At 70.4% G+C, this 57,537-nt stretch carries 50 protein-coding genes and 1 pseudogene (1 of these 51 running past the window's edge); 15 read left to right on the forward strand and 36 right to left on the reverse strand.

Annotated features, from left to right (window positions below):
- Positions 1–26 precede the first annotated feature (26 nt).
- A complete protein-coding gene (locus ACWD1U_RS19135; RefSeq protein WP_451108885.1) occupies positions 27–1,013 on the forward strand; it encodes an RluA family pseudouridine synthase in 987 nt (328 codons plus the stop codon).
- Here the strand turns inward: ACWD1U_RS19135 and ACWD1U_RS19140 are convergent.
- From ACWD1U_RS19140 to ACWD1U_RS19225, 18 genes are all read right to left on the reverse strand, one after another.
- Entirely contained in the window at positions 1,007–2,551 is a 1,545-nt protein-coding gene (locus tag ACWD1U_RS19140) for a cytochrome P450 (RefSeq protein ID WP_451108887.1), read from the reverse strand. The two genes, ACWD1U_RS19135 and ACWD1U_RS19140, sit on opposite strands and share 7 nt — an antisense overlap.
- Before the next feature lie 61 nt (positions 2,552–2,612).
- Positions 2,613–3,233: a GTP-binding protein gene (locus ACWD1U_RS19145; protein ID WP_451108888.1), complete on the reverse strand. Its 621-nt coding sequence runs from the start codon at positions 3,231–3,233 to the stop codon at positions 2,613–2,615.
- Positions 3,214–3,612, reverse strand: coding sequence for a DUF742 domain-containing protein (locus ACWD1U_RS19150; protein ID WP_451108890.1), 399 nt, complete (start codon positions 3,610–3,612; stop codon positions 3,214–3,216). Before ACWD1U_RS19150 ends, ACWD1U_RS19145 begins: the two co-directional genes overlap by 20 nt.
- Positions 3,609–4,016, reverse strand: a complete 408-nt coding sequence (locus ACWD1U_RS19155) for a roadblock/LC7 domain-containing protein (protein WP_451108892.1) — start codon at positions 4,014–4,016, stop codon at positions 3,609–3,611. The genes ACWD1U_RS19150 and ACWD1U_RS19155 overlap by 4 nt, the downstream gene beginning before the upstream one ends.
- Entirely contained in the window at positions 4,013–5,653 is a 1,641-nt protein-coding gene (locus ACWD1U_RS19160; RefSeq protein ID WP_451108894.1) for a sensor histidine kinase, read from the reverse strand. The genes ACWD1U_RS19155 and ACWD1U_RS19160 overlap by 4 nt, the downstream gene beginning before the upstream one ends.
- Before the next feature lie 396 nt (positions 5,654–6,049).
- A complete protein-coding gene (locus ACWD1U_RS19165) occupies positions 6,050–8,896 on the reverse strand; it encodes a DEAD/DEAH box helicase (protein ID WP_451108895.1) in 2,847 nt (948 codons plus the stop codon).
- Positions 8,897–8,945: 49 nt separating this feature from the next.
- Complete coding sequence (locus ACWD1U_RS19170) at positions 8,946–9,836, reverse strand: diacylglycerol kinase (RefSeq protein ID WP_451108897.1); 891 nt, start codon at positions 9,834–9,836, stop codon at positions 8,946–8,948.
- A 31-nt stretch (positions 9,837–9,867) separates the two neighbouring features.
- Positions 9,868–10,827 (reverse strand): twin-arginine translocase subunit TatC, encoded by a 960-nt coding sequence (gene tatC, locus ACWD1U_RS19175; RefSeq protein ID WP_451108899.1) that lies wholly within the window; start codon positions 10,825–10,827, stop codon positions 9,868–9,870.
- Positions 10,828–10,874: 47 nt separating this feature from the next.
- On the reverse strand, positions 10,875–11,159 hold the full coding sequence (tatA, locus tag ACWD1U_RS19180; protein WP_274815152.1) for a Sec-independent protein translocase subunit TatA: 285 nt from the start codon (positions 11,157–11,159) through the stop codon (positions 10,875–10,877).
- Between the two features lie 259 nt (positions 11,160–11,418).
- Positions 11,419–11,613: a hypothetical protein gene (locus ACWD1U_RS19185; protein ID WP_451108900.1), complete on the reverse strand. Its 195-nt coding sequence runs from the start codon at positions 11,611–11,613 to the stop codon at positions 11,419–11,421.
- Between the two features lie 45 nt (positions 11,614–11,658).
- The gene (locus tag ACWD1U_RS19190) at positions 11,659–11,952 is read right to left on the reverse strand and encodes a hypothetical protein (RefSeq protein ID WP_451108902.1); all 294 of its coding nucleotides are present in this window, start codon (positions 11,950–11,952) and stop codon (positions 11,659–11,661) included.
- Between the two features lie 99 nt (positions 11,953–12,051).
- Positions 12,052–13,131, reverse strand: coding sequence for a helix-turn-helix transcriptional regulator (locus tag ACWD1U_RS19195; protein WP_451108903.1), 1,080 nt, complete (start codon positions 13,129–13,131; stop codon positions 12,052–12,054).
- Between the two features lie 19 nt (positions 13,132–13,150).
- The gene (locus ACWD1U_RS19200; protein ID WP_451108905.1) at positions 13,151–14,128 is read right to left on the reverse strand and encodes a helix-turn-helix transcriptional regulator; all 978 of its coding nucleotides are present in this window, start codon (positions 14,126–14,128) and stop codon (positions 13,151–13,153) included.
- 126 nt (positions 14,129–14,254) lie between these two features.
- Entirely contained in the window at positions 14,255–14,626 is a 372-nt protein-coding gene (locus ACWD1U_RS19205; protein WP_019754140.1) for an FKBP-type peptidyl-prolyl cis-trans isomerase, read from the reverse strand.
- A 55-nt stretch (positions 14,627–14,681) separates the two neighbouring features.
- A complete protein-coding gene (locus ACWD1U_RS19210) occupies positions 14,682–15,662 on the reverse strand; it encodes an FKBP-type peptidyl-prolyl cis-trans isomerase (RefSeq protein ID WP_451108908.1) in 981 nt (326 codons plus the stop codon).
- Positions 15,663–15,811: 149 nt separating this feature from the next.
- Positions 15,812–15,955 carry a hypothetical protein gene (locus ACWD1U_RS19215; protein WP_451108910.1) on the reverse strand — a complete coding sequence of 48 codons (144 nt, stop codon included), beginning with the start codon at positions 15,953–15,955 and terminating at the stop codon, positions 15,812–15,814.
- A 154-nt stretch (positions 15,956–16,109) separates the two neighbouring features.
- Complete coding sequence (gene pafA, locus ACWD1U_RS19220) at positions 16,110–17,471, reverse strand: Pup--protein ligase (protein WP_451108911.1); 1,362 nt, start codon at positions 17,469–17,471, stop codon at positions 16,110–16,112.
- A 9-nt stretch (positions 17,472–17,480) separates the two neighbouring features.
- The gene (locus ACWD1U_RS19225; protein ID WP_451108913.1) at positions 17,481–18,740 is read right to left on the reverse strand and encodes an MFS transporter; all 1,260 of its coding nucleotides are present in this window, start codon (positions 18,738–18,740) and stop codon (positions 17,481–17,483) included.
- A 45-nt stretch (positions 18,741–18,785) separates the two neighbouring features.
- Between ACWD1U_RS19225 and ACWD1U_RS19230 the strand changes: the two genes are divergently transcribed.
- Complete coding sequence (locus ACWD1U_RS19230; protein ID WP_451108915.1) at positions 18,786–19,859, forward strand: LacI family DNA-binding transcriptional regulator; 1,074 nt, start codon at positions 18,786–18,788, stop codon at positions 19,857–19,859.
- A 229-nt stretch (positions 19,860–20,088) separates the two neighbouring features.
- On the opposite strand, the gene prcA is transcribed toward ACWD1U_RS19230, so the two are convergent.
- The 5 genes from prcA to arc form a co-directional block, all read right to left on the reverse strand.
- Complete coding sequence (gene prcA / locus ACWD1U_RS19235) at positions 20,089–20,829, reverse strand: proteasome subunit alpha (RefSeq protein ID WP_451108916.1); 741 nt, start codon at positions 20,827–20,829, stop codon at positions 20,089–20,091.
- Between the two features lie 69 nt (positions 20,830–20,898).
- Positions 20,899–21,744 carry a proteasome subunit beta gene (gene prcB, locus ACWD1U_RS19240; protein WP_451108918.1) on the reverse strand — a complete coding sequence of 282 codons (846 nt, stop codon included), beginning with the start codon at positions 21,742–21,744 and terminating at the stop codon, positions 20,899–20,901.
- 325 nt (positions 21,745–22,069) lie between these two features.
- Entirely contained in the window at positions 22,070–22,288 is a 219-nt protein-coding gene (locus ACWD1U_RS19245) for a ubiquitin-like protein Pup (RefSeq protein ID WP_030244016.1), read from the reverse strand.
- Positions 22,289–22,466: 178 nt separating this feature from the next.
- Complete coding sequence (gene dop, locus ACWD1U_RS19250; protein ID WP_451108920.1) at positions 22,467–23,978, reverse strand: depupylase/deamidase Dop; 1,512 nt, start codon at positions 23,976–23,978, stop codon at positions 22,467–22,469.
- Positions 23,979–24,212: 234 nt separating this feature from the next.
- Positions 24,213–25,979, reverse strand: a complete 1,767-nt coding sequence (gene arc, locus ACWD1U_RS19255; protein ID WP_451108922.1) for a proteasome ATPase — start codon at positions 25,977–25,979, stop codon at positions 24,213–24,215.
- 245 nt (positions 25,980–26,224) lie between these two features.
- Between arc and ACWD1U_RS19260 the strand changes: the two genes are divergently transcribed.
- Positions 26,225–26,530: a ferredoxin gene (locus ACWD1U_RS19260; RefSeq protein ID WP_451108924.1), complete on the forward strand. Its 306-nt coding sequence runs from the start codon at positions 26,225–26,227 to the stop codon at positions 26,528–26,530.
- A 60-nt stretch (positions 26,531–26,590) separates the two neighbouring features.
- Here the strand turns inward: ACWD1U_RS19260 and ACWD1U_RS19265 are convergent, their stop codons facing one another.
- The 3 genes from ACWD1U_RS19265 to ACWD1U_RS19275 all read right to left on the reverse strand — a co-directional run bounded on the left by ACWD1U_RS19265 (position 26,591) and on the right by ACWD1U_RS19275 (position 30,325).
- On the reverse strand, positions 26,591–27,166 hold the full coding sequence (locus ACWD1U_RS19265) for a hypothetical protein (protein ID WP_451108926.1): 576 nt from the start codon (positions 27,164–27,166) through the stop codon (positions 26,591–26,593).
- Between the two features lie 319 nt (positions 27,167–27,485).
- On the reverse strand, positions 27,486–28,388 hold the full coding sequence (locus ACWD1U_RS19270) for a tRNA (adenine-N1)-methyltransferase (protein ID WP_031141913.1): 903 nt from the start codon (positions 28,386–28,388) through the stop codon (positions 27,486–27,488).
- A gap of 38 nt (positions 28,389–28,426) precedes the next feature.
- Positions 28,427–30,325, reverse strand: coding sequence for a site-2 protease family protein (locus ACWD1U_RS19275; protein ID WP_451108927.1), 1,899 nt, complete (start codon positions 30,323–30,325; stop codon positions 28,427–28,429).
- A gap of 188 nt (positions 30,326–30,513) precedes the next feature.
- Between ACWD1U_RS19275 and ACWD1U_RS19280 the strand changes: the two genes are divergently transcribed.
- Complete coding sequence (locus tag ACWD1U_RS19280; protein WP_451108929.1) at positions 30,514–31,536, forward strand: PD-(D/E)XK nuclease family protein; 1,023 nt, start codon at positions 30,514–30,516, stop codon at positions 31,534–31,536.
- Between the two features lie 14 nt (positions 31,537–31,550).
- Positions 31,551–32,222, forward strand: a complete 672-nt coding sequence (locus ACWD1U_RS19285; protein WP_037670515.1) for a response regulator — start codon at positions 31,551–31,553, stop codon at positions 32,220–32,222.
- Positions 32,223–32,294: 72 nt separating this feature from the next.
- Here ACWD1U_RS19285 and ACWD1U_RS19290 read toward each other — a convergent pair whose 3' ends face one another.
- From ACWD1U_RS19290 to metH, 4 genes are all read right to left on the reverse strand, one after another.
- Positions 32,295–33,878: an ABC transporter substrate-binding protein gene (locus tag ACWD1U_RS19290; RefSeq protein ID WP_451108930.1), complete on the reverse strand. Its 1,584-nt coding sequence runs from the start codon at positions 33,876–33,878 to the stop codon at positions 32,295–32,297.
- Between the two features lie 108 nt (positions 33,879–33,986).
- A complete protein-coding gene (locus ACWD1U_RS19295) occupies positions 33,987–35,591 on the reverse strand; it encodes an ABC transporter substrate-binding protein (RefSeq protein ID WP_451108931.1) in 1,605 nt (534 codons plus the stop codon).
- Between the two features lie 409 nt (positions 35,592–36,000).
- Positions 36,001–36,702 (reverse strand): HAD family hydrolase, encoded by a 702-nt coding sequence (locus ACWD1U_RS19300; protein ID WP_451108933.1) that lies wholly within the window; start codon positions 36,700–36,702, stop codon positions 36,001–36,003.
- A gap of 171 nt (positions 36,703–36,873) precedes the next feature.
- Positions 36,874–40,389: a methionine synthase gene (gene metH / locus ACWD1U_RS19305; protein ID WP_451108935.1), complete on the reverse strand. Its 3,516-nt coding sequence runs from the start codon at positions 40,387–40,389 to the stop codon at positions 36,874–36,876.
- A 321-nt stretch (positions 40,390–40,710) separates the two neighbouring features.
- Between metH and ACWD1U_RS19310 the strand changes: the two genes are divergently transcribed.
- The 6 genes from ACWD1U_RS19310 (at position 40,711) to ACWD1U_RS19335 (ending at position 47,738) form a co-directional block, all read left to right on the forward strand.
- A complete protein-coding gene (locus ACWD1U_RS19310) occupies positions 40,711–41,484 on the forward strand; it encodes an IclR family transcriptional regulator (RefSeq protein WP_451108937.1) in 774 nt (257 codons plus the stop codon).
- A gap of 276 nt (positions 41,485–41,760) precedes the next feature.
- On the forward strand, positions 41,761–42,555 hold the full coding sequence (locus ACWD1U_RS19315) for an MIP/aquaporin family protein (protein ID WP_451108939.1): 795 nt from the start codon (positions 41,761–41,763) through the stop codon (positions 42,553–42,555).
- Between the two features lie 79 nt (positions 42,556–42,634).
- Positions 42,635–44,173, forward strand: a complete 1,539-nt coding sequence (glpK, locus tag ACWD1U_RS19320) for a glycerol kinase GlpK (protein WP_451108941.1) — start codon at positions 42,635–42,637, stop codon at positions 44,171–44,173.
- A gap of 8 nt (positions 44,174–44,181) precedes the next feature.
- Positions 44,182–45,798, forward strand: a complete 1,617-nt coding sequence (locus ACWD1U_RS19325) for an FAD-dependent oxidoreductase (RefSeq protein ID WP_451108943.1) — start codon at positions 44,182–44,184, stop codon at positions 45,796–45,798.
- Positions 45,799–45,924: 126 nt separating this feature from the next.
- Positions 45,925–46,596, forward strand: coding sequence for a FadR/GntR family transcriptional regulator (locus ACWD1U_RS19330; RefSeq protein WP_451108944.1), 672 nt, complete (start codon positions 45,925–45,927; stop codon positions 46,594–46,596).
- A 158-nt stretch (positions 46,597–46,754) separates the two neighbouring features.
- Positions 46,755–47,738: a PAC2 family protein gene (locus tag ACWD1U_RS19335; protein ID WP_451108946.1), complete on the forward strand. Its 984-nt coding sequence runs from the start codon at positions 46,755–46,757 to the stop codon at positions 47,736–47,738.
- Positions 47,739–47,794: 56 nt separating this feature from the next.
- Here the strand turns inward: ACWD1U_RS19335 and mshC are convergent, their stop codons facing one another.
- The 4 genes from mshC to ACWD1U_RS19355 form a co-directional block, all read right to left on the reverse strand.
- Complete coding sequence (gene mshC, locus ACWD1U_RS19340) at positions 47,795–49,024, reverse strand: cysteine--1-D-myo-inosityl 2-amino-2-deoxy-alpha-D-glucopyranoside ligase (RefSeq protein WP_451108948.1); 1,230 nt, start codon at positions 49,022–49,024, stop codon at positions 47,795–47,797.
- A 94-nt stretch (positions 49,025–49,118) separates the two neighbouring features.
- Positions 49,119–49,949, reverse strand: coding sequence for an SCO1664 family protein (locus ACWD1U_RS19345; protein ID WP_451108950.1), 831 nt, complete (start codon positions 49,947–49,949; stop codon positions 49,119–49,121).
- Positions 49,913–50,503, reverse strand: coding sequence for a DUF3090 domain-containing protein (locus tag ACWD1U_RS19350; protein WP_451108951.1), 591 nt, complete (start codon positions 50,501–50,503; stop codon positions 49,913–49,915). The genes ACWD1U_RS19345 and ACWD1U_RS19350 overlap by 37 nt, the downstream gene beginning before the upstream one ends.
- Positions 50,504–50,581: 78 nt before the next feature.
- Positions 50,582–51,268 (reverse strand): histidine phosphatase family protein, encoded by a 687-nt coding sequence (locus tag ACWD1U_RS19355; RefSeq protein WP_451108952.1) that lies wholly within the window; start codon positions 51,266–51,268, stop codon positions 50,582–50,584.
- A gap of 61 nt (positions 51,269–51,329) precedes the next feature.
- On the opposite strand from ACWD1U_RS19355, the gene ACWD1U_RS19360 reads away from it, so the two are divergent.
- A complete protein-coding gene (locus ACWD1U_RS19360; RefSeq protein WP_451108954.1) occupies positions 51,330–52,325 on the forward strand; it encodes a magnesium and cobalt transport protein CorA in 996 nt (331 codons plus the stop codon).
- Between the two features lie 11 nt (positions 52,326–52,336).
- On the opposite strand, the gene ACWD1U_RS19365 is transcribed toward ACWD1U_RS19360, so the two are convergent.
- On the reverse strand, positions 52,337–53,125 hold the full coding sequence (locus ACWD1U_RS19365; RefSeq protein WP_451108956.1) for a ferritin-like domain-containing protein: 789 nt from the start codon (positions 53,123–53,125) through the stop codon (positions 52,337–52,339).
- A 256-nt stretch (positions 53,126–53,381) separates the two neighbouring features.
- Positions 53,382–54,437, reverse strand: coding sequence for an LLM class F420-dependent oxidoreductase (locus ACWD1U_RS19370; RefSeq protein WP_451108958.1), 1,056 nt, complete (start codon positions 54,435–54,437; stop codon positions 53,382–53,384).
- A gap of 209 nt (positions 54,438–54,646) precedes the next feature.
- On the opposite strand from ACWD1U_RS19370, the pseudogene ACWD1U_RS19375 reads away from it, so the two are divergent.
- The 3 genes and pseudogenes from ACWD1U_RS19375 to ACWD1U_RS19385 form a co-directional block, all read left to right on the forward strand.
- Positions 54,647–55,747 (forward strand): annotated as a pseudogene (locus ACWD1U_RS19375) (pectate lyase family protein); the annotation flags it as partial.
- Between the two features lie 111 nt (positions 55,748–55,858).
- Positions 55,859–56,845, forward strand: coding sequence for an aldo/keto reductase (locus ACWD1U_RS19380; protein WP_451108960.1), 987 nt, complete (start codon positions 55,859–55,861; stop codon positions 56,843–56,845).
- Positions 56,842–57,537: the 5' portion of a helix-hairpin-helix domain-containing protein gene (locus ACWD1U_RS19385; protein ID WP_451108962.1), read on the forward strand. The gene runs 1,674 nt beyond the window's last position; 696 of the gene's 2,370 nt are visible here — the first part of the coding sequence; its start codon is at positions 56,842–56,844; the stop codon falls past the right edge of the window. Before ACWD1U_RS19380 ends, ACWD1U_RS19385 begins: the two co-directional genes overlap by 4 nt.

A 57,537-nucleotide genomic window follows, 5' to 3' on the forward strand; every position in this document is an offset into this window, starting at 1 on the left:
GCCCCGGCCTCGTACGCTGGGCCGCGATGAGACGCAAGCCCCGTACCCCGCCCCCTCCCCTCCCCCAGCGCCACGGCGTGGACCCGGTGCGGCTGCGGCTGCCCGCCGCGGGGACGTGGGCCACCGTGCGTGAGCACCTGGTCGAGCGGCTCACCGGGGCCGGAGACGGTGTCGTCGACGGCATGCTCGACGCGGGGCGGATCGTCGGCGCGGACGGACAGCCCGTGGCGGCGGACGCGCCCTACGTGCCCGGGATGTTCGTGTGGTTCCACCGGGAGCTGCCCGAAGAGGTGCCGGTGCCGTTCCCGCTGGAGGTCGTGCACCGGGACGAGCACATCGTCGTCGCCGACAAGCCCCATTTCCTGGCCACCACCCCCCGCGGCAGCCATGTCGCCGAGACCGCGCTGGCCCGGCTGCGCCGGGAGCTGGACATCCCGACGCTCAGCGCCGCGCACCGCTTGGACCGGCTCACCGCCGGACTCGTGCTGTTCACCGTGCGCCCTGAGGAACGCGGCGCGTACCAGACGCTGTTCCGCGACCGGCTGGTCCGCAAGGAGTACGAGGCCGTCGCTCCGTACGACCCCGCCCTCGCCCTGCCCCGGACCGTGCGCAGCCGGATCGTGAAGGAGCGCGGGGTGCTCACCGCCCGCGAGGTGCCGGGCGAGCCCAACGCGGTGAGCCGCGTGGAGCTGGTCGAGCACCGCCCGGACGGGTCAGGCGCACTCGCCCGGTACCGGCTGGTCCCCGGCACCGGGCAGACCCACCAGCTGCGCGTGCACATGACCGCGCTGGGCGTGCCGATCCTCGGCGATCCGCTCTACCCCGAGGTGACCGGCCCCGCGCCGCCCGGCGATTTCCGCCGCCCGCTCCAACTGCTGGCGCGTGCCCTGGAGTTCACGGACCCGGTCACCGGTGAGGAGCACCGGTTCCGCTGCGGCCGCGCGCTCGCCGCCTGGGCGTCGTACGGCCGGTGGGCCGCCGGGACGCACGGCGGCCCGTCGGACGGTCAGTAGCCGCGCCACCAGCTCAGGAAGCGCTGCCAGACGCCCTCGCGCCGAACCGGTTCACGCACGGCCGGCTGCGGCGGCACCGGGACAGGCTGGGGTTGCACCGGAGCGGGCTGGGGCTGCGGTTGCGCGGCGGCCGGTGCCGGCTGAGGCTGCGCGGTAGCCGATGCCGGCTGCGGCTGCGGCTGCGGCTGCGGCTGCACAGTGCCGATCTGCCAGTCCGAGCGCTGCGCGGGGACGGCCTTGTGGTTCGGCTGCTCCGACACGTCCTGCGGCGGCTTGGGCGAGAACTGCACCGGCAGTTCCACCAGGTGCCGGGAGGCGATGGATTCCGTCCAGCGCAACTCCTCCTCGTCGCAGTCGAGTTCGACGTCCGGCAGCCGCATCAGCAGCGCGTCGACGCCGACGTCGGCGATGGAACGGCCGATGTCCTGACCCGGGCACTCGTGCGGGCCGCCGCCGAACGCGAGGTGGGAGCGGTTGCCCTGCATGCCGGCCTGCAGGTCCGGCCGCACCCGCGGGTCGACGTTGGCCGGGAGCGGGGCGAAGAGGAGTCCGTCACCCCGGCGGATGCGCTGCCCGCCCAGCTCGGTCTCCTGCTTGGCGAAGTAGGCGAAGACCGTGCTGAACGGCGGCTCGTTCCACAGGGACTGCTCCACTGCCTCCGGCACCGTCATCTGGCCGCCGTTGAGCTGCGCCCGGAAGCGCGGGTCGATCAGCACCGTGAGCAGCACGTTCGACAGCAGGTTCGTGGTGGCCTCGTAGGCCGCGAAGAGCACCAGGCGAAGGTGCTCCCTGACCTCGTCGTCGGTCAGCCGCGCCGGGTGGGTGATCAGGTAGCTGGCGAGGTCCTCCTCCGGCTGGGCGCGGCGCCGGATGGTGAGCCGGCTGAGGGCGTCCATGACGTAGGAGTGGCTGGAGATCGCGGTCTCGGTGCCCTTGAGCGCGTCGCGGGCGGCCTCGACGATACGGTCGTTGTACTCCTCGGGCATGCCGAGGATGTCGCACATCACAGCCATCGGCAGGTGCTCGGTGAACTGGCCGACGAGGTCGGCCTCGCCCACCTCGCAGAACCGGTTGACGATCGCCTGCGTGCTGCGGTTGATGTAGCGGCGCAGGCTACGGAAGTCGATCGTCGAGATGGCGCCCTGAACCGCGCCGCGCAGCCGCTTGTGCTCGTCGCCCTCGGCATGCGAGGCGATGGGCTGCCAGGCGATGTGCGGCATCAGCGGGTGGTCCGGTTTGACCAGGCCCTCCCTGAGCGGGGTCCAGATACGGCTGTCCCGGCAGAACTGCGAGGGCGAGCGCACCATGTGCAGGTTCTCGGCGTGTCCGAGCACGATCCACATCGGCACGTCGTCGTGGAGCAGCACGGGCGCCACGGGGCCGTGCTCCTCCCGCAGTTGCTCGTACAGCGCTCCCAGGTCCTCCGACTCGTGCAGCCGATGCAGTCCCCCGGGCCCGAGGCCGTGCGCGGGGCAACCGGGGGGCGGGCCGAGCCGGGGTTCGTCCGTACCGGCCGGGGCGTGGGATTCAGGCGTCACAGTGGTCGCTCCGAAGCTTTCCAGGTGTCATGGGGGACGGGTGGGGCGGGACGGACACGGATCAGGTGCGCGAACCCGTCATGGCGAGCGAGTGCAGGAAGCGCATGAGGGTCATCAGGACGTCACGGCTGGAGGCCCGCCGTCGCGCGTCGCACTCGATGATCGGGATGTCCGGCGTGAGGTCGAGGGCCGTGCGCAGTTCCTCGATGGCGTAACGGGGGGCGTCGGGGAAGGAGTTGACGGCGACCACGAACGGCACTCCGCGCTCCTCCAGGCGCCCCATCACGTCGAAGCTGACCTCCAGCCGACGAGTGTCGATCAGCACCACCGCGCCGAGGGCGCCCTCGAACAGGCCGTTCCACAGGAACCAGAAGCGCTGCTGGCCGGGTGTGCCGAAGAGGTACAGCACGAGCTGCTCGGTGATGCTGATCCGGCCGAAGTCCATGGCCACCGTGGTGGCCGTCTTGGACACGGAGCCGAAGTTGTCGTCGACACCGATGCCGGCCTGCGTCATGGTCTCCTCGGTGGTCAGCGGTGTGATCTCGCTGACCGAACCGACCATGGTCGTCTTGCCGACGCCGAAGCCACCCACGATCACGATCTTGGCCGCGGCCTGTGCCGTGTGGGGCAACTGGTCCTCGGCCCGGGGGCCCGGGATGGTGTCAGAGCCGTTGAAGTCCATTCATCACCGCTTCGAGGAGGGAACGGTCGGTGCGTGCCTGGCGGACGATCGGGGCGCGCGCCTGCACCAGTTCCGCCGTCAGCAGCTCGGTGAGCAGTACGCCCATCGCGCTGAACGGCAGGTTGAGGTAGGCCGACAGCTCGGCCACGGACAGGGGGGCGGCGCAGAGCCGGAGCAGCGCCGCCTGCTCGGGAGAGGCGGAAGGCGGCGGATCCGTGGCACGCGCCACGATTAACGTCACCAGGTCGAGCTCGGCCCGTTCACCGTCCGGGCCGGCCACCACGTACATGCGCTCCGGGTTCCTGACCTTGCCCTCGCCCTCATGGGGCGTGGGCGGTTCCGGTGCGGGGTCGCGCCTCTGGCGTTGCGGAGGCGTCATACGATCTGCCCGTTCCGCCGGGGCGGACTGGTGAGATGGCCGCCGATCCGGACGACCAGATCGCGCATCATCGCGCTCATCCGGCCCGGTTCGCACCGCACGTCGGAGAGCACCGCGAGGAAGGCGTTGGCTCCGGCGCTCATCAGGTAGAAGTAGCCGCGGTCGATCTCGATCATGACCAGCTTCATCTCGCCGTCGCCGACGGTGAGTTCCTGGCAGACGCTGCCCGCGAGGGACTGCAGGCCGGCGCAGGCCGCTGCGACCCGGTCGGCCGCGTCGGGCTCGCCGCCGTAGCGGGCGATGCGCAGACCGTCGGCCGAGAGCACCACGATCATCTCGATGCCCGGCACGCCGTCGGCGAGCTGCTTGAGCATCCAGTCGAAGTTTTGCCGCTGCTGGATCACTTGAGGTCCCCCTCGTCGTCGGCCTGGGTGGGAGCCGGGTCGTTGAGCAGGTGCAGGTACTTGGTCGGGTTCCGGATGAAGTCGGTCGGGTGGGTGCCGGGCTCGATGCCCTGCTTGAGCCCCTCCCAGAAGGCCTCGAGGCCCTTGCCGGGGGCGTCGGGGGCGTTCATGTCGCGCAGGGGCTTGGGCTCGGGCTCCGCTGTCGCCCACGGGTTGTACTCGCCCCGTTCGGCGGCCTCCCGGTCGGCCTTCTCGTTGGCGGCCTGCTGGGCGAGTCGCTCGGCGAGCGGCATCTTCACCCGGCTGCGGCGCTGCGGCAGGCCGTTCGGCGTCCACTCGGTGACCTCGGGGACGTCGTCGTCCTCCAGGGAGACCGTGGCGGGGATCTTCGGGCTGGTGGGGCGGCGCTTCTTGGGCGTGCGCTTCGGCCCCTCGGGGATGCCGACCGTCATGGGGATGCCGGTGGCGCCGATGCCGTGGGCGAGTCCGACACCGGGCTCGTGGGTGATCATCTCGCTCGGCACGATGAGGATGGCGCGGACGCCGCCGTACGCGGAGGCGCGCAGCGAGACCTGCATGTTGTACGCCGTGCACAGGCGGCCCACGACGGCGAGGCCCAGGCGCGGGTGCTCACCGATGTCCTGCAGGTCGAGGCCCGCCTTGGCTGCCTCCAGCATGCCCTCGATCCGGGCCCGCGCCTCCTCGTTGAGGTTGACGCCGCCGTCCTCGATCTCGATGCAGACCCCGGTCTGCACCTCGGTGGCGGTGACGTGCACCTTCGTCTGCGGCGGCGAGTAGCGCGTGGCGTTGTCGAGGAGTTCGGCGGCGGCGTGGATGACCGGCTCGACGTAGATGCCCTTGACGCTGATCTTGGCGATGGAGGACAGCTGGATGCGCCGGTACTCCAGGATGCGGGACATGGCGCCGCGCAACGTGCTGTACAGGGACACCGGCTCGGGCCACTGCCGTCCGGGGCGGCCGCCGCCGAGGACGGAGACGGAGTCGGCGAGGCGGCCGATCAGGGCGTTGCCGTGGTCGATGCGCAGGAGGTCGTCGAAGACCTCGGGGTTGCGGCCGTGGTCCTCCTCCATCTCCCTCAGTTCCTCGGCCTGCTGGTGGATGATCGCCTGGACGCGGCGGGCGACACTGACGAAGGAGCGGGCGGCGGCGTCACGCATGGTCACTTCGCGGTCGACGATCCTGAGGATCGTCAGCAGCGTCTCGGTCTGCGGCGCGGGGAGGTCGCGGTACGCGGGGTTGGCGAGGCCGAGCTTGCGAATCACCTCCCTGGGGGATTCTCCGGTGTGCAGCAGGTCGAGCGCCGCGGGGACGATCTCCCGCGAGAAGCGGGCCAGTTCGTTCTCGTGGGCGGCGATCCGCTGTTCCAGGTACGCCGTGTGACGGGCGTGCTCGGCACGTTGGTTCCGCAGGGCCCGGCCGCGGCGCACCGCCTCGGCCGCCGTCGCGATCACCAGCGCGGTCGCGAGGCCACCACACCAGCCGACGGCGAGCCGGGCCGGCGCCGCCACCAGGGCGACGGCGGCCCCGGTCGCGGCGGCCATCACTATGGCCGGCATCAACAGGACGCGCGCATAGGGCAGTTCACGGCGACCGGGAGGAGATTGAACACTCACCATGTGGGCCTTCTGACAGGAGTCGACTGAGGTTCATGGGGACATGCAGGGGGGTATGTCATGAAGCTGTCCGGATCTTCCGCACATTGGGGAACAAGCGCCCGAATTCATCTCAAGCCGGTGCGCTGCGGGCGAGCTTAGTCCGACCGGATCATCGCCGTGTCATATTCAGCAACCGCTCAAAACCGTCGCGAGGGGATAGTAGGCTCATCCATTTACACGATGCGAAACTGTTCGAATACTGTACGTAGTTGCGAACAGGCGTACGAAACCCACTCACCGTGACGGGTGAGTGGGTTCAGAGGAACGCCGCTCCCTCAGAGGCGCGGGCCGTGTCGATGTGCGGTCCCGCCGCGCGGGCGCGAGCAACCACACACAACCGGCGCCCGCGCAGCGGGCTCACCCCACCGACGAGTAGGCGACAACACCCCGCAGCAGCAGATCGACCGCCTTGCGCGCGTTCTTCACCACGGTCGAACCCTCCGGCGCCGCCGCCGCGATCTGCCCCAGCACATCGATGACCTGCTTGCACCACCGCACGAAGTCCCCCGCCGGCATCTCCGCCTCACGCAGCACCTCGTCGAGCCCCTTGCCCGAGGCCCACATGTACGCGGGCCAGGCGAACCCGAGGTCCGGCTCACGCTGCCCGACCCCCTCGGTCTGGCTGATCCGGAACTCCTCCTCCAGCGCGTCCAGCCGCCCCCAGATCCGCACCGTCTCACCCAGCGCGGCCTTCGCCTTCCCCGTCGGCAGCTTCGGCGCCATCGCGTCGTCCCCGACGCGCGCCTCGTACACCAACGCCGAGACACACCCGGCCAGTTCGGCCGGGCCGAGCCCCTCCCAGACGCCCTCGCGCAGGCACTCGCTGGCGAGCAGGTCCAGCTCGCCGTACAGCCGCGCGAGCCGCTTGCCGTGCTCGGTGACCTCGTCGCCGCGCAGGTAGTCCAACTCGGTCAGCAGCGCGACGATACGGTCGAACGTCCGGGCGATGGTGTTCGTACGGCCCTCGATCCGCCGCTCCAACTGCGAGGTGTCCCGCAGCAACCGGTGGTACCGCTCGGCCCAACGGGCGTGGTCCTCGCGGTCGCTGCACCCGTGGCAGGGGTGCGCGCGCAACTCGGTCCGCAGCCGGGCGATCTCGCGGTCGTCGGCCGCCTGGGAGCGCCGCTTGCGGTGCCGGTCCGCGGGGATGTGCCCGGCCTTGGTGCGCAGGGCGGACGCGAGGTCCCGACGGGACTGCGGGGAACGCGGGTTGAAGGACTTCGGGATCCGCATCCGCTCCAGCGGCTCGACCGGCACCGGGAAGTCGATGGACGCCAGCCGCTTCACCTGCCGCTCGGCGGTCAGCACCAGCGGGCGCGGCCCGTCGTGGTGCTCGAATCCGCGGTGTCCGTTCGAACGGCCCGCGGGCAGGCCCGGGTCCAGCACCAGTGCCAGGCCCGCGTACTTGCCGGTGGGTACGTGGATGACGTCACCGGGCTTCAGCTTCTCCAGCGCGACGGCGGCCTCGGCGCGCCGCTGTGCCGCGCCCTGGCGCGCCAGCTCGTTCTCCCGGTCCTTCAGTTCACGGCGCAGCCGTGCGTACTCCTCGAAGTCGCCGAGGTGGCAGGTCATGGAGGCCCGGTAGCCCTCAAGACCCTCCTCGTTGCGCTGCACCTGCCTCGAGATGCCGACGACCGACTTGTCCGCCTGGAACTGCGCGAACGACGTCTCCAGCAGCTCGCGCGAGCGGTGCCGGCCGAACTGCTCGACCAGGTTGACCGCCATGTTGTACGACGGCTTGAAGCTGGACCGCAGCGGGTACGTGCGCGTGCCCGCGAGACCTGCCAGGTGCTCGGGGTTCATGCCACGCTGCCAGAGCACCACGGCGTGACCCTCGACGTCGATGCCCCGCCGCCCGGCCCGGCCCGTCAGCTGGGTGAACTCGCCCGGGGTGATGTCCGCGTGCTGCTCGCCGTTCCACTTGACGAGCTTCTCCAGCACCACCGAGCGGGCGGGCATGTTGATCCCGAGGGCGAGGGTCTCGGTCGCGAACACGGCCTTGACCAGGCCGCGTACGAACAGCTCCTCGACGACCTCCTTGAAGGTCGGCAGCATGCCCGCGTGGTGAGCGGCGATACCGCGCTCCAGGCCCTCCAGCCACTCGTAGTAGCCGAGGACGTGCAGGTCCTCGCGCGGGATGGACGCCGTGCGCTCCTCGACGAGCGAGCGGACCCTGTGGCGTGCCTCGTCGTCGTTGAGCCTGAGCCCCGCGTAGAGACACTGCTGGACGGCGGCCTCGCAGGCGGCGCGGCTGAAGATGAAGGTGATGGCGGGCAGCAGCCCCTCGGCGTCGAGCCGCTCGATGACCTCCGGCCGGCTCGGAGTCCACACCCGGGACCGCTGCCTGCGCTCGCGCTCGCGGTCGGCCTCGCGCAGTCGGCCGCGTCGGCGGTCCTGGTACGACGGCCGGCTCGCCTCCATGCGCGCCATGCGCGTGAGGTCGGGGTTGACGGCCTTCTTGTGGCCCTCGCCCTCCTCGAACAGGTCGTAGATCCGCCGCCCGGCCAGCACGTGCTGGAACAGGGGCACGGGCCGGTGCTCGGAGACGATCACCTCGGTGTGGCCGCGGACCGTGTCGAGCCAGTCGCCGAACTCCTCGGCGTTCGACACGGTCGCCGAGAGCGAGACGAGCGTGACCGACTCGGGGAGGTGGATGATCACTTCTTCCCACACGGCTCCCCGGAACCGGTCGGAGAGGTAGTGGACCTCGTCCATGACCACGTATCCGAGGCCCAGCAGCGTCTGCGAACCGGCGTACAGCATGTTCCGCAGCACCTCGGTGGTCATCACGACCACCGGGGCGTCGGAGTTGACGCTGTTGTCGCCGGTGAGCAGGCCCACCTTGTCCGTGCCGTAGCGGCGGCACAGGTCGGCGTACTTCTGGTTCGACAGCGCCTTGATGGGTGTCGTGTAGAAGCACTTCTTGCCCTGCCGGAGGGCGAGGTGGACGGCGAACTCGCCGACGATCGTCTTGCCGGAGCCGGTGGGCGCGGCGACCAGGACGCCCTTCCCCGCCTCGAGCGCCTGGCAGGCCTCGATCTGGAAGGGGTCGAGGCCGAAGTCGTACATCTCGCGGAAGGAGGCGAGCGCGGTGGCCTGCTCGGCAGCACGCTTGCGGGCTGCCGCGTACCGCTCGGCCGGTGAGAGGTCCTCTGTCATCGTGCTTTCGAGCGTACCGGGCCACACTGACAACAGGACGATCATTATCCGGATCCGTTCCTGTGAAACCGGGGATCGGCGCAGCTCAGGGACCTCAGGGGCCGACGACCCGCACGCCCCCGCGTACGCAGCGCGCGCTCAGCGGCAGCGGGCCGAGCGGCTCCCCGTCGGCGTACCCCGTGATGCCCTCGGCGGCGATCTCGACCCGGGCCGCCCGCAGCACGGTCACCTTCGGGTGCTCGACGTGCGTCCCCCGGTACACCCTCGGGAACACCCGCAGCAGGGTCGTACGGCTGCAGTAACCGACCACGGTGATGTCGAACAGCCCGTCGGTCAGGTCGGCGCCGGGGCAGATCCGCATGCCGCCGCCGTACGAGGAGCCGTTGCCGACGGCCACGAGGCTCGCCTCGACCTCACGGACCTCGCCGTCGTCGAGCCGGATCCGGTACGGGACGGGCCGAAATTCCGCGAGTTCCGCGATCATCGCCAGGTCGTACTTGAGGCGGCCGGCGGGCCACCGCATGCGGTTGCCCCGGTCGTTGACGCGGGAGTCGAAGCCGGAGGCGAGGACCGTGCCGAACCAGCGGTCGCCCACCTGCCCGAGGTCGATGTCACGGAGCCGACCGCACTTGAGGGCGTCAGCGATCATGCGGCCCGCGGCGGCCGGCTGCCGCACGGGCAGGCCGAGGGCGCGGGCGAAGTCGTTGCCTGTGCCGACGGCGACCAGGCCCAGCGGCGTGCCCGTGCCCGCGACGGCCCCCAGCGCGAGGCCGGCCATGCCGTCACCGCCGACGGCTATCAGCGCACCGGTGCCGTCCTCGACGGCCGCACGTCCGCGGACGAGGGCGTCCTCGGCGTCCACCCCGAGCACCGTCCGCACCGAGAAGCCGGCCGCCCGCAAAGCGGAAGCGGCCGGCTGCGCCGCGCGGGCGCCCCGGCCGCGGCCCGCGGCGGGGTTGACGAAGAGGGTGATCTCGCTGGTCACGGGACCGACCCTACGAGCTGCCCGCTGATCTTCAGGTCACGTCGTCATAACCGTTGACCCGGTCCGAGCGGTCGGAGCTCGCCTGCTCGGGCAGGGCGGCCCGGCTGGTGGTCACGGGCTCGATCTCACCGATGTCGTCAGGCGTGAGGTCCAGCTCCGAGGCCTCGTCGTCGGCCGGTCCCGCCGCCTCGCGACGGGCACGTCGTCTGTCGTTGGCGAGGGCGATGGCGCAAGCGCCGAAGTACATGACCCAGATGGGACCCGCCAGCGCAAGCATGGAGATCGGGTCGGTGCTGGGAGTGGCGATCGCGGCGAACAAAGTGATGCCCATGATCATGCCCCGCCACCAGCCGGCCATCCTCTTACCGGAGAGGACGCCGCCGAAGTTCAGCATGACCAGCAGCAACGGCAGCTCGAAGGAGAGCCCGAAGACGATGATCATCCGCATGACCAGCTGCAGGAGATCATCAAGGGGAAGCTGGTTGTCGCTGCCGATGATCGAGAACTCGAGCATCACGGACGCCATCTTGGGCAGCGACCAGTAGGCGAAGTACGCCCCCGTGAGGAACAGCGGGAATCCCGCCGCCACGAAGGCCATGGAGTACTTCTTCTCGTGTCGGTGCAGGCCTGGCGCCACGAAGGCCCACAGCTGATACAGCCATATCGGAGCCGCGAGGGCCACACCCGAGGACAGCGAGACCGTGAGCGCGAGGGTGAACGGGCTCAGCAGACCGTTCTGGACGATCCGCGCACACTGCGTTTCCTCGGTGCCCTTCGCCAGTTCGGCGAAGCTGTACTGGCATCCCACCGCGTCAAGGATGGGATTCGTGAAGAACTGGATGATGTCCTTGTAGAAGAAGGCGGCGACGACCGTCGTGACAACGATCGCCAGCAGGCTCTTCACGAGCCGGTTGCGGAGCTCGCGAAGGTGCTCCGCGAGGGGCATCCGCCCCTCGGGATCCCTCTCCTGCTTGCGGGCAGACTTCAGCAACCCACGTTCCCATCTCGTGCGGCGGGCCGGAGGTCACCGGCCCTGCTTCAGCGCTTGGTCGTGTCCGTCGGCTCGTTGACCGGGCGCGAGCTGGTCACGTCACCGGGCGCTGCCTGGATGGTGCGCTGCGAGGGCTGCTCGTCGTTGTCGGGCGGGCCGGCCGGGGTCGTGGACGACTTGTTCTCGTCCTTCATCGCCTTGGCCTCGCTCTTGAGGATGCGGGCCGACTTACCGAGCGACCGAGCCATGTCCGGAAGCTTCTTCGCGCCGAACAGCAGGATGATGACGACGAGGATGAGAATGATCTCGGGGGCTCCGAGCCTTCCGAACATAAGTCTTTACCTTCTCACCGAGGCGGCTGTGGTGGGGTGCTGTCCGACTGGTCGGACACATGTCCGAACGGTCGTGTCGACAGCGATCGTAACGCTCAGGGGTAAACGTGAGGCAATCCCTCTGCATCCCTTGTGCGTACTCCCGTCCGCGGCCAGTGCCTCGTTAACCGGGCCGCGACCAGCAGACTACCTGTCCGAACCCTCCAGGTGACAGGGCGAAGGGTCCCGAAGCGCGACTCACAGCCGCCTGCCGGACGGCTCACAGGGTGTCGGCGGACCGGGCCGCGCTCTCCGCCGCCCGCTCCAGGTCCTCGGCGGCCCGGTTGATACGGCGCGCCGAGTCCGTGACCTGCCTGCCCAGCCGCTGTGCCTCCACGAAGACCCGTACGGCGAGCACCGCCAGCACGGCGAGACCCACGAACCCCACAGCAACCGCGAACATCGGCCAGAACATGACGTCGAGCCTAGACCGTCCCGACGGACGGAAAACCCCGACCCACTAGACGGTGGAGTGCAGCCTCAGGGTCCGCACACCGCCGCCGGTGAGCAGCTCCACGATCCGCTCCCCCGCGGGCTTGCGGACGGACGCGCCGCACTCCGGGCAGGTGAAGGAGTAGAACGTGGTGCGGCTGCTGGCGCCGATGGCCAGGCGCAGGGCGCCCGCGGTGAGCTCGAAGCGCTCCCGGCAGTCCGGGCAGCCCGCCCTGAACACCACCGGGGCCACGCCTCTCATCCCGGCGAACGCGGACTCCACCGTCATGCCCACCGCACCGGGCGTCACCGACTCGCTCACAGCCCTCGCTCCTCATTTCTCGGGTCGTTCGCCTCCGGGGCGCCGCGCCCGCCGGCGCGGGAACGGCCGAGCTCGGCCGCCGCCTGTGGCACCCCCGGCTCACTCGCCTCTGTCGTCCGGCCCGTCCGCGACCGCGTGCACCACGCGCGGCCCCCGTACGTCGGCGGCCTCCGCCACGTCGGCCCCCTCCACTCCTTCGATCCCGTCGTACGCCGCGAGCGCCTCGCGGGCCGCCTGCCGGGCGCTGTCGGCGAGCTCGGGCGGGGAGACGATCCGGCCGTCCCGGCCGAGCCGCAGCGCCAGGCGCCTGAGCGACGCCGGGTCGGGGGTCCGCAGAGTGATACGCAGCCCGCCGTCCGCCAGCTCTTCCGCACTGTCGTGCGGGTAGTACTCGGCGACCCAGCGGCCGCCGGGCCCGACCTCGATCACGACCTCCGGGTCCTCGGCCGCGGGCTGCACCAGCGCCTCCGACAGGTCCCGCAGCTCGATCTCGGGCGGCGCCGACGGCTCGTCCAGGATCCTGATCTCGGCGACCCGGTCGAGCCGGAACGTGCGGCGAGCCTCCGAGCGGCGGCACCAGGCCTCGACGTAGGTGTGCCCGACGCTGACCAGGCGGATGGGGTCGATCTCCCGCTCGGTGACCTCGTCGCGCGCGGGAGAGTAGTAGCGGATCCACAGGCGCCGGCGCTCGGCGATCGCCCGATCGACGTCGGCGAAGACGCCGCCCTCGGACTCGAAGGTCACCGACAGGCGTGAACTGGCGCCCGCGGCCTCGCCGGCTGCGGTCTCCACCTTGGCCGTGGCGCGCAGCAGCGCCTGCCGGTCGCTCTCGCGCAGTCCGGGCAGCGTGGCCACGGCCCGGGCGGCGACGAGCAGCGCGGTGGCCTCGTCGGCGGCGAGCCTGAGCGGCTCCGCCGCCTCCGCCGCGAGGGCGGCCGGGTTGTGCCACCAGATGCGCTCGCCGTCGGTGTCGATGTCGAGAAGGTCGCCGCCGCGGAAACTGGTGCCGCACATGGGCAGCACGTCGAGGTCGGAGACCAGCTCGTCCTCGGTGATGCCGAAGGCGCGTGCCACGTCCTCGACCCGCGCCCCGGGACGCTCCCTCAGATACGTCACCAGGGAGAGCATCCGCCGGGTCTGGTCGATGGCGTTCACGGGCCTGACCGGTTTGCCTGCCACTGTATTGCTCCGCTCCCCCTCAGCCCTTGGCCACGGCACGGAGCCGGTCCACCACGTCGGCCCGCAGCTCCGCGGGCTCCAGGACGACCACGTCCGGCCCGAACTCCACCAGCCAGGCGTCCAGCCCGTGGCCGTACGGAATCTCCAACTCGTCCCAGCCGTCGCCGAGTTCCCGGACCGAGGTGGCCTTCGCCCGCAGGGGGTACCCCGCGTCCGAGCGCAGCCGGATGCGCGCCGAGCGGTCGGTGATCTCTCCGGCCCAGCTCGCGACGGTCTCCCGGACGGTGACGACGTCCGGCACGTCAGCGGTGTACTGGCCGCCGCGCGAGCGGACCTTGCCGGTGATGCGGGACAGCCGGAAGACCCGCTCCGCGCCCCGGTCGCGGTCCCAGCCCGCCAGGTACCAGTGGCCCCGCCAGCACTCCAGCGCCCACGGCTCCACATGCCGCTGCTCGGGGCGGGCGGCGGTGGCCTTGCGGTAGTCGAAGACGACGGGCCGGCGGTCCCGGCAGGCCAGCATCAGCGGCTCGAACGCCGCCTCGTGCACGGGGATCCGCGGCTCCAGCGCGCCGTGTGACCCGTACGGGTCGACGTCCTCGGGGAGCCCCGCCGCGCGCAGCTTCTGCAGGGCGCCGCTGGCCGCCCCGGCGAGCCGGGCCTGCTGCCACACCTTGGCGGCGAGCCCCAGCGCGGCGGCCTCCTCGGCGTCCAGGGTGATCGGCGGGAGGCGGTTGCTGTCGCGGCGGGCCATGTAGCCGATCTCGCCGTCGAGGTTCTCGACGGTCTCGATGACCAGGCCGAGTTCGCGCAGGTCGTCCTTGTCCCGCTCGAACATGCGGTTGAAGGAGTCGTCGGAGCCGGTCGTGCCGTTGCCCGGCCCGAAGGCCTCGACGTAGGCCTCGATGGAGTCGCGCAGCTCGCGCTTGCTGAGCGGCCGCCGGGTCCCGAGCAGACACAGCGCCAGGTTCATCAGCCGCTCGGCCTTGGCAATGGCCATCGACGCGCTTCGCCTCCCTATGGTGCTTACGAGCGATGACCGTACCGCCACAGGGTGGTACGGGAAAAGCCGAGGCCCATGCCGAACAGGCATGGGCCCCAGGTGATCGAGTCTGTCGGACCTTGCTCAGACCCCGAGCAGGTCGACCACGAAGATCAGCGTCTCGCCGGGCTTGATCGCCGGGGTCGGGCTCTGGTTGCCGTAGGCGAGGTGGGCGGGGATGGTCAGCTGACGGCGGCCGCCGACCTTCATGCCCTGCACGCCCTGGTCCCAGCCCTTGATGACCCGGCCGCCGCCCAGCGGGAAGCGGAAGGGCGTGCCGCGGTTCCAGCTGGCGTCGAACTCCTCGCCGGTGCTGAAGGCGACACCGACGTAGTGCACGGTGACGGTCTGGCCCGCCTGCGCGACGGGGCCGTCGCCTTCCCAGATGTCCTTGATCTCGAGGTCCGCCGGGGGCTCGCCGCCCGGGAAGTCGATCTCGGGCTTGTCGATGCTCACTTCATCTCTCCTTGTTGCGTGACCTGCGTCGGGAACAGTCTCACAGACGGCCGGGTCAGACCGCGCCGAGGATGTCCACCGTGAAGACCAGTGTGTTCTTGGCCAGCTCGCTGTTCGGGCTCGCGCCGTAGCCGAGCGAGGGCGGGATCACCAGCAGCACCCGGTCGCCCACGTGCTTGCCGACCAGGCCCTTGTCCCAGCCTGCCACCACGGAGCCGTTGCCGATCTGGAAGGCGGTGGCACCACCGTGGTCCCAGGAGGAGTCGAACTTCTTGCCGTCCTCCCACTTGACCCCGGTGTACTGGGCGATGAGCCCCTGGCCGGCCTCGACCTTCTTGCCGTCGCCCTTGATCAGTACCTGCTGCTTGAGGTCCTTGGGAGCCTTGACACCCTTGGGGACGGTGATGGTCGCGGCCTTCTGCGACGCGGACTCCACCTCGGGCATGCCCGCCTCGGAGGGCACCTGCTCGCCCTTGACCTCGGCCTTGGCGTCGACGCTCGCGGCACCGACCGGGTCGACCACCCAGATCAGCACGTCCTTGGCGGCGATCCCGGAAGACGTGTTCAGGCTCTGGCCGATCAGATCACCCGCGGTGCCCTGCACCAGGATCCGGCTGCCGGGCTTCTTGCCCTTCACCGCGTCGAGGACCTTCTCGGGGAGCTGCTGGCTCGGCTTGCCGATCTGCTCGATGGACTGCCGACGGGGGGCCTTGTCACCCGTCGATCCCGCGGCCCAGGTACCGCCGAGCTCCTGTCCACCGCCCCACTTCTCGACCGTCCAGTCCAGGCGGACGAAGTCCGAGCCCTTGATCGGGGTTCCGCTGCCCGCCGAGACCGTCTTGACCACGGTCTTCTCGGACGGCTTGCCGTCCTTGGGCACGGAGATCTCGGGCTTCGCCCCGACCTTCCCCTTGACCTCGGCGACCCCTCCCGCCGTGTCGCCGTTGTTCCCGTCGTCCGATCCGCACGCGGCGGTGAACAACAGGGCGGGAACGGCCAGCAGCGCGGCCACGCGTCGTTTCGTGTTGTAGTTCATCAGTCCAACTGGGATCGGGGGTGGGGGCCAATGGCCGCCACTCTACGGCGTACGCGCTCCGAGCACGGTTCACCGCACGACACGACGTCGCCCGGTCCGCTTGAGGGGCCCGGGCGACGTCACCGCGTGTGCCGCTGGTGAACAGAGGGTCAGCAAGCCGTGGTGCCGTTCGGCGAGCGGGGCTTGGCGAGGAACGTGCACCGGTGCACGCGGCCGGCCGGGCCACCGTCGTGCGCGCCGTCCGCGCAGGTGGCGTCGACGACGGTGCCGCCGGTCTCCCGGTAGACGAACACAGTGGGGGGAACCGACGATTCCGCTCAGCCGCTCCGGCAGGCCCACAAGTGAGATCTTGCAGGGCGGACACGCAGAAAAGCCCGATGCCCGGAGGTACGGACACCTCCGGGCATCGCTTCTCGGACGGGCCGCCGAGAGCACGGCCGGCACGGCTCACATTCCGGCGATCAGCTTCTCCACCCGATCGTCCACCGAACGGAACGGGTCCTTGCACAACACGGTGCGCTGGGCCTGGTCGTTGAGCTTGAGGTGAACCCAGTCCACCGTGAAGTCACGGCGCTGCTCCTGGGCCCGCCGGATGAAGTCGCCGCGCAGCCGGGCCCGAGTGGTCTGCGGCGGAACGGACTTGCCCTCGAAGATCTTCAGGTCGTTGCAGATGCGGGCTGCCTGACCCTTCTTCTCGAGCAGGTAGTACAGGCCGCGACGGCGGTGGATGTCGTGGTAGGCGAGGTCTATCTGCGCGACCCGCGGATGCGACATGGTCATGTTGTGCTTGGCCCGGTACCGCTCGATGAGCTTGTACTTCATGACCCAGTCGATCTCGGTGCCGATGCGGTCGAGGTCCTCGGACTCGATCGCGTCCAGCGTGCGGCCCCACAGCTCCAGGACCTGGTCGACCGTGCCGGTGCGGATGCCGCGGCGCTCGCAGAAGTCCAGGGCCTTCTCGTAGTACTCGCGCTGCACCTCCAGGGCGGAGGCCTCGCGCCCGCTCGCCAGGCGGACCTTGCGGCGGCCGGTGATGTCATGGCTGACCTCGCGGATCGCCCTGATGGGGTTCTCCAGGGTGAGGTCGCGCATCACGGTGCCCGCCTCGATCATGCGCAGCACCAGGTCGGTGGCACCGACCTTGAGCAGGTTGGTGGTCTCGGACATGTTCGAGTCGCCCACGATGACGTGCAGGCGGCGGTAGCGCTCGGCGTCCGCATGCGGTTCGTCACGCGTGTTGATGATCGGCCGGGAGCGGGTGGTCGCCGAGGAGACACCCTCCCAGATGTGCTCGGCCCGCTGGCTGACGCAGTACACAGCGCCGCGCGGCGTCTGCAGCACCTTGCCGGCGCCGCACAGCAACTGCCGCGTGACCAGGAACGGAATCAGAATGTCCGCGAGCCGTGAGAACTCCCCGTGCCGCGCCACGAGATAGTTCTCGTGGCATCCGTAGGAGTTTCCCGCCGAGTCGGTGTTGTTCTTGAAGAGGTAGACGTCGCCCGCGATTCCCTCCTCGTGCAGGCGTCGTTCGGCGTCCACCAGGAGTCCTTCGAGAATGCGCTCGCCTGCTTTGTCGTGGGTGACCAGTTCGATCACGTTGTCACATTCCGGTGTCGCGTATTCCGGATGCGATCCCACGTCGAGATAGAGGCGGGCGCCGTTTCGCAGAAAGACATTGCTGCTGCGGCCCCATGACACGACACGGCGGAAGAGGTACCGCGCCACCTCGTCAGGAGACAGGCGGCGCTGTCCCCTGAACGTGCACGTGACGCCGTACTCGTTCTCCAGCCCGAAAATGCGGCGGTCCATGAGGGAACATTACGCCCGATCCCCTGAACTGAAACGGGGTTCGACGGCACGGTTTGGATCATTTTCCGAACGCGCCGCAACAGCCGCTCCCTGACCGGGAGCTGCGATTACCCGTCCTGTGGCGGTCAAAACCAGCAAGGACACGCCACCTGCGACAGCCGGCACGGCGAAGCCCCACAGTGCCCCGCCCGTCTCCACGACGGGCCCGGCGACACCCGTTCCGACCGCGTGGCCGACGGTGAACGTGGTCACCAGCCAGGAGAACGCCTCGGTCACCGTGCCGCGCGGGGCGTGCCGGTCGACCAGGACGAACGCGCAGGCGATGGCGGGTGCGAGGAAGACCCCGGCGAGCGCGGTCAGCGCCACCATGGGCAGCGCGTCCGGCATGAGCATCAGCGGCAGGTAACACACCACCAGAAGTGCCACCAGCACCCGCAGTCGCCGCGCTGGATCACCGGCCCACCGCCTCGCCCCGTAGACGGTTCCGCCGACCAGCGCCCCGAAGCCCAGGGCCGCCATCAGCCAGCCGTACACGGCATCGCCGCCGTGGTCGTCCGCGTAGGGCACGGAAGCGACCGTGATGGATCCGAGGGCCATCCCGATGAACAGGAACGCCGCCAGCAGCGCCAGCAGCCCCGCCGAGCGCAGCGCGCCCAGCCAGTGCGCCTCGCGCGGCGCCGACCGCCACGCACGCGAGGGCGGCGACACGACGACGGACAGAGCCCCCAGCACCCCGACGACGTTCAGCACGAGCAGCGCCACCTGGGCCGACCACAGGGACACGCACAACGTCACCAGCAGCGGCCCGACGGTGAACATCACCTCCTGCGCCACGGCGTCCATCGCGTACGCCGTGTGCACCTGGTCCTCCCGCCGCAGCACGGAGGACCACAGTGCCCGCAGCCCGCCCTCCAGGGGCGGTGTGAAGAGTCCGGCGGCCGCCACGGCGGCACAGGCGAGGGGCAGCGACCCGATGCCGGAGAACGCGAAGCCGGCCATGGCCAGCGCGGACAGGACCGCCGCGGGCAGTTGCACACGCGGCTGCCCGCGCAGGTCCACGAGCCGGCCAAGCGCCGGCTGCCCGACCGCGTTGGCGACGCCGTACACGGCCGCCAGCGCCCCGGCCAGGCTGTAGGTGCCGCCCTCCGCCCGGACGAACAGCACGATCGCGATGGCGGCCGTCGTGTTGGGCAGCCGCCCCACCAGCGTGCCGACGAGCAACCGGGCGGCGTGTCGCGCCCGAAGGATCTCCAGGTATCCCGTGGCCATGTCCCGCCCTGAGTTTTACGTATAACGTGGACTCCCATACGTACCATGTCCGCTGATCACGCGTCCAGACGAAAGAGCAGGCCCACGGTGGCACGAGGCAGCACCCGCCCCACGAGCCGGGACGTCGCCCAGGCCGCCGGCGTCTCCCAGGCGGCGGTCTCCCTGGTCCTCGGGGACAAGTGGCGCGGACGGGTCTCGGAGGCGACCGCGCAGCGCGTCCGGGAGGCCGCCCGCGACCTGGGCTACCGCCCGAACCTGGCGGCCCGCAACCTGCGTCTGGGCCGCACGCGCACCGTCCTCCTGGTGGTTCCCGCCCTCACCACGGAGTTCTTCGCCGGCGTCTACACGGGGGCGGCCCGGGTCGCCGCCGAGCACGGCTTCGGGGTGGTCCTCTACCCCTCCCCCGAGGGCATCGGCCCCGCCCGCGACCCGTTCGCCTCCGCCCGGTCCGCCCTGGACGGCGTCATCGCGTCCTCCATGGCCGCGGACGCGCTGAGCGCGATCCGCGGGGAGGCACTGCCGCTGGTGATGCTGGACAGCGACCCGGCCGGCAGCCTCGGCGCGGCGACGGTGAACCTGGACATCGCCGACGGTGTCCGCCAGGTCGCGGAGCACCTGCTGTCCCTGGGCCACCGCCGGTTCCTCCACCTCGCGGCGGACGTACCGTCCTGGACGTTCGAGGTACGCGCCCGGGAACTGGCGGCTCGACTGGCGGAGGTACCGGGCACGTCGGTCCGCACAGCCCGGACCCCCATCTCCATCGAGGGCGCGCTGACCGCGACGGAGACCGCCCTCTCGGCGGCCTCCCCCCGCCCCACCGCCATCATCTGCGATGACGACAAACTGGCCGCAGGGGCGTACAAGGCGGCCCGCCGCCTGGGCCTGCGCATCCCGGACGACGTGTCGGTCACGGGCCTGGACGACCTGGCCCTGGCCACGGCCATCGACCCGGAGCTCACGACCGTCCGCCTGGACGCGGAACTCTTCGGCGAACGCGGCATGCGGGCCATGCTGGCCGTTCTGGAGGACCGTGAGCCCGAGGGCGGGGACATCCCGGTCCAACTGGTGGTACGGGGTTCCACGGCACCGCCGCGTCCGCTGCGCCCGGCGTTGCGCTGAGGCCGGTGGGTCCACAAACCGGCGGAACGGGGCACCCGCCCCCACCCGTGCCGCCCCAGCGGCACGACCCCCGCGCCGTTGCGAGGACGGACACCCCATGTGCGACCCCGAACCCCCGGCGACAAGGCGCGGACGACCCGCACCGCCACCGAACCAGCCACAGGCCGCCACAGGCACACGAAAGCGCCCCGGCCGCAAAACGACCGGGGCGCCATACGTGTCGTCCGGACTACTCGGCGTCCTCCGACGCCGCCTCCGAGCCGGCCGCCCCGTCCGCGCCCAGCAGCCGGGACAACTGCCGCGCACTGATCCGCCTGAACTTGCGCTTCTGCGGTCGTGTCCGGTCCAGCACCGCCACTTCCAGCCGCTCCGCGGGGATCTCCCGCTCGCTGCCGTTCGTGTCGCGGGACAGCGCCTGCACCGCCAGCTTCAGCGCTTCGGCCAGCGTCATACCGTCCTGGTGACGCTGGTCCAGATAGCTGCTGATCTGCTCCGCGTTACCCCCGACCGCGACCGAGCCGTGCTCGTCCACGATGGACCCGTCGTGCGGCAGCCGGTAGATCTGGTCGCCCTCGGGCGACTCCCCGACCTCGGCGACGACCAGCTCCACCTCGTACGGCTTCTCGGCCGCACTGGAGAAGATCGTGCCCAGCGTCTGCGCGTACACGTTCGCCAGGCCCCGGGCCGTCACATCGGCCCGGTCGTAGGTGTAACCCCGCAGGTCGGCATAGCGCACGCCGCCGATCCGCAGGTTCTCGTACTCGTTGTACTTGCCGGCGGCCGCGAAGCCGATCCGGTCGTAGATCTCGCTGAACTTGTGCAGCGCACGGGACGGGTTCTCGCCGACGAACACGATGCCGTCGGCATACTGCAGCACGACCAGGCTGCGACCACGGGCGATGCCCTTGCGGGCGTACTCCGCCCGGTCGGCCATCGCCTGCTGGGGTGAGACATAGAACGGCGTCGACACCGGTTATCCGTCCCTCTCTTGAAGATTCCGTCGGTTCACTGGACCACCCTCACGAAGACAGCCGGCCGCTCACAGCAGCGCGGCCCGCGGCCCGTCGGGCTGCTCCAGGCGCCGCTCCAGAACCGAGCGCGCGATCTCGGACGCCTCGTTCTCGGAGAGCCTGCGGAAGCCGTCGTCGGTGATCACGGTGACGATGGGATAGATCCGGCGGGCGACATCGGGACCGCCGGTCGCCGAGTCGTCGTCTGCCGCGTCGTAGAGCGCCTGGACCACGAGCGTCGTGGCCTCGGCCTCGCTCAGGTCGTCCCGGAAGAGCTTCTTCATCGCGCCGCGCGCGAAGATCGATCCGGACCCGGTGGCCGCGTACCCCTGCTCCTCGGAGCGCCCGCCCGTGACGTCGTAGGAGAAGATCCGCCCCTTCCCCCGATCCACGTCGTACCCGGCGAACAGGGGAACGACGGCCAGCCCCTGCATGGCCATCCCCAGGTTCGAGCGGATCATCGTCGACAGCCGGTTCGCCTTGCCCTCCAGGGACAGCTGGGCGCCCTCGACCTTCTCGAAGTGCTCCAGCTCCAGCTGGAACAGCTTCACCATCTCCACGGCCAGGCCCGCCGTGCCGGCGATGCCCACCGCCGAGTACTCGTCGGCCGGGAAGACCTTCTCGATGTCCCGCTGCGCGATGACATTGCCCATGGTGGCCCGCCGGTCGCCGGCGAGCACGACGCCGCCGGGGAACGTCACGGCGACGATCGTGGTGCCGTGCGGTGCCTCGATGGCGCCCTGGACGGGCGGCAACTTCTTGTTGCCCGGCAGCAGTTCGGGCTGGTGATCGGACAGGAAGTCCATGAAGGAGGAAGACCCTGGCGTCAGGAAGGCAGCTGGTAGACGCCCGGTGCTACGAGTGTTGGCTTCCACGCGATTCCTTCCACGTATGCGACAGCCCGCCCTGGACGTCGGGCCGATCCTTGGAACAACCCCGGTCCGGTTGCGACCGGGGGCACGGTATGCCTCGGACCCTACCCGTCCTTCGGCGGTGATCCACATGCCCGGCGGGACCAACTCCGCCGGAGCGACGCCGCCCTTGCCCGCCGCGCGCACCGGACGGGCCACCGGGCTCCGGACGCCGGAGCGCCGCGCACGAAGGCATGAGCTCACTCACTGCCTCGCGCGCAGCGCTCCGCGCTCCGCCCGTCCGTCGCCCGTACTCCTCGTTCACCTTCGGAATGAAGGCTCAGGCGCCTTACTGGCCACCCTTCTGAACGAAGGAGCGCACGAAGTCCTCGGCGTTCTCCTCGAGGACGTCGTCGATCTCGTCGAGGACCGAGTCCACGTCGTCGCTCAGCTTCTCCTGACGCTCCTTGAGGTCCTCGGAAGCCTGCGCCTCTGCCGCCTGCTCCTCGACCTCCTCGGTGGACCGGGTGGCCTTCTGCTGTCCGCCGCCGGTGTCCTTGGTCGCCATATCCCTCACCCCGCTCGGTTCGCCCGACACAGTTGCTCGGTCAAGATCAGACCCTACTCGCCGGGTCTGACGATGGCCCCGCAGTTGCTCCAACGTACGGGGACCACCTCGATGATTCCCGGACCAGGGATTTTCCACCCTGTCCGGCGGGCCCCACCCGAGTACCCGCTGAACGCGCTCACCCGCCCGAAAGAACCCTGACCAGGTCTTCCGCGGTGCGGCAGCGGTCCAGGAGCTCCTTGACGTGATTACGCGTTCCGCGAAGCGGTTCCAGGGTTGGGACGCGCTGCAGCGAGTCCCGGCCCGGCAGGTCGAAAATCACCGAGTCCCAGGAGGCCGCCGCGACGTCGTCCGCGTACTGCTCCAGGCAGCGCCCGCGGAAGTACGCGCGCGTGTCCTCCGGCGGCGCCGTACGGGCCCGCTCCACGTCCGCCTCGTCCAGCAGCCGCTTCATGCGCCCACGAGCCGCCAGGCGGTTGTACAGGCCCTTCTCGGGCCGTACGTCGGCGTACTGGAGGTCGACCAGGTGCAGCCGCGCCGCGTCCCAGTCGAGGCTGTCCCGGCGCCGGTAGCCCTCCATGAGTTCCCGCTTGGCGACCCAGTCCAGCTCGCCGGCCAGACTCATCGGGTCGTGCTCCAGACGGGTGAGGGTGTCCTCCCAGCGGGACAGGACGTCCTTGGTCTGCTCGTCGGCGTCGGCGCCGAACCGCTCCTCCACGTACTTGCGCGCCAGCTCGTAGTACTCCATCTGCAGCTGGACCGCGGTCAGCGTCCGGCCGCTGCGGAGCGTGATCAGGCGTTTCAGTGACGGGTCGTGCGAGACCTGGTGGAGGGTGCGCACGGGCTGGTCGACGGCGAGGTCGACGGCGATGAAACCGTCCTCGATCATCGACAGCACCAGCGCGGTCGTGCCGAGCTTCAGGTACGTCGAGATCTCGGAGAGGTTCGCGTCGCCGATGATGACGTGCAGCCGCCGGTACCTCTCGGCGTCCGCGTGCGGCTCGTCGCGGGTGTTGATGATCGGGCGCTTGAGCGTCGTCTCCAGGCCGACCTCGACCTCGAAGTAGTCGGCCCGCTGACTCAGCTGGAAGCCGTGCTCGTGCCCGTCCTGGCCGATGCCGACGCGGCCCGCGCCGGTGACGACCTGGCGGGAGACGAAGAAGGGCGTCAGGTGACGCACGATGTCCGAGAAGGGGGTCTCCCGCTTCATCAGGTAGTTCTCGTGCGTGCCGTAGGACGCGCCCTTGTTGTCGGTGTTGTTCTTGTACAGGTGGATCGGCTGGGCACCGGGCAGCTGGGCGGCCCGTTCCGCCGCCTCCGCCATGATCCGCTCGCCGGCCTTGTCCCACAGCACGGCGTCCCGCGGGTTGGTCACCTCGGGGGAGCTGTACTCGGGGTGGGCGTGGTCGACGTAGAGCCGTGCACCGTTGGTGAGGATCACGTTGGCCAGGCCGATGTCCTCGTCGGTGAGCTGGCTGGAGTCGGCGGCCTCGCGGGCGAGGTCGAAGCCTCGCGCGTCCCGCAGCGGGTTCTCCTCCTCGAAGTCCCAGCGGGCCCGGCGGGCCCGGTGCATCGCCGCCGCGTAGGCGTTCACGATCTGGGACGAGGTGAGCATGGCATTGGCGTTGGGGTGGCCGGGGACGGAGATCCCGTACTCCGTCTCGATGCCCATTACTCGCCGTACGGTCATGCGGCCCTCCTTGCCCGGCGGCACCCTCGGTCGTGGGCGCCACTCAGATACCGCTGGCGCTCGGTTGCGTGTGCGGTGCCCGTCCCCGCACTGCGCGACTCGGCGGTACGCAAGAGCCTAGAACGCCTTTGCACTGGTGGGGAGATCATTTGCGTCATTGCGTTGCTCCAGCCGTGGCCTGAAAAACAGTCGGCTGCGGGTACCCGCCGAGGGCACCCGCAGCCGCCCTGCCTTTTACAGGTACTGACCGGTGTTCGCCACCGTGTCGATGGAGCGTCCGGTGTCCGCGCCCTGCTTTCCTGTGATGAGCGTACGGATGTACACGATCCGCTCGCCCTTCTTTCCGGAGATCCGGGCCCAGTCGTCCGGGTTCGTGGTGTTCGGCAGGTCCTCGTTCTCCTTGAACTCGTCCACACAGGCTTGGAGGAGGTGGGAGACGCGCAGACCCTTCTGGTTCTTCTCGAGGAAGTCCTTGATCGCCATCTTCTTGGCGCGGCCCACGATGTTCTCGATCATGGCGCCGGAGTTGAAGTCCTTGAAGTAGAGGACTTCCTTGTCGCCGTTGGCGTAGGTGACTTCCAGGAAGCGGTTTTCCTCGGATTCGGCGTACATGTGTTCCACGGCCGTCTGGATCATGCTCTGGACGGTGGTGGCCCTGCTGCCGCCGTGCTCACCGAGATCGTCGGCGTGCAGCGGGAGGCGCTCGGTGAGGTACTTGCCGAAGATGTCCTTCGCGGCCTCGGCGTCGGGACGCTCGATCTTGATCTTCACGTCCAGGCGGCCGGGGCGCAGGATGGCGGGGTCGATCATGTCCTCTCGGTTGGAGGCACCGATCACGACCACGTTCTGGAGGCCCTCCACGCCGTCGATCTCGGCGAGCAGCTGCGGGACGATGGTGTTCTCCACGTCCGAGCTGACACCGGAACCACGGGTACGGAAGAGCGACTCCATCTCGTCGAAGAAGACGATGACCGGGGTGCCCTCACTGGCCTTCTCACGCGCACGCTGGAAGACCAGGCGGATCTGCCGCTCGGTCTCGCCGACGTACTTGTTCAGCAGCTCGGGACCCTTGATGTTGAGGAAGAAGCTCTTGCCGGCGGCCTGGCCGGTGACCTCGGCGACCTTCTTGGCCAGCGAGTTGGCGACGGCCTTGGCGATGAGCGTCTTTCCGCATCCGGGCGGACCGTAGAGCAGGACGCCCTTGGGCGGGCGCAGCTCGTGCTCCTTGAACAGGTCCGGGTAGAGGTACGGCAGCTCGACCGCGTCGCGGATGGCCTCGATCTGGCCACCGAGACCGCCGATCTGCTCGTAGCCGATGTCGGGGACCTCTTCGAGGACGAGCTCTTCGACCTCGCTCTTCGGAACGACCTCGTAGACGTAGCCGGAGCGGGGTTCGAGCAGAAGGGCGTCGCCGGGGCGGATGGTGACGTCCAGCAGCGGCTCGGCGAGCCGCACCACCCGCTCCTCGTCGGTGTGCCCGAGCACCAGGGCCCGCTCGCCGTCCTCGAGGATCTCCTTGAGGGTGACGATGTCACCGACGCGCTCGAACTCCATGGCCTCGACCACGTTGAGCGCTTCGTTGAGCATCAGTTCCTGGCCGCGCCGGAGCTCCTCGAGCTCGACGCTGGGGCTGACGTTCACCCTGAGCTTGCGGCCGCCGGTGAAGATGTCGGCGGTACCGTCCTCGTTCGCCGTCAGGAAGACACCGAAGCCGGCCGGCGGCTGCGCGAGCCGGTCGACTTCCTCCTTGAGGGCCACGATCTGGTCGCGGGCCTCACGGAGTGTGTTGGCGAGTCGCTCGTTCTGCGCGGACACGCCGGCCAGATTGGTCTGCAGCTCGACGATCCGCTCTTCGAGAATCCTCGTGTGTCGCGGAGAGTCGGCGAGCTTACGTCGCAGGACGGCGATCTCCTGCTCAAGGTAGGCGATCTGCCCGGCCGGGTCGTCGGACCCGCGTCCCGGGCGGATGCCGCGGTTCATGTCGTCGTCGTGGGCTGCCACGGTCCTCACCTCCTCCAAGGGGAGCTGGACGCTTCCAGACCCTACCTGGGCGGGTGTCGATTGAAACCCCTAGATCACAAAGACGGTCGGGGTGTGTCCGATCTTCACCCTTGCGCTCTCCCTCACGCCAGGGGAATACCCAGCGAACGTGATTGGAACCCAGCCGGGGGTAGGGTCGAAGCGTTCAACACCCGTCGGAGCTGGCCGGATTCCCGGTACGGCTCGACGGAGAAACGGCAGGAGAGATGAGCGTGCAGCAGGAGGCCGGGGTCGCCGGGGAGGCGCTGGAGGTCTGGATCGACCAGGACCTGTGCACCGGCGACGGCATCTGCGCCCAGTACGCGCCCGAGGTGTTCGAGCTGGACATCGACGGTCTGGCCTATGTGAAGAGCGCCGACGACGAGTTGCTCCAGGACAAGGGAGCGGCGACGCCCGTCCCGCTGCCGCTCCTCACCGACGTGATCGACTCGGCGAAGGAGTGTCCGGGCGAGTGCATCCACGTACGTCGGGTTTCGGACAGGGCCGAAGTCTATGGACCGGACGCGCCGTGACCAGTTCTCCACACTCCGTCACTACTGTCTGATATCTCACGCATCTCCGCCGCACGGCCCTCACACGCTGCGGGCGCCGGCCGGCGTGGAGCGGACGAACGCGCCGTTCCGCCAACGCCATTTCACGTCGCTCTCCTCGTCCGGGCAGCAACGCGGTACGTCCGCCGAGGAGTAGCCGAGGAGGGTGGCCGTGACGGCGCCGTCGTGTACGGCGAAGTCGCTGACGGTGGTGCCGTCCTTGGGGTCGAGCAGGGTGGCCACCACGCGCGGCTTGCCGTCGCCGCCCCGGGTGAGGACGTACACGCCGTCCGGCGGGGTGCCCATCGGGGAGTCGCAGTGGACCACGGCGACCGTCTCGGGGCGGCCGTCACCGTCGAGGTCTCCGGACGCCTTCTTCCGCACCACGGCGTTGACCGGGCCGCACTCGATCGGGAACGTCAGGGCGGCCGGGTCGGGCGGCGCCGCGTTCGCCGGAGCACTCCTGGTGTCGGGGGCGGCCGGCTGGGCCGCCGTGGCGGCGCCGGGCTGGAGGACCGAGGAGAGGGCCACGACGCCGGCGACGGCCGTGGCGGTGGCGAGCCAGTGGATGGGGCGGGTGTGCGTGTGGGCGAGCTCCGGGACGGCGGAAGGCTGCACTAGGAGTGTCTCCTGAGGGCTGTGCCGGTGGGGTGGCCAAGATGGTGCCACACGTCACATCACGAGGGAACGGCGGGGTGTGCGCGCCCCGCGCCGGGGAAGTCAGAAGGGTTACGGTTCCTGCCGCTGTGTCAGCGGGCCTGGGCCGGCACGGGCCGCTACCGCCGCGCGAGCTGGGCCGTTCGGAGGTGTGCGCAGGTCAACGGCGTTCCGCGAGAATTCCCCCGGGCGGCAACGGAAAGGCGCCGTGGCGGAGTTCCGGTACGGATCCGGGAACTCCGCCACGGCGCCCGTGCGTTGGGGGCGGTGACGGGCCGCCTCAGCGTGCGGTGCCGCCGTCGGCGTTGGGGCCGGCGTAGTCCTCGCCGTAGGCGCCCTTGGCGGGGCGGCGGCGGCGCATGGGCGGCTCGACGCCGTCGGCGAGCCGGCGGGCGGTGAGCAGGAAGCCGGTGTGGCCGATCATCCGGTGGTCCGGGCGGACGGCCAGGCCCTCGATGTGCCAGTTGCGGATCATCGTCTCCCAGGAGGTCGGCTCGTTGAAGCAGCCGATCTCGCGGATGGACTCGACGGTCCGGGCGAGCTGGGTGGTGGTCGCGACGTAGCAGCACAGGATGCCGCCGGGGACCAGCGCCTTGGAGACGGCCTCCAGGCACTCCCAGGGGGCGAGCATGTCCAGGATGACGCGGTCGACGTCGGCGTCGGACAAGTTGTCCTGGAGATCGCCGACGGTCAGCTGCCAGGCGGGGTGCGGGCCGCCGAAGTAGCGCTCCACGTTCGCCTGGGCGATCTCGGCGAAGTCGGCGCGGCGCTCGTAGCTGTGCAGCATGCCTTGGTCGCCGATGGCACGCAGCAGGAAGCTGCTGAGCGAGCCGGAGCCCACACCGGCCTCCACGACGCGCGCGCCGGGGAAGATGTCGGCGAAGGCCAGGATCTGCCCCGCGTCCTTGGGGTAGACGACGGCTGCCCCGCGGGGCATGGACAGGACGTAGTCGGGGAGCAGGGGGCGCAGCGCGAGGTAGGCGACGTTTCCCGTGGTGCGGACAACGCTGCCCTCGGGAGCGCCGATCAGCTCGTCGTGCGGGAAGGAACCCTTGTGGGTGTGGAAGTTCTTCCCGGCCTCGAGCGTGAACGTGTAGTGGCGGCCCTTGGGGTCGGTCAGCTGAACCTGGTCCCCGACCTTGAAGGGCCCGCGCCTGCGGGCGGCACCGGTCGGTTCGGACATGTGACCAGCCTACCGGCCCCGGAGAGGGCCTCCGACCACTAGGACGGCCTCGCCATCGCCTTGACGAAGGCGCGCTCCACGTCGGCCGCCGACAGCACGCCGTAGATCTCGCCGGTCTTCTCCACCACCAGGTACTCGGTCGCCGGGGTGGCACGCAGGGCGTCCAGGAGCTCCTCTCCGGACAGTTCCGCCGAGACGCGCATGCCGTCGGTGAGGTCCTGGGCGAGGCCGCTGACCGCGACCCAGGGGCGGCGGTGCTCGGGTACGCCGACGATGGCGGCCTCGCGGACGAGGGAGAGCGGCTTGCCGTCGGCGTCGACGACGACCAGGGCGCGGGCTCCGGCGGCGTTGGCGCGGCGCAGGGCCTCCGAGAGCGGGGTGTCGGTCTCGACGGGGACCGCGCGGCGGGTGAGGGTACGGGCGCGCAGTTCGGGAAGGTGCTCGCGCAGGCGGGCCATGCGCAGGCTGTTCCCGGCGCCGGTCCAGATGATCGCGGCGAGGATCGCGGCGAGCAGGGCGTCGAGGACGGTGTCCATGCCGACGTTGTCGACGGCCTCGGAGCCGAAGGCGCCGGACTGGGTCAGCAGGGGCAGGCCGATCAGCACGGCGACGGCGAGGGCGCGGCCGACCCAGGCGGCGGCGATGGTGCCGCTCATCGGCTTGCCGGTGAGCTTCCAGACCACGGCGCGGAGCATGCGGCCGCCGTCGAGGGGCAGGCCGGGCAGGAGGTTGAACGCGGCCACGATGAGGTTGGAGATCATCAGGCCGGCGAGCAGGACGCCCGGGACGGTGCCCGGGTCCACGGTCTGCATGGCCGCGTAGAAGACACCGGCCAGGACGAGGGAGAGCAGCGGTCCGACGAAGGCCAGGACGAACTCCCGGCCGGGGGTCTCGGCATCCTTCTCGATCTCGGAGACGCCGCCGAAGAACTGGAGCCGGATGCGCCGGACCGGGAGCTTGAAGCGGAGGGCGGCGACCGTGTGGGCCAGTTCGTGGACGAGCACGGAGGCGTAGAAGGCCACCGCGAAGAACAGGGAGACCAGGTACCGCGCCGCCCCGAGCTCGGGCAGCAAGCGCTCCAACTGCCCGCCGAACACCCAGGTGATGAGCGCGGCGACGAGGAACCAGCTGGGCGCGACGTACACGGGCACCCCGAAGGGCCGCCCCATCAGGAGCCCGCCCCGGGGCTCCGGGCGCTGCGGCGCGGGGCCCTTGCCGTCGGCGGAGTGGGCGAGCGGACGGTCGCCCCCGCCGGGGGCGGGCCCGTGGGGCTGGGGACGGGGGTGGGAGTCGCCGAAGCCCGCAACGGGGGCCTTGTTCCCGCGGTCCGCCTCGGGCCGGTCGGCGGCGGTGTGCGACCCACCGGCGTAGGCGCGGTCGGGGTGCGCGTCACCCTCCGGTCCACGGCTGCCGTCGCCCTCGCCCGGGGCGGGCGCCGCGTGAGAGCCGGCGGCGTCGGCTCCGTCGGGGCCGGCGTCGGCTTGCGGCGCAGGGCTGCCGTCACCCTTGGCAGCGATCCGGTCGGAGGCCGCGTCACTCGCCGGGGAACGGCCCCCGTCGTACTCGCCCGGAACAGGCGCCGCGTCAGGGTCGGCGGCGTCGGCTCGGTCAGGGTGCGTCTCGGCCTCGCCGCGGGCCGGTGCCCTGGGCGGGGCGTCGGCGGTGGGCTCGTCGTGGGGGCCGTTCGTGGCGTGCCGGTCGGCAGAGCCCGCCGTGGCGGAGTCCGGCTGCGGTTCCGCGTCGGGCTCGCGGGCGTCCGGTGCGGGCGGTTGTGGCACCGGGGCGTCCTCCTGCCCCTCGCGGGTGAAGCGCCGTTCGTCCCTGGGACGTTCGTCGGCGGGGGTCGGGTCGGCGGCCGGGGCCGGGGGCCCCGCGTGGCGCTCGGCCGACTCGTGGTTGCCGGACCGCGGCTGTCCGCGCCCGCCGCTCTCGTCCACCGGTGTCCCCTCGTTCGAAGCGTCTCCCGTGCCTGTCGGACGGGAGGGTCTCGTGTCGATGGTATGCGTCCGCCCAGGTGCGTTCCGCCCCGGCACCCCTGTGTTTCCCGTACGTCGACCGACCCTCCCGGCTTCCACCACGGAAGGCGCCGGGGTCACTGTCAGTGGCGGGCCGTATGGTCTGGGGCATGGAGACGAGCACCGAGGGCGAAGCGCAGCCCGAGAGCAGCCCTGCCCCGGCGGTGGATCCGCCGGTCGCGGCAGGGCCGGCGGCGACGGCAGTGGACACGGACACCACGTGCGGCACCACGACCGGGCCCGCCGCCATACCGCCCGCCTCGCTGTCCCCCTCGCGCGCCAGTGACTTCATGCAGTGCCCGCTGCTCTACCGCTTTCGCGTCATCGACCGGCTGCCGGAGAAGCCGAGCGAGGCGGCGACCAGGGGCACGCTGGTGCACGCGGTCCTGGAGCGCCTCTTCGACGCCCCGGCGGCCGAGCGCACGGCGCCCCGGGCGAAGTCGCTGATCCCGGGCCAGTGGGAGCGGTTGCGCGAGTCGCGGCCGGAGGTCGTGGAGCTGTTCGCAGACGATCCGCAGGGCGAGCGGCTGGCACGCTGGCTGGGCGAAGCCGAGCAGCTCGTCGAGCGCTGGTTCACCCTGGAGGACCCCAGCCGGCTGGAGCCCGCCGAGCGGGAGCTGTTCGTCGAGGCCGAGCTGGAGTCCGGGCTGCGGCTGCGCGGCATCATCGACCGGGTCGACGTGGCACCCACGGGCGAGGTCCGGATCGTCGACTACAAGACGGGCAAGGCGCCCAGGCCCGAGTACTCCGAGGGCGCCCTGTTCCAGATGAAGTTCTACGCCCTGGTCGTCTGGCGGCTGAAGAACGTGATCCCGCGCCGGCTCCAGCTGGTCTACCTCGGCAGCGGCCAGGTGCTGACGTACGACCCGGTCCTCGCCGACCTGGAGCGTATCGAGCGCAAGTTGCTGGCGCTGTGGGAGGCGATCCGGCTGGCGACCGAGACGGGCGACTGGCGGCCGCGACCCACGAAGCTGTGCGGCTGGTGCGACCACCAGACGCACTGCCCGGAGTTCGGGGGCACTCCCCCGCCCTATCCGCTGCCGGTGCGCGGCGCAGAGCTGCCCACGCAACCGTCGCCGGTGAGGGCGGCTGAGTCCGGCGGGCCCGCGCAGGGCAGAATGGGGCCGGACTAGCGAAGGAGACTCACGTGGCCATCCGCGTCCTACTCGTCGACGACCAGCCGCTGCTCCGTACGGGCTTCCGGATGATTTTGGAGGCCGAGCAGGACATCGCGGTCGTCGGCGAGGCCGGAGACGGCCTCCAGGCGCTCGACCAGGTGCGGGCCCTGCAGCCCGACGTGGTCCTGATGGACATCCGCATGCCGCGGATGGACGGTGTGGAGGCGACCCGGCAGATCACCGGCCCCGGGCGGGACGGCCCGGCGAAGGTGCTGGTGCTGACCACCTTCGACCTCGACGAGTACGTGGTGGAGGCGCTGCGCGCGGGTGCCAGCGGCTTCCTGCTCAAGGACGCCCCGGCCAACGAGCTGGTGCAGGCCATCCGGGTCGTGGCCGCGGGCGAGGCGTTGCTCGCGCCGAGCATCACGCGCCGGCTGCTCGACAAGTACGCCACGCATCTGCCGTCGGGCGACGAGCCGGTGCCGGACACGCTGCACACCCTCACCGACCGCGAGGTCGAGGTGCTGAAGCTGGTGGCGCGCGGGTTGTCCAACGCGGAGATCGCCGCCGACCTGTTCGTCAGCGAGACCACCGTCAAGACCCACGTCGGGCACGTGCTCACCAAGCTGGGCCTGCGCGACCGCGTCCAGGCCGCGGTGTACGCGTACGAGAGCGGGCTGGTGCGCCCCGGCGCGCAGTAGGCCGCCGCGCGCAGGTCATGACGAAAGGGCGCCCCCTGCCGAGCAGGGGGCGCCCTTCCTCACTCCCGGGCGTCAGGCGTCCTTGCTCAGCTCCCAGAAGCGGAACACGGTCGACGCGTCGAGGCAGTACTCCAGGCCGTAGACGCCGTCGCGGACGACCGCGTACTGCTTGGCCTGCCACACCGGCAGGACGGGGAGTTCGGCGGCGACGATGTCCTGCAGCTGCCCGAACTCCTTGTCGGTGGCGGCGCGGTCGGTCAGGGCCGCGGTGCGCGGGATGAGCGAGCCGGTGATCGTGCTGTTGTCGTAGTTGTTGCCCAGCACGTTGCCCTTGCCGAAGAAGGGGGCCGTGAAGTTGTCGGCGTCCGGGTAGTCCGGCACCCAGCCCTTCACGTAGACGCCGTACTTCCCGGCCGCGATGTCCTTCTCGTACTGGCCGAAGGGCACGGACTTGACGTCGGCGTCGAACAGGCCGCTCGCGTTGAGCTGGCCGGCGATGGCGGTCAACTCCTGGTCGGTGGCGGGGCCGTAGCGGGACGGGGTCGACCAGAGGGTCAGCTTCACCTTCCCGGTGATGCCGTCCTCGCGCAGCGCCGCCTGGGCCTTGGCCTTGGAGGGGCGGGCTCCGTAGGTGTCGAAGAAGGCCGTGTTGTGGCCGGCGATACCGGCCGGGATGATCGAGTACAGGGGGGTCGCGGTGCCCTGGTAGACGTCCCTGATGAGGGCTTCGCGGTCGAGCAGGTGGGCCATGGCCTTGCGGACGCCGAGCTTTCCGGCGACCGGGTCGTCCATGTTGAACACCAGGTGCTGTACCTCGGCGCTGCTGCCCTCGACGACCTCGGCGCCGGTGCCGTCGTCGGCCTTCTCCATGTCGGCGACGTCGCCCGCGGTGAGACCGCGGTAGGCGATGTCGACTTCCTCGTTCTCGATGGCCTGCTTCAGCGCGGTCTGGTCGCCGTCGAAGAACTTGAGCGTCACGCCGGTGTTCTTCACCTTGGCGGTGCCCTTGTAGTTCTCGTTGACGGAGAAGACGGCCTGCTCGTCGTCGATCGAGTCGAGCTGGTACGGGCCGGAGCCGACGGCCTTGCCGTCCTTGCGCAGCCCGTCCGCGTCGTACTGGCGGTGGTCGACGATGGAGCCGGCGCCGGAGGCGATCTTGCTCGGGAAGGTGGCGTCGGCCGTATTGAGCCGGAAGACGACCGTCTTCTCGTCCGGTGTCTCGACCTTCTCCAGCATGGGGAACATGATCGCGGGCCCGTCGGGGTCGTTGATCTTCAGCATGCGGTCGAAGGAGAACTTGACGTCCTCGGAGGTGAGCGCGTCACCGTTGCTGAACTTGAGGCCGTCCTTCAGCGTGCACCTGTAGACCGTGGTCTGCGTGTCGGTGAAGGCGCAGCTCTCGGCGGCCTCCGGCCGGGGCTCGGTGGCGCCCTTGGGGAAGCTGAGCAGCGACTGGAAGACGTTGTTGAACAACAGCCAGGAGCCGGGGTCGTAGCCGGAGGCCGGGTCGGTGGCCAGGACGTCGTCGGACATCCCCACCACCACGTTGGAGCCGTCCCCCGCGGAGTCTCCGGTTTCCGTGCCGCAGCCGGTCAGCAGGCCGGAGGCGAGCCCCGCCACGATCGGCAGGACCGGCCACTGGTTGCGTATGTTCACGTGTGTGTGCCTTGTCGTCGGTTCTCGAGAACGCCCGGAGCATGTTGCCGGCTCCGGGGCACGGCTCCCCGGGGCCGCGGTCACAGGCCCGGGGTTCCAGCGGGTCCGTCAGCCGCCCACGCCTCGGCCGAGCTCCCAGAGCTGCAGCGTCGAGGCGGAGTTGAGCGCGTACGCGGTACCCGTGATGTCGTCGCGCGCGGCGACGTACTGCTTGCCCTGCCACAGCGGCAGCACCGGCACGTCACCGGCGACGATGTCCTGAATGTCCGTCAGGCTGGAGGAGGCGGACAGCCGGTCGGCCTCTCGGCGGGACTCCGGGATCAGGGTGTTGCGGATCCGGCTGTTGTCGTACGGCGAGCCGAGCGTGTTGTCCGCGTCGAGGAACGGCGCGAGGAAGTTGTCGGCGTCCGGGAAGTCCGGGAACCAGCCCATGCCGTAGACGTCGTACTTGCCCTTCTTCTCGGCCGGGCGGAACGTGCTCCAGGGAGTTCCCTTGATGTCGACCTCGAACAGGCCGCTGGAGTTCAGCTGGTCGCGCAGGACCTCGAACTCCTTGGTGGTGGCCGGGCCGTAGTGGTCGGTGGTGTAGTGCAGCGTCAGCTTCACCGGAGTGGTCACGTTGGCCTGCTCGAGCAGGGAGCGGGCCTTGGTGACGTTCGGGTCGCCGTACTTGTTGAAGAACGAGTTGGAGTGACCCGTGACGCTGGCCGGGACCAGCGAGTACAGCGGCTCGGCCTGGGTGCCGTAGACCTTGGAGACCAGCTCGCTGCGGTTGACGACCTGTGCCATCGCCTGGCGCACGGCCTTGGACTTCACAGTCGGGGCGTCGGTGTTGAAGCCCAGGTAGCGGATCTCCAGACCGGGCATCTCGACGAGGTCGATGCCGGAGTCCGCGTGGCCCGAGAGCTTGCGGATCTGGTCGGGCGACATGGTGCGGGTCATCAGGTCGATGTCGCCCTTGTTCAGGGCCTCGCCCATGGCGTCGGCGTCCTTGAAGGAGACCATCTCGACCTTGTCGTTGTTCACCTTCAGGTTCCCCTTGTAGTCGGGGTTCCGGGTGAACTCGGCCCTGACGAGCTCGTTGTTCTCGACATCGGCCTTGAGCGTGTACGGGCCGGAGCCCTCCAGGTCGAAGCCGTCGCGGAGCTTGTTCTTCGGGTACTCGTCGGGGTCGAGGATGCCGGCGACCGGGGTCGACAGCTTGTACGGGAAGGTCGCGTCGGCCGTCTTGAGGTGGAAGATGACCTCACGGTCGCCCTGCGTCTCGACGGTGTCGATGGTGGACAGCAGGGCGAACACGCCGCTGTCGGCCTTGAGGGAGCGGGCGCGGTCGATCGAGTACTTGACGTCGGCCGCGGTGACGGGGTCGCCGTTCGCGAACTTCAGGCCGTCGCGCAGGGTGCAGGCGTAGCGCTCGTTGCCGGTGTCGGTGAAGCCGCATCGCTCGGCGGCCTCGGGCACCGGCTCGCCCTCACCGCGCGGCTGGATCATCAAGGTCTGCACGGTCTGACGCAGGATGTTCCAGGTGCCGACGTCGTAGGCGTACGCCGGATCGAGGGGCGCGGGGGCGTCCTTCGAGGCGGTGAACCGGTCCGTGGTGCCGACGACGATCGCGTCGCTGTCGCCGCTCCCGCTGTCGGACCCGCCGCAGGCGGCGAGCACCGGCGCGAGCAGACCGATCACGGCCGGCAGCACCAAAGTCTTGCGGTTCATGCTCGAGTTTCTCCAGAGCTGTCGACTCCGTGTACCCGGCATGCAGGGGTGGCGCAGCGGATCACGGGGGTGGGGCGATGTTCTCTCGACGAGGTTAGTCCGGACCGGCAGGAGGGTTCGCAGCCACCGGAGTTGAGCACCCATCACGCTGCGGAATCGGGTGCGGACACACCGAAAACCCGACCGCGGAAGCTTTGGTGCAGCGTCCCATCAATCGGGACACAAAGGCGCGCCGGCCACCCCCGGAAGGGGGTGCGCAGCACACGCCGGATCCGCTGTCGACCCCGGACCAGGTGGGGAACGTCACACGCGTAAACGGGTTCGGAGGTGCGGGAATTCGGCCATCCGGAGGGGTTCGAATTCACCTTCGGAATTACCGCCCTAACCCTGCTGCACGCTGGGTGAACACCTAGCGCATTTCCGTCATCAACCCGTGCAGAAATGTCAGGTCGACCTCTTCGAGGGAGCTCACGACCGTACGGCGGAGGGCCGGGGGGATGGGGGCCACGGAGGGCACCGCCACGACTCGGCAGCCCGCGGCCTCGGCGGCGGCGACGCCGGTCGCGGTGTCCTCGATGACGGCGCACCGGGCCGGGTCCACGCCGAGTCCTGCGGCGGCCGCCAGGTACGGGTCGGGGTGCGGCTTGGTGCGCGGCACCTCGTCACCGGCCACGGTCAGGCTGAAGTGGTGGGCGCCCAGCGAGGTGAGCACCCGGTCGATGATGCGCCGGTGCGAGGCGGAGACCAGCGCCGTGGGGATCTCGTACGCGTACAGCTCGGCCAGTAGCCGCCCGGCGCCCGGCATCAGCGGCAGGAAGCGGCCGATGCGCTCCTCGAAGCCGTCGTTGAGCAGGACCGTGAGTTCGTCGAGGGTGATGTCGGCGCCGGTGGCCTCGATCAGGAACCCCGCGCTGCGGGTCATGGGGCCGCCGACCACGACATGGCGCCAGGACTCGTCGAGCGTGTGGCCGAGGGAGGCGAAGACCTCGACCTCGACGTCCCACCAGAAGCCCTCCGTGTCCACCAGCGTGCCGTCCATGTCGAGGAGCACGGCCTGCAGGGCCGACCCTTCGGCCGTACGCGTACCGAGTGCGGGGACCGTACTGGTCATCCACCTACCTCCTTGAGGGACGATCAGGCCGGTTCCCTCGTGGGAACCGGCCTGCAGTGGATCGACCAGTCTACGTCGTGCGCAGCCGAAGTGCCTCGTTTGACCGCCGTGCCCCCCGGGCACACAGACCACACACCGGGGGCCGCTCCCCCGTGTGCGCGGTGGGGTGGATCAGCGGGCGTTGAAGTACTTCGCCTCCGGGTGGTGGATCACGATGGCGTCCGTGGACTGCTCCGGGTGCAGCTGGAACTCCTCGGACAGGTGGACGCCGATGCGCTCCGGCTGGAGCAGCTCCGCGATCTTGGCGCGGTCCTCCAGGTTGGGGCAGGCGCCGTAGCCGAGGGAGAAGCGGGCGCCCCGGTACTTCAGCTCGAACATGCCCTGCATCTCGTCCGGGTCCTCGCCGGCGAAGCCGAGTTCCGAGCGCACACGCGCGTGCCAGTACTCGGCGAGCGCCTCGGCCAACTGCACGGACAGGCCGTGCAGTTCGAGGTAGTCGCGGTAGGCGTTGGCCGCGAACATCCGGGCGGTCTCCTCGCCGATGCGCGAGCCGACCGTGACGACCTGGAGGCCGACGACGTCCGTCTCGCCGGACTCCTCCGGGCGGAAGAAGTCGGCCAGGCACAGGCGGCGGCCCCGGCGCTGCCGCGGGAAGGTGAAGCGCGTGCGCTCGTTGCCCTGCTCGTCCAGGATGATCAGGTCGTCGTCCTTGGAGACGCACGGGAAGTAGCCGTAGACCACGGCCGCCTCCAGCAGGTTCTCCGTCTGGAGCCGGTCGAGCAGCCCGCGTAGCCGGGGCCGCCCCTCGCTCTCCACGAGCTCCTCGTAGGACGGGCCCTCGCCGGTGCGGGACTGCCTCAGGCCCCACTGGCCCTTGAACAGGGCGCCCTCGTCGAGCCAGCTCGCGTACTCCTTGAGCTGGATGCCCTTGATCACCCGGGTGCCGCGGAAGGGCGGCTCGGGGACCGGGTTGTCGGTGGCGACGTCGGAGCGGACGTGCCCCTCCTCGGGGCGCTCCTCCGCGACCGCCGGGGCGGTGGCCCTGACCCGGCGCTGCTTCAGCTCGGGCAGCTTCGCGCCGGGCACACCGCGCTTGACGCCGATGAGGGCGTCCATCAGGCGCAATCCCTCGAAGGCGTCGCGGGCGTAGCGGACCTCGCCCTCGTACAGCTCGTGCAGGTCCTGCTCGACGTAGGCGCGGGTGAGGGCGGCGCCGCCGAGGATGACCGGGTAGTCGGCGGCCAGGCCCCGCTGGTTCAGCTCTTCCAGGTTCTCCTTCATGATCACGGTGGACTTCACCAGGAGACCGGACATGCCGATGACGTCGGCCCGGTGCTCGGCGGCGGCGTCCAGGATCGCGGAGACCGGCTGCTTGATGCCGAGGTTGACGACGTTGTAGCCGTTGTTGGTCAGGATGATGTCGACGAGGTTCTTGCCGATGTCGTGCACGTCGCCGCGCACGGTGGCGAGGACGATGGTGCCCTTGCCGTCCTCGTCGGTCTTCTCCATGTGCGGTTCGAGGTGGGCGACGGCCGTCTTCATCACCTCGGCGGACTGCAGGACGAACGGCAACTGCATCTGGCCGGATCCGAAGAGCTCGCCGACGACCTTCATGCCCTCCAGCAGGGTGTCGTTGACGATGTCGAGCGCGGGGCGCGTCTGGAGGGCCTCGTCCAGGTCGGCCTCCAGGCCGTTCTTCTCGCCGTCGATGATGCGGCGCTTGAGGCGCTCGTCCAGCGGGAGGGCGGCCAGTTCCTCGGCCTTGCCGGCCTTGAGGGACTTGGCGGTGGCGCCCTCGAAGAGCTGCATGAGCTTCTGGAGCGGGTCGTAGCCCTCGCTGCGGCGGTCGTAGATCAGGTCCAGAGCCGTCCGGACCTCCTCCTCGCTGAAGCGGGCGATCGGCAGGATCTTCGACGCGTGCACGATCGCCGAGTCCAGGCCCGCCTTGACGCACTCGTCGAGGAAGACCGAGTTCAGCAGGATGCGGGCGGCCGGGTTGAGGCCGAAGGAGATGTTGGACAGGCCGAGGGTGGTCTGCACCTTCGGGTGGCGCCGCTTCAGCTCGCGGATGCCCTCGATGGTGGCGATGCCGTCCTTGCGGGACTCCTCCTGGCCGGTGCAGATGGTGAAGGTCAGGCAGTCGACGAGGATGTCCTCCTCGTGGATGCCCCAGTTGCCGGTGAGGTCGTCGATGAGTCGTCCGGCGATCTCGACCTTCTTCTCGGCGGTGCGGGCCTGGCCCTCCTCGTCGATGGTGAGGGCGATGAGGGCGGCGCCGTGTTCCTTGGCGAGGGCGGTGACCTTGGCGAAGCGGGACTCGGGGCCGTCGCCGTCCTCGTAGTTCACCGAGTTGATCACCGCGCGGCCGCCGAGCTTCTCCAGGCCCGCCTTGATGACGTCGACCTCGGTGGAGTCCAGCACGATGGGCAGCGTGGAGGCGGTGGCGAAGCGGCCGGCCAGCTCCTCCATGTCGGCGACGCCGTCACGGCCGACGTAGTCCACGCACAGGTCGAGCATGTGCGCGCCCTCGCGGATCTGGTCGCGGGCCATCTCCACGCAGTCGTCCCAGCGGCCGTCCAGCATGGCCTCGCGGAACTTCTTCGAGCCGTTGGCGTTGGTGCGCTCGCCGATGGCCAGGTAGGAGGTTTCCTGCCGGAACGGCACGCTCTGGTACAGGGAGGCGGCACCCGGCTCGGGCTGCGGGGCACGCTCGGTCGGGGCGACGTCCCGGACGCGCTCCACCAACTGGCGCAGGTGCTCGGGGGTGGTGCCGCAGCAGCCGCCGACGAGGGAGAGGCCGTAGTCCTGGACGAAGTTCTGCTGGGCGTCGGCCAGGCCCTCGGGGTCGAGCGGGAAGTGGGCGCCGTCCTTGGTGAGGATCGGCAGGCCGGCGTTCGGCATGCACAGCAGGGGGATGCGCGAGTGGCGCGTCAGATAGCGCAGGTGCTCGCTCATCTCGGCCGGGCCGGTGGAGCAGTTCAGACCGATCATGTCGATGCCGAGGGGCTCGAGCGCGGTCAGGGCCGCGCCGATCTCGGAACCGAGCAGCATGGTGCCGGTGGTCTCGAAGGCCATCGAACACAGCAGGGGCACCTCGACGCCGGTGGCCTCCATGGCCTTGCGGGCGCCCAGGATCGATGCCTTGGTCTGGAGCAGGTCCTGCGTGGTCTCCACGATCAGCGCGTCCGCGCCGCCGGCCAGCAGGCCCTCGGCGTTGGCCTGGTAGCCGTCGCGGATCGTGCCGTAGGCGACGTGGCCGAGCGTGGGCAGCTTGGTGCCGGGGCCGATGGAGCCCAGGACCCAGCGCGGGCGGCCGTCCCGGGCGGCGTGCGCGTCGGCCGCCTCGCGGGCGATGCGGGCGCCGGCCTCGGAGAGCTCGAACACCTGGTCGGGGATGTCGTACTCCGCGGCGGCGGTGTGGTTGGCGCCGAAGGTGTTGGTCTCGACGCAGTCGACGCCCACCTCGAAGTACGCGTCGTGGACCGCCCGGACGATGTCCGGGCGCGTCAGGTTCAGGATCTCGTTGCAGCCCTCGAGGTTCTGGAAGTCCTCGAGGGTCGGGTCCTGCGCCTGGAGCATGGTGCCCATGGCTCCGTCGGCCACGACCACACGGGTGGCCAGGGCCTCACGGAGGGCGGACACGCGGGTCCGGCTGTCAGCGGAAGGGGTCGGCGGCAACGAGGCCATGAAAGGGGCTCCCTCGGATGCGACGGCTGTCGGCTTTGCGGCTTCCCGGACGTCCGGAGGGCATCCGGGGACGGGCGCACCGCGCCAGCCTAACCGGGAGTGGGCTCGGATGGGCAGCACGTCCACGAGGCGGACGCCGAGGGTGGCGGAACGGCCGGGTGTGCGACCCAGCGGCGACGGATCAGCCACTCATGACGCAACAAATGGCGACGTGCCATTAGCGGGAGGTCGGCATCGACCGGTAGTGTTCGACATTGCCGAACGAGGGGCGGGCCCGGCTCGTCGGCGGTCGAAGGGGACGGACGGGAGGCAAGTACGGCGATGGCACGGAACATCCAGTCGCTCGAACGGGCGGCCGCGATGCTGCGGCTGCTCGCGGGCGGCGAGCGTCGGCTAGGCCTGTCGGACATCGCCTCGTCGCTGGGCCTGGCCAAGGGCACCGCCCACGGCATCCTGCGCACCCTCCAGCAGGAGGGCTTCGTGGAGCAGGACGAGGCCTCAGGGCGCTACCAGCTGGGCGCCGAACTGCTGCGCCTGGGGACCACCTACCTCGACGTCCACGAACTGCGGGCGCGCGCCCTGGTCTGGGCCGACGATCTGGCCCGCTCCAGCGGTGAGAGCGTCTACCTGGGCGTCCTGCACCAGCAGGGCGTGCTGATCGTGCACCACGTCTTCCGGCCGGACGACAGCCGGCAGGTCCTGGAGATCGGGGCCATGCAGCCGCTGCACTCCACGGCCCTGGGCAAGGTGCTGTCCGCCTACGACCCGGTGGCGCACAGCGAGGCCCTGGAGGCCGACCGCAAGGCCTTCACCGAGCGGACGGTGTGCGAGCCGGAGGGCTTCGAGCACATCCTCGACGTCACCCGCGCGCGGGGGTACGCGGCGGACGTGGAGGAGACGTGGGAGGGCGTCGCCTCGCTCGCCGCGCCCATCCACGACCGGCGGCGCATGCCGGTCGGCGCGGTCGGCATCACCGGCGCCGTGGAGCGGCTGTGCCGGTCCGACGAAGAGGGAGCGCTGCGGCCCGAGCTGATCGCGGCGGTCCGGGACTGCGCCCGCGCGGTCTCTCGGGACCTGGGCGCCGGGCGGTTCTGAAGGCACCCGACCGAACCGGGACGTCGTACGGCGTTCCGGTGCATTGGCATGGCCGCGCTCACCTGCGACAAAGATCTATAAGGCCGGGCCGATCCGTGTCGATCAGTAACGATCGTATTTTCGACAACAAGGCTCTTGACGTGCTCGTAACCCCGAAGCAAGACTCCCGTCCATCGGTCGACATTGTCGAACAGCTACCGGCAATACGCGTTAGAGTGTGACAACGCCAGGCCGGTATCGCACTTCACCCCTGGACGAAGGACAAAGGAGTCGCGGGTGTCCAGCTCCGACATCTTCATCGGCGAGACCATCGGTACCGCCATACTCATCCTGCTCGGCGGCGGTGTCTGCGCCGCCGTCACGCTGAAGGCCTCCAAGGCCCGCAACGCCGGCTGGCTCGCCATCACCTTCGGGTGGGGCTTCGCGGTGCTCACGGCCGTCTACACCGCGGCGCCGCTGTCCGGCGCCCACCTGAACCCGGCCGTGACCCTCGCTCTCGCGATCAAGGACGGCGACTGGAGCGACGTCCCCGTCTACTGGGCCGGACAGCTCCTCGGCGCCATGATCGGTGCGGCCCTGGTCTGGGTCGCCTACTACGGCCAGTTCCACGCCCACCTCACCGACCGGGAGATCGTCGGCGGCCCGGGCGCGCAGGGCACCACGACCAAGGCCGTCGAGGCCCAGGAGAAGGGCGCCGGCCCCGTGCTGGGCGTCTTCTCCACCGGCCCCGAGGTCCGGGTCGCCTGGCAGAACGTCGCCACGGAGATCATCGGCACGATCGTGCTGGTGCTCGCCGTGCTCACCCAGGGCCTGAACGACAAGGGCAACGGCCTGGGCAATCTGGGCGCCCTCATCACCGCGCTCGTGGTGGTCTCGATCGGCCTGTCCCTCGGCGGCCCGACGGGGTACGCGATCAACCCGGCCCGTGACCTCGGTCCGCGTATCGTGCACGCCCTGCTGCCGCTGCCCAACAAGGGCGGCTCCGACTGGGGCTACGCCTGGGTGCCGGTGGTCGGTCCGCTGATCGGCGGCGCCATCGCGGCAGGCATCTACAACGTCGCGTTCGCCTGAGAATCCCCCGCGCTCTCGCGAAACTTCCAGCAAGCGCCGTACGTAAGCCCCATAAACCCGGAACCTCCAGGAGCACACAGTGACCGACGCGCACACCGCCGGCCCCTTCATCGCCGCCATCGACCAGGGCACCACCTCCAGCCGCTGCATCGTCTTCGACCGGGACGGCCGGATCGTCTCGGTCGACCAGAAGGAGCACGAGCAGATCTTCCCGAAGCCGGGCTGGGTCGAGCACAACGCCACGGAGATCTGGACCAACGTCCAGGAGGTCGTCGCCGGGGCCATCGCCAAGGCCCAGATCACCCGCGACGACATCAAGGCCATCGGCATCACCAACCAGCGCGAGACGACCGTGCTGTGGGACAAGAACACCGGTGAGCCCGTCCACAACGCCATCGTCTGGCAGGACACCCGCACCGACGCCCTGTGCCGCGAGCTCGGCCGCAACGTCGGCCAGGACCGCTTCCGCCGCGAGACGGGCCTGCCGCTGGCCTCCTACTTCGCCGGTCCGAAGGCCCGCTGGCTGCTCGACAACGTCGACGGGCTGAAGGAGCGCGCCGAGGCGGGCGACATCCTCTTCGGCACCATGGACACCTGGGTCATCTGGAACCTGACCGGCGGTGTCGACGGCGGCAACCACGTCACGGACGTCACCAACGCCTCGCGCACGTTGCTCATGAACCTGCACACCATGCAGTGGGACGACAGGATCTGCGAGTCGATCGGCGTCCCGAAGCAGGTCCTGCCCGAGATCCGCTCCTCCGCCGAGGTCTACGGCGAGATCACCGGCGGCAAGCTGGGCGACCTGCTGGGCGGGATCCCGGTCGCCTCCGCGCTCGGCGACCAGCAGGCGGCCCTGTTCGGCCAGACCTGCTTCTCCGAGGGCGAGACCAAGTCGACCTACGGCACCGGCACCTTCATGGTGATGAACACCGGTGACAAGATCATCAACTCCTACAGCGGTCTGCTGACCACCGTCGGCTACAAGATCGGCGACCAGAAGACGGTCTACGCCCTGGAGGGCTCGATCGCCGTCACCGGTTCGCTGGTGCAGTGGATGCGCGACCAGATGGGCCTGATCTCCACGGCCGCCGAGATCGAGACCCTCGCGCTGTCGGTGGAGGACAACGGCGGCGCCTACTTCGTACCGGCCTTCTCCGGCCTGTTCGCCCCGTACTGGCGCTCCGACGCCCGCGGTGTGATCGCCGGCCTGACCCGGTACGTCACCAAGGCGCACCTCGCGCGCGCCGTCCTGGAGGCCACCGCCTGGCAGACCCGGGAGATCGCCGACGCCATGACGAAGGACTCCGGCGTCGAGCTGGCCGCCCTCAAGGTCGACGGCGGCATGACCTCCAACAACCTGCTGATGCAGACCCTCGCCGACTTCGTGGACGCACCCGTGGTGCGCCCGATGGTCGCCGAGACCACCTGCCTCGGCGCCGCCTACGCCGCCGGTCTCGCCGTCGGCTTCTGGAACAGCACCGACGACCTGCGTGCCAACTGGCGCCGGGCCGCCGAGTGGACCCCCCGCATGGACGCGGAGACCCGCGCCCGTGAGTACAAGAACTGGCTCAAGGCCGTCGAGCGGACCATGGGCTGGCTCGAGGACGAGGAGTAAGAAACAGCATGACCACTCAGTCCACCCTGCAGTCCGTGCCTGCCCTGGGGACGCGCCCGGCCTCCGGCTCGAACCCGAGCCGAGCCGAGACCAGGGAGCAGCTCTCCAAGGCGTCGTACGACCTTCTCGTGATCGGCGGCGGCATCCTGGGCATCTCCACCGCCTGGCACGCCGCGCAGTCCGGCCTCAGGGTGGCTCTGGTCGACGCCGGCGACTTCGCCGGCGCCACGTCCTCCGCCTCCTCCAAGCTGCTCCACGGGGGTCTGCGCTACCTGCAGACCGGCGCGGTGAAGCTGGTGGCGGAGAACCACTTCGAGCGCCGTGCGGTCTCCCGCCAGGTGGCTCCCCACCTGGCGAACCCGCTCACGTTCTACCTCCCCGTGTACAAGGGCGGGCCGCACGGCGCGGCGAAGCTCGGGGCGGGCGTCTTCGCCTACTCCGCGCTCTCCGCGTTCGGTGACGGCGTGGGCCACCTGCTCTCCCCCGCCAAGGCCGCGCAGGACGTGCCCGAGCTGCGCACCGAGAACCTCAAGGCCGTGGCCGTGTACGGCGACGACCAGATGAACGACGCGCGCATGGCGCTGATGACGGTCCGCGCGGCCGTCGAGGCGGGCGCGGTCGTCCTCAACCACGCCGAAGTGACGGGCCTGCGCTTCACCCAGGGCCGCGTCACGGGCGCCGAGCTCAAGGACCGGCTGTCCGGCGACGAGTTCGGCGTCAACGCCCGGCTGGTGCTGAACGCGACCGGCCCGTGGGTCGACCACCTGCGGAAGATGGAGAACCCTCACGCGGCCCCGTCCATCCGCCTGTCGAAGGGCGCGCACCTGGTCCTGAAGCGCACCTCCCCCTGGAAGGCCGCGCTCGCGACCCCGATCGACAAGTACCGCATCACCTTCGCCCTCCCCTGGGAGGACATGCTCCTGCTCGGCACCACCGACGAGGAGTTCGAGGGCGACCCGGCGAACGTCTCGGTCACCGAGCAGGACATATCCCAGATCCTCGACGAGGCCGCCTTCTCGGTCCGCGACCAGCAACTGAACCGCGACCTCATCACGTACGCCTTCGCGGGCCTGCGGGTGCTGCCGGGCGGCCCGGGCGACACCTCCAAGGCCAAGCGTGAGACGGTCGTCACCGAGGGCCGGGGCGGCATGCTGTCCGTCGCGGGCGGCAAGTGGACCACCTTCCGCCACATCGGCCGTACGATCATGAAGAAACTGGAGTCGCTGCCCGGCCACCCCCTGGGCGACGACTTCGAGCCCGTCAGCTCGCTGCCGAAGAGGCTTCCGCTGCCCGGTATCGCCAACCCGCGCGCGGTCGCCCACCGGCTGCTGACCGACCGCCCGGCGCCCGGCCCTCGCATGGCGGCCGACACGGCCAGGCACCTGGCCACGCACTACGGCTCGCTGGCGTTCGACATCGCTCGCCTGGCAAACGAGAGCCCGGAGCTCGCCGAGCGCGTCCACCCCGAGGCCCCGGAGATCTGGGCGCAGGTCGTCTGGGCCCGGGACCACGAGTGGGCCGAGACGCAGGACGACGTGCTGCGTCGCCGGACGACGCTGACGATCCGCGGCCTCGCGACGGACGAGGTGCGTGCCAAGGTGCAGGACCTGCTCGACAAGAAGTAGGCACGCCCCTGGGGACTGCCGTTCCGGGAGGGGCGGCTCCACGCCGACGGAGCCGCCCCTCCCGGGTTCGAGGGCCCCGCATAATGACCTGATACGTCGGAGGTCTTGAGCGACAGGGAGGCCGCCATGGCAGTGACCGACGAGGCGATCGAGAAGATCAAGGGCATGATCGTCTCCGGCGCGCTGCGCCCGGGTGACCGGCTGCCCAAGGAGAGCGAACTCGCCGCCGGCCTCGGGCTGTCCCGCAACTCGCTGCGGGAGGCCGTCCGCGCCCTGTCCCTCATCCGGATCCTGGACGTCCGCCAGGGCGACGGCACGTACGTCACCAGCCTCGACCCGCAACTCCTGCTGGAGGCGCTGAGCTTCGTCGTCGACTTCCACCGCGACGACACCGTCCTGGAGTTCCTGGCCGTCCGCCGCATCCTGGAGCCGGCCGCGACGGCCATGGCGGCCCTGCGGATCAGCGAGCAGCAGCTGGACGCGCTCACGGCCCAGCTGGACAGGCTCGGCGACGACCCGTCCGTGGAGGATCTCGTCGCCTGCGACCTGGAGTTCCACCGGGGCATCGTGCACAGCTCGGGCAACTCCGTGCTCTGTTCGCTGCTCGACGGACTGTCGGGCCCCACCACCCGGGCCCGGATCTGGCGCGGCCTCACCCAGGAGGACGCCGTCGGCCGCACCCTGCGCGAGCACCGGGCGATCCTCGCCGCACTGCGCGACCGGGACGCCGAGGCGGCGCGCTCGTGGGCGACCGTGCACATCGCGAGCGTGGAGCAGTGGCTGCGCTCCACGCTGTGACCAGGGCCTCACGGGAAGCTCGGATGAATCCCGGGTGTTCAGCAGCGGATCGCGGGGCAGTGATGGGGGCACTCCCCCTGTAAGGGGGCTGCGGGCGCCCCCGCGGCACGCCGTAAGGTTGGGTGGTCAAGCGAGGGCACGTCGGAAGGAGGCGCTGGGTGATCGAGCTCGAGGGGGTTCCCGAGCTGATCGACCCGGTCATGGTGGCCGCGTTCGAGGGCTGGAACGACGCCGGCGACGCCGCCTCCACCGCGGTCGCGCATCTGGACAAGGAGTGGAAGGGCGAGGTGTTCGCGGCGCTGGACGCCGAGGACTACTACGACTTCCAGGTCAACCGCCCCACGGTGTTCATCGAGGCGGGCGTCCGCAAGATCACGTGGCCCACCACGAGGCTCTCGGTCGTCCGGGTCGGCGGGGAGAAGCCGCGTGATCTCGTCCTCGTCCGGGGCATCGAACCGTCCATGCGGTGGCGTTCGTTCTGCAACGAACTGCTCGGCTTCGCGCACGAGCTGGGCGTGGAACTGGTGGTCGTCCTGGGCGCACTGCTCGGCGACACCCCGCACACGCGTCCGGTTCCGATCAGCGGAACGACGTCCGATCCGGACCTGGCCCGCCGCATGGACCTGGAGGAGACCAAGTACGAGGGCCCCACGGGCATCGTCGGCGTCCTCCAGGAGGCCTGCACGCACGCGGGGGTACCGGCCGTCTCCCTGTGGGCGGCGGTGCCGCACTACGTGTCGCAGCCGCCGAACCCGAAGGCCACGCTGGCCCTGCTGAACCGCCTGGAGGATTTGATCGACGTGCGCATCCCCCTGGGCGAGCTGCCCGAGGACGCGCGCGCCTGGCAGGTCGGCGTGGACCAGTTGGCCGCCGAGGACAGCGAGGTCGCCGAGTACGTCCAGTCGCTGGAGGAGGCCCGGGACACCGCGGAGCTGCCGGAAGCGTCGGGTGAGGCGATCGCCCGCGAGTTCGAACGCTACCTGCGCCGCCGCGACGGCGGCGGACCGGCCGCCTCGAGCGGGCACGCCACGGCGGACGGCAGCGACAGCACGTCGTACCTGCGGGACAACCCCAGCGGCCGGACCCGGCCGCCGAAGCCCCCCAAGCCGGGCACGGACGACGACGAGTCGTCGGAGGACTAGGCACGGCAAAAGGGGCGTCTCCCGGCCGGGAGACGCCCCTTTTCCTGCTCGGACGGCTACAGCGCCACGCCCAGCAGCGCGTCCACCGCCCGGGAGACGACTCCTGGTGCGCCGAGGTCCGTGCCGCCGCTCTCCTCCTGCTGCGCGACCCAGCGATCGACCGCTGTGAGCGCGGCCGGGGCGTTCAGGTCGTTCGCGAGGGCCTCGCGGATCTCCTCCACGAGCGTCTCCGCCGGCGGTCCGTCGGGCCGGGACACCGCGGCCCGCCAACGGCCCAGCCGGGCGACGGCGTCCTGGAGGACCTGGCCGGTCCACTCCCAGTCGGCGCGGTAGTGGTGGGCGAGCAGCGCGAGCCGGATGGCGGCCGGGTCGACGCCGTCGCGCCGGAGCCTGGAGACGAAGACGAGGTTGCCCTTGGACTTGGACATCTTCTCGCCGTGGAGGGCGACCATGCCGGCGTGCACGTACGCCCTGGCCATGGGGAACTCACCGGTGAGCGCCTGAGCGTGCGAGGCGCCCATCTCGTGGTGCGGGAAGGCGAGGTCGGAGCCGCCGCCCTGGATGTCGAAGCCCATGCCGAGGTGGTCGAGGGCGATGGCCACGCACTCGATGTGCCAGCCGGGCCGTCCGCGCCCCAGCGATCCGCCGTCCCAGCTGGGCTCGCCCTCGCGGGCCGCCATCCACAGCATCGGGTCGAGCGGGTTCTTCTTGCCCGGCCGGTCCGGGTCGCCGCCGCGCTCGGCGGACAGCAGCCGCATCGCCGCGGCGTCCAGGTTCGAGACCTTGCCGAAGTGCGGGTCGGACTCGACGGAGAAGTAGACGTCGCCGTCGAGTTCGTACGCCGCGCCCAGGTCCCGCAGCCGCTCCACGAGCGGGACGATGCCGGGTATCGACTCGACGGCGCCTATGTACTGCCGCGGCGGCAGCATCCGCAGGGCCGTCATGTCCTCGCGGAAGAGAGCCGTCTCCTGCTCGGCGAGCGCGGCCCAGTCGAGGCCGTCGCGCTGTGCCCGCTCCAGGAGGGGGTCGTCGACGTCGGTGACGTTCTGGACGTAGTGAACCTGCCGCTTGGTGTCGAGCCACACGCGCTGCACGAGGTCGAACGCGTTGTAGGTCGCCGCGTGTCCCAGGTGTGTGGCGTCGTACGGGGTGATGCCGCAGACGTAGAGACGGGCGACGGGACCGGGGTCGAGGGTGACCAGACCACCGGTCGCGGTGTCGTGGATCCTCAGGTCGCGGCCCTGACCAGGCAGGGCGGGGACCTCGGAAGCGGGCCAGGCATGCATGCCCTGAGCCTAACCGGACTGGAGTTCCATATACGAATGGGAGCGGGCCGGACGGCCGAGAAGGCGCTCTTGCGGTGAACCGGCGGCTGTGCTGCTACACGGGTGGCCAGGGAATCGCCGGCCACTCCCCGCTCGGCTCGGGATGGGTGCCCGAGGCGAGCAGCGCGCCGACCCGCGCGCGGGTGGCCTCGATCTCGGCGCCGGTGATCAGCGCCGTGAGCCGCGTGGCGAGCGCCCCGCCTTCCGCCAGGTCCTTCCTGAGGCCCTCCAGGACGTCCACGGCCTCCTGGGTGAGGGGCTCCCCCGCCCACCCCCACAGCAGGGTCCGCAGCTTGTTCTCGACGTGGAACGTGACCCCGTGGTCGATCCCGAACAGCCGCCCCTCGCCGGTGGGCAGCAGATGCCCGCCCTTGCGGTCGGCGTTGTTGATCACCGCGTCCAGCACCGCGAGCCGCCGCAGCCGTTCGTCGTCGGCGTGCACGAGCAGCGCGGTGCGTCCCTCGCCGACCTCGGCGAAGCCGATCGCCTTCCAGCCGGGTTCCGGTTCCTCCCCGTCGACCAGGGCGAGCAACTCCGCCTCCGGCGCCACCTCGACCCACAGCTGGCACATGCCCTCGCCGTAGGGGCCGTCACGCAGCACGGTGGGCGGTACGAGGCCCCAGCCCGTCGCCTCGGAGACCTCGTAGGCCGCGACCTCGCGCTGGGCGAGCGTCCCGTCGGGGAAGTCCCACAGCGGCCGCTCCCCCGCGACCGGCTTGTAGACGCAGGCCGCCTCCCCGCCGTCGTGGGACACCGTGCAGAACAAGGCCGCGTTGGACGCCTCGCGGATGCGTCCGCGTACGGTCAGTTCACCACGGGTGAGCAGCTCGGCGGCGTGCGAGAGAGGCGTCACGCTCCGCGGCGGTATCCGTTCTGGCGCGGACATACGTGTCCTTCCGGGTCGAGCGGGAGGCTGCACAGCGGGCACGGCGGCCGCCCGGCGTTGACGACGTCCAGGGCGCGCTTGGCGAAGGCCCTGGCCTGCGCGCCGGTGAGCCGGACCCGCAGCATCGGGGGGCCGTTCTCCTCGTCCTGGAGCAGCCGTTCCTCCGCCTCGGCGAGGTCCTCTTCGGATTCGGCGTCGAGTTCGACGAGGGCCTGGGCCTCGACGATCATGAGCTGCTCGTCACCGTCCCAGGCGAGCGCCATGGTGCCGACCCGGAACTCCTCCTCGATGGGGGTGTCCAGCGGGGCCGTGTCGGTGATCTCCGAGGGTGCGACGGCGGGGACGGAGGCGCTGCCGCCGCTACGGCGTACGACCTCGTCGAGCAGTTCTTCCATGCGTTCGGCGAGCGCGGCGACCTGGGTCTTCTCCAGGGCCACGCTGGTCACCCGGGAGCCTGCGGAGGCCTGGAGGAAGAACGAACGGCGCCCGGGCAGTCCGACCGTACCGGCCACGAAACGCTCCGGATGGTCGTAGAGGAACACCTGACGGGACACGTCCTGTCTCCATTGGAATCGTGGGAACCGTGTGAGCACGGCGCTGCTGCGACCGCTTCACCCTACTGCGGCCGACGATCACGGTGCGCCCGCACCACCCCCGACGGGGGCCTCGTCGCCCGGCGGTTCCTCGCGCGGCACCAGGGACGCGAAGTCGCCGGTGTCGCCGAGGCGGACGAGAAACGGTCGCAGGCGGGTGTAACGGATCGCGGTGATGGAACACGGTTCCACGGAGATCCGCTGGAAGAGGTCGAGATGAAGCCCGAGTGCGTCCGCGACGAGCGACTTGATGATGTCGCCGTGCGAGCACATGAGGTACACGGCGTCGGCGCCGTGGTCGCGCTCCACGCGGGCGTTCCACTCGTGTACGGCCTCGGCCGCGCGCGTCTGCATGGCCCGCATGGACTCCCCGCCGGGGAACGCGGCCGCGGACGGGTGCGCCTGCACCACCTCCATCAGGGGCTCGTCCTTGAGCTCGGCGAGCTTGCGTCCGGACCAGTCGCCGTAGTGGCACTCGCCGATGCGCTCGTCGGTGTGGGGGCTCAACGCGGGGCGGGCCCGGAGCAGGGGTTGGATCGTCTCCCGGCAGCGCTGGAGCGGGCTGGTGACGATCTCGGCGAGGGGCAGTTCGGCGAGGCGCCCGGGCAGCGCGGCGGCCTGCTCGGTGCCGCGTTCGTCGAGGGCGACGCCGGGCGTCCAGCCGGCGAGCACACCCTCGGTGTTGGCGGTGGAACGTCCGTGCCGGACCAGGATCAGCGTGGGCATGCGGTCCAGCGTAGGCGCACGCGTGCGTGCGGTGTCGTTCGAGTGACGGGAGACTCGCTTCGTGATCGTCGACTGTGCCATCTACCGCGACGGACAGCGGACGGAGGGACCCGAGGACTTCTCCGACGCCCTGGGTGAGGCCCGTGCGGCGGGCGGCTTCGTGTGGATCGGGCTGCACGAGCCCACCGAGCGCGAATTCAACCATGTCACCCGGGAGTTCGGGCTGCACCCGCTGGCCGTCGAGGACGCTCTCAAGGCCCACCAGCGACCCAAGCTGGAGATCTACGACGACTCGCTGTTCGTGGTGCTCAAGCCGGTGGCGTACGAGCCGCAGAGCGACACAGTCTCCTCGGGCGAGATCATGATCTTCCTGGGTGACTCGTTCGTGGTGACCGTCCGGCACGGCGAGGGCGCCCCGCTGAAGGCCGTACGCCGCCGGCTGGAGCAGGAGCCGGAGCTGCTGTGCAACGGCCCGACGTCCGTGCTGTACGCCGTCGCCGACGCCGCCGTCGACCACTACCTGGACGTGGCCACCGAGCTGCAGGCCGACCTGGAGGGCCTGGAGGCGGAGGTCTTCTCCCCGGACGACGGGGGCTCGCGGAACACCGCGTCCCGGATCTACGACTTCAAGCGGCAGATCCTGGAGTTCCGCCGGGCGACCGGACCGCTGGCCCTGCCGATGAGCCGGCTGGCGGGCACGGCACCGTACGGAGTGGCGGTGCCGTTCGTGGACGACGGGGCCCGGCCGTTCTTCAGGGACGTCAGTGACCACCTCACGCGGGTGAACGAGTCCGTGGAGAACCTGGACCGGCTGGTGTCGGACATCCTCTCGGCGCACCTGGCGCAGATGAGCGTCCGGCAGAACGACGACATGCGCAAGATCTCCGCGTGGGCCGCCATGGCCGCGATCCCCACGATGTTCGCGGGGATCTACGGCATGAACTTCGAGCACATGCCCGAGCTGCGCTGGGTCTGGTCCTATCCGGCGCTGATCGCCCTGATGGCCGCCCTGGAGATGACGGTGTTCCGGCTGTTCAAGCGCCGGGGGTGGTTGTAGGACGGTCCGGTTCAGGCGAACTCGGGTTCGGCGGAGGCGGGTCCGCCGAGGGCGTTGCGGCGCTCGGGCGTCCTCAGCGACACCATCCGGCGCCAGCCGACCATCCGTTCGTAGGCGTACATCGCGTGGATGCCCGCCGCGAGCACCGCCGCCCTGGCCTTGGACCAGCCGAGGATGCGGCCCATGTGCGCCATCACCGCGAGGCTGACGTCCCGGTGGATCCGGATCTCGGCGAGCGCGCACTCGCGCAGGGTCCGCTGGATGGCCCGGCCGTGGCCCGCATGGGCGAAGCGCAGCAGTTCCTCGTGGCAGTAGGCGAGGTGGTTGTCCTCGTCGTGGGAGATCTGCCTGACGGCGCGGCCGATGTCCGGGTCGTCGGCGAAGTGCTTGCGGAGCAGTTCCATCTGCTCGGAGGCGCGCTGTTCGGTGACCCTGCTGTGCGAGAGGTACGTGACGATGTCCTGGACCGTGAGCCGCTCGTCGCGCTTGAGCTTCTCGTGCGCGAGGCCGATGCCGCTCTTCTCCAAGAGCATGGTGTAGTCGGTCTCCGGCGGGACCGGGACGGGATCGAGGCCGCGCTTCTTCATCAGGGCGTTGAAGATCCGGCCGTGCTTGTCCTCGTCGGCGCCGTGCCGGCTGATCTTGAGGGCGAGTGCGCGTTCGCTGTCGGGGACGAGCGCGGCGATACGGGCGTTCTCCCAGCCGCCCTGGGACTCGCCGCTCGCGGCGACGGAGCAGAACAGCGCGAAGGACTCGTCGTGGGCGATGATCTCCTGGAACAGACTCTTGGCCGAAAGCATCGTGGGCACCTCTCCCGAGCGCGTGCGCGTGCGCGTTCTGCAGATCCGCAGGTCTCCGCGGAGAACGAGTCAAGTGCCGGGTGGAGGGTGCTGCAACAGGTATGAGGGACAACTCCGCCGAACGGGGGACGCGTGAGGAAGCGTGCCCGGCGCGAGCAGGGCAGTACGCCGTAACCGCCGAGGGCTCGCCGCGTTGTTCCGCGTGACGGCCGTGGCGGGGAAGACCCCCGAGCCCCCACCACGGCCGCTGCGACTTCTAGGCGAGCCCGCCGCGCTCCAGGGCCTCCGTGCCGGCGCGCAGGGACGCGAGCCGCTCGTCGAGCGTGAAGCCCGCCGGCGCGAGGGACAGGGTGGTGACCCCGGCGGCGGCGTAGGCCTTCATCCGGTCCGCGATCCGGTCCACGGAACCGAGCAGGGTCGTCTTGTCGATCAGCTCATGCGGCACGGCGGCCGCGGCGCCCTGCTTGTCGCCGGAGAGATACCTGCTCTGGATCTCGGCGGCTTCCTGCTCGTATCCCATGCGCCGGGCGAGCTGGTTGTAGAAGTTCTGCTTGGGGCTGCCCATGCCGCCCACGTACAGCGCAGTGTAGGGGCGGAAGGTGTCGGCGAGCGCGGCCACGTCCTTGTCGTCACCGACCGCGAGCGGCAGGGTCGGGCACACGTCGAACCCGTCGAGCGTCTTGCCGGCCTTCTCGCGCCCGGCGCGCAGGTACTTGATCGTCGTGTCCTCGAGGTGCTCGGCGGAGGGGAAGATCAACAGGGCGCCGTCGGCGATCTCACCGGTCTGCTCGAGGTTCTTGGGGCCGATCGCCGCGATGTACAGCGGGATGTGCTCGCGCTGCGGGTGGACGGTCAGCTTGATGGGCTTGCCCGGGCCGCCGGGAAGGGGAAGGGTCCAGTGCTGCCCCTCGTACGACAGGCGCTCGCGGGTCATGGCCTTGCGGACGATCTCGACGTACTCGCGGGTGCGGGCGAGCGGCTTGTCGAACTTGACGCCGTACCAGCCCTCGGAGACCTGCGGGCCGGAGACACCGAGGCCGAGACGGAAGCGGCCGCCGGACAGGGAGTCGAGAGTGGCGGCGGTCATCGCGGTCATCGCGGGCTGGCGGGCCGGGATCTGGAAGATGGCGGAGCCCACGTCGATGCGCTCTGTCTGGGCGGCGACCCAGCTCAGTACGGTGGCGGCGTCGGATCCGTAGGCCTCGGCGGCCCAGCAGACGGCGTAGCCGAGCCGGTCGGCCTCCTGGGCCACGGCCAGGTTGTCCGCGTCCATTCCGGCACCCCAGTAGCCGAGGTTGATACCGAGCTGCATGCCGATTCCCCTTACTGATCAGTAACGTGCCCTTGTGCGCAGACCTTAGCGCGAGGCGGCCCGGGGGGCACCGCCGACTCCCCTCTCCTTTCAGGGAGATGAACAGGAATCAAGGACGCGACCATTGACGCGTCCACGGCAAGTTCCTACGTTCAAGGGAAAGCGCTTTCTCTCCTCCCCGCACTCCGACACGAACGGAGAGGCAACAAATGAAGCGAGCAGTCTCACCGCGGCTCCAAGCGGCGCTGGCCACAATGGCCCTGGCGGCCGCGACCGGCACGCTCGTGTCGGTGCCCGAGGCATCCGCGGCGACCGGCAGCGCCACCGGCTACGCGACGCAGAACGGCGGGACCACCGGCGGTGTCGGCGGGCAGACGGTCCGGGCGACGACGGGCACCGCGATCCACGCCGCCCTGTGCGGCCGGCCGAGCAGCAGCACCCCCATCACGATCGAGGTCCAGGGGACCATCGACCACGGCAACACCAAGAAGGTGTCGGGCGGCAGCTGCGACACGGCGGACGGTGTGATCGAGCTCAAGAAGGTCAGCAACGTGACCATCGTCGGGGTCGGCAGCGGCGCGCTCTTCGACCAACTGGGCATCCACATCCGCGAGTCGAAGAACATCATCGTCCAGAACGTCACCGTCCGGAACGTCAGGAAGTCCGGCTCCCCCACCTCCAACGGCGGCGACGCCATCGGCATCGAGCGCAACGTCCGCAACGTCTGGATCGACCACACCACCCTGGAGGCGTCGGGCGGCGAATCGGCAGGGTACGACGGCCTGTTCGACCTGAAGGACAACACCCAGTACGTGACCCTGTCCTACAGCGTCCTGCGCAACTCCGGCCGCGGCGGCCTGGTCGGGAACAGCGAGAGCGACCGGTCGAACAGCTTCATCACCTACCACCACAACCGGTACGAGAACATCGACTCCCGGGCCCCGCTGCTGCGCGGCGGCATCGCGCACCTCTACAACAACCACTACGTGCGCCTCAACGAGTCCGGCATCAACTCCCGCGCCGGCGCCCGCGCCAAGGTGGACAACAACTACTTCGAGGACTCCAAGGACGTCCTGGGCACCTTCTACACCGACGAGGCCGGCTACTGGCAGGTCGACGGCAACCTCTTCGACAACGTGACCTGGTCCGAGCCGGGCAGCGAGAACCGTCCGGCCGGCCCCGACCCGAAGTCGAACACCACGGTCGCCATCCCCTACTCCTACCGTCTCGACGCGGCCGGCTGCGTGCCGGGCATCGTGAACCGGACGGCGGGCGCGAACAAGGGGCTGCAGGTGTCGGACGGCAGGTGCTGACCGAGGACGCCGGGCTCCGCCCACCCCGGGGAGCCCACCGCCCACCTCCGGAAATCGGTCGTCCACAGCCACCCACACCGTAGGTTCCGGCCAGTAATCTCGGCGTTCATGGAGCAGAGGTATCTCGGCCGCACCGGCCTCCGTGTGTCCCGCATCGGGCTCGGCACCCTGACCTGGGGGCGGGACACCGACGAGCACGACGCCGCGGACCTCATGAAGACGTTCTGGGAGGCGGGCGGGACCCTCGTCGACACGGCGGACGTGTACGGCGACGGTGAGGCAGAGTACCTGCTCGGCAGGCTGATGGACGGCCTGGTGCCCCGCAGGGACCTGGTCATCTCGACGAAGGCCGGCAGCGTGCCGGACCCCGACCGCCGCTTCGACGGCTCCCGCGGCCATCTGCTCTCCGCGCTGGACGCCTCGCTCGCCCGGCTCGGCACCGACTACGTCGACCTGTGGCACGTCCACGCCTTCGACCCGGACACCCCGCTGGAGGAGACCCTCCAGGCCCTCGACCTCGCGGTCGCCGGCGGGCGTGCCCGCTACGCGGCGGTCTCCAACTTCTGCGGCTGGCAACTGGCCAAGGCCGCGACCTGGCAACTGGCGGCGCCCGGCACCCGGACCCGACTGGCCGGTACGCAGCTGGAGTACTCGCTGCTCCAGCGGGGCGTCGAGCGCGAGGTGCTGCCCGCCGCACTGGACCTGGGCATCGGGCTCCTGCCGTCCTCACCGCTGGGGCGCGGCGTGTTGACGGGCAAGTACCGGGGCGACACGACGCCGCCGGACTCGCGCGGCGCCTCGGAGCACCTCGCGCCGTTCGTCGCGCCCTACCTCGACGACACCGCGAGCCGCATCGTGGACGCCGTGGCGACCGCGGCCGACGGCTTGGCGGTGACGCCCCTCCAGGTGGCCCTGGCGTGGGTCCGCGACCGGCCCGGCGTGGCCGCCCCGATCGTCGGCGCGCGCAAGGCGCAGCAGCTCACGGCGGCATTGTCAGTGGAGACCCTTAGTCTTCCTGACGAGATCTGCCGGGCGCTCGACGATGTGTCGGCGCCCGTGCACCGCTATCCCGATCACGACTGGAGCACGCTGTGAGCACGGAGCCCGAGACCACGGAGGACGCCGAGCCGGGGACGCCGGGCGAGGAGAGCACTCCGGCCGGTGGTGCGGGGACCGAGGGCGGTGAGAGCGCCGCCGGGCAGGCGCCCCGGGCCGACCGTGGTGAAGCCGATGCCGGGCAGGTGCCGCAGGGCCGGACCCAGGGCGGTGAGGCCGCCGCAGGGCAGGTGTCCCAGGCCGAGGGCGGCGAAGCCGATGCCGAGGGGGCGTCCGAAGCCGACGGTGGTGAAGCCGGTGCCGGGCAGGTGTCCGAAGCCGACGGTGGTGAAGCCGGTGCCGGGCAGGTGTCCGAAGCCGAGGCCGAGCTGCGGGCCCAGCGGGCCGAGCGGGAGCGCATCGAGCAGCGCAAGGCCGAGAAGAAGACGATCGAGGCCGGCACCAGGCTGAGCGGCAGGGCCGCCGATCTGCTCGCGGCCGTACGGGCCGTGGAAAGCGGCGAGAAGCCGGTGGCCACGGTGTTCGAGGAGCCCTCGCCCTCTCCTCGGCGCCCCGCCCCGGAGCCGGTACGCCGGCCGGAGCCGGTGGCGGGCGAGGCCGTCGCCGCCTCGGCGGCCCCCGCGCCGGAGGCGGTCCAGGCCGTGCGGCAGGTGCTCGCCGAGGGCAGTGCCCCGGAGGTACTCGCGCCGCAGGTGGCCGCGGCGCTCGGCGAGGGCGCGGACGAGCTGCTG

It is taken from the genome of Streptomyces sp. NPDC002788 (genome assembly GCF_053592115.1).

Bases quoted from the DNA above. Each gene is read 5' to 3' on its own strand.
- metH (WP_451108935.1), bottom strand. From the start codon at position 40,389: ATGGCCTCGTTGCCGCCGACCCCTTCCGCTGACAGCCGGACCCGCGTG.
- ACWD1U_RS19310 (WP_451108937.1), top strand. From the start codon at position 40,711: ATGGCACGGAACATCCAGTCGCTCGAACGGGCGGCCGCGATGCTGCGG.
- ACWD1U_RS19210 (WP_451108908.1), bottom strand. From the start codon at position 15,662: ATGAACTACAACACGAAACGACGCGTGGCCGCGCTGCTGGCCGTTCCC.
- ACWD1U_RS19380 (WP_451108960.1), top strand. From the start codon at position 55,859: ATGGAGCAGAGGTATCTCGGCCGCACCGGCCTCCGTGTGTCCCGCATC.
- pafA (WP_451108911.1), bottom strand. From the start codon at position 17,471: ATGGACCGCCGCATTTTCGGGCTGGAGAACGAGTACGGCGTCACGTGC.
- ACWD1U_RS19325 (WP_451108943.1), top strand. From the start codon at position 44,182: ATGACCACTCAGTCCACCCTGCAGTCCGTGCCTGCCCTGGGGACGCGC.
- ACWD1U_RS19330 (WP_451108944.1), top strand. From the start codon at position 45,925: ATGGCAGTGACCGACGAGGCGATCGAGAAGATCAAGGGCATGATCGTC.
- mshC (WP_451108948.1), bottom strand. From the start codon at position 49,024: ATGCATGCCTGGCCCGCTTCCGAGGTCCCCGCCCTGCCTGGTCAGGGC.
- ACWD1U_RS19295 (WP_451108931.1), bottom strand. From the start codon at position 35,591: ATGAACCGCAAGACTTTGGTGCTGCCGGCCGTGATCGGTCTGCTCGCG.
- ACWD1U_RS19365 (WP_451108956.1), bottom strand. From the start codon at position 53,125: ATGCTTTCGGCCAAGAGTCTGTTCCAGGAGATCATCGCCCACGACGAG.
- ACWD1U_RS19225 (WP_451108913.1), bottom strand. From the start codon at position 18,740: ATGGCCACGGGATACCTGGAGATCCTTCGGGCGCGACACGCCGCCCGG.
- ACWD1U_RS19185 (WP_451108900.1), bottom strand. From the start codon at position 11,613: ATGTTCTGGCCGATGTTCGCGGTTGCTGTGGGGTTCGTGGGTCTCGCC.
- ACWD1U_RS19230 (WP_451108915.1), top strand. From the start codon at position 18,786: ATGTCCGCTGATCACGCGTCCAGACGAAAGAGCAGGCCCACGGTGGCA.
- ACWD1U_RS19370 (WP_451108958.1), bottom strand. From the start codon at position 54,437: ATGCAGCTCGGTATCAACCTCGGCTACTGGGGTGCCGGAATGGACGCG.
- ACWD1U_RS19345 (WP_451108950.1), bottom strand. From the start codon at position 49,949: ATGTCCGCGCCAGAACGGATACCGCCGCGGAGCGTGACGCCTCTCTCG.
- ACWD1U_RS19165 (WP_451108895.1), bottom strand. From the start codon at position 8,896: ATGATCGTCCTGTTGTCAGTGTGGCCCGGTACGCTCGAAAGCACGATG.
- ACWD1U_RS19270 (WP_031141913.1), bottom strand. From the start codon at position 28,388: ATGTCCGAACCGACCGGTGCCGCCCGCAGGCGCGGGCCCTTCAAGGTC.
- ACWD1U_RS19145 (WP_451108888.1), bottom strand. From the start codon at position 3,233: ATGGACTTCAACGGCTCTGACACCATCCCGGGCCCCCGGGCCGAGGAC.
- ACWD1U_RS19300 (WP_451108933.1), bottom strand. From the start codon at position 36,702: ATGACCAGTACGGTCCCCGCACTCGGTACGCGTACGGCCGAAGGGTCG.
- tatA (WP_274815152.1), bottom strand. From the start codon at position 11,159: ATGTTCGGAAGGCTCGGAGCCCCCGAGATCATTCTCATCCTCGTCGTC.
- ACWD1U_RS19160 (WP_451108894.1), bottom strand. From the start codon at position 5,653: ATGGTGAGTGTTCAATCTCCTCCCGGTCGCCGTGAACTGCCCTATGCG.
- ACWD1U_RS19200 (WP_451108905.1), bottom strand. From the start codon at position 14,128: ATGGCCATTGCCAAGGCCGAGCGGCTGATGAACCTGGCGCTGTGTCTG.
- ACWD1U_RS19260 (WP_451108924.1), top strand. From the start codon at position 26,225: ATGAGCGTGCAGCAGGAGGCCGGGGTCGCCGGGGAGGCGCTGGAGGTC.
- ACWD1U_RS19135 (WP_451108885.1), top strand. From the start codon at position 27: ATGAGACGCAAGCCCCGTACCCCGCCCCCTCCCCTCCCCCAGCGCCAC.
- ACWD1U_RS19355 (WP_451108952.1), bottom strand. From the start codon at position 51,268: ATGCCCACGCTGATCCTGGTCCGGCACGGACGTTCCACCGCCAACACC.
- ACWD1U_RS19280 (WP_451108929.1), top strand. From the start codon at position 30,514: ATGGAGACGAGCACCGAGGGCGAAGCGCAGCCCGAGAGCAGCCCTGCC.
- ACWD1U_RS19245 (WP_030244016.1), bottom strand. From the start codon at position 22,288: ATGGCGACCAAGGACACCGGCGGCGGACAGCAGAAGGCCACCCGGTCC.
- ACWD1U_RS19150 (WP_451108890.1), bottom strand. From the start codon at position 3,612: ATGACGCCTCCGCAACGCCAGAGGCGCGACCCCGCACCGGAACCGCCC.
- dop (WP_451108920.1), bottom strand. From the start codon at position 23,978: ATGACCGTACGGCGAGTAATGGGCATCGAGACGGAGTACGGGATCTCC.